The sequence below is a fragment of the Paenibacillus sp. FSL R7-0313 genome, from assembly GCF_037969885.1.
Classification (GTDB): Bacteria; Bacillota; Bacilli; order Paenibacillales; family Paenibacillaceae; genus Paenibacillus.
In genome coordinates this window covers 3,573,663-3,631,333 of sequence record NZ_CP150219.1, presented here as the reverse complement: position 1 = coordinate 3,631,333, position 57,671 = coordinate 3,573,663, and the positions used below count along the sequence as shown (strand labels likewise).

Annotated in this window: 56 protein-coding genes (2 of these 56 cut by a window edge); 14 read left to right on the top strand and 42 right to left on the bottom strand. The window is 42.1% G+C overall.

Annotated features, from left to right (window positions below; translation table 11 throughout):
• The 3 genes from pflA to adhE form a co-directional block, all read right to left on the bottom strand.
• Positions 1 to 43, bottom strand: the start of a protein-coding gene (pflA, locus tag NSQ38_RS15925) for a pyruvate formate-lyase-activating protein (protein ID WP_091028774.1). The gene continues 710 nt to the left of window position 1, outside the view; the window shows 43 of its 753 coding nt (coding positions 1–43); the start codon lies at positions 41 to 43; its stop codon lies off the left edge, out of view.
• An 89-nt stretch (positions 44 to 132) separates the two neighbouring features.
• Complete coding sequence (gene pflB / locus NSQ38_RS15920) at positions 133 to 2,391, bottom strand: formate C-acetyltransferase (protein ID WP_339782903.1); 2,259 nt, start codon at positions 2,389 to 2,391, stop codon at positions 133 to 135.
• Positions 2,392 to 3,371: 980 nt separating this feature from the next.
• The gene (gene adhE, locus NSQ38_RS15915; RefSeq protein WP_339782901.1) at positions 3,372 to 5,984 is read right to left on the bottom strand and encodes a bifunctional acetaldehyde-CoA/alcohol dehydrogenase; all 2,613 of its coding nucleotides are present in this window, start codon (positions 5,982 to 5,984) and stop codon (positions 3,372 to 3,374) included.
• Between the two features lie 430 nt (positions 5,985 to 6,414).
• Here adhE and NSQ38_RS15910 point away from each other — a divergent pair, with 430 nt between their 5' ends.
• Entirely contained in the window at positions 6,415 to 7,131 is a 717-nt protein-coding gene (locus NSQ38_RS15910) for a Crp/Fnr family transcriptional regulator (RefSeq protein ID WP_076333276.1), read from the top strand.
• A gap of 87 nt (positions 7,132 to 7,218) precedes the next feature.
• Here the strand turns inward: NSQ38_RS15910 and NSQ38_RS15905 are convergent, their stop codons facing one another.
• The 6 genes from NSQ38_RS15905 to NSQ38_RS15880 form a co-directional block, all read right to left on the bottom strand.
• Positions 7,219 to 7,932 carry a hypothetical protein gene (locus NSQ38_RS15905; RefSeq protein WP_076318956.1) on the bottom strand — a complete coding sequence of 238 codons (714 nt, stop codon included), beginning with the start codon at positions 7,930 to 7,932 and terminating at the stop codon, positions 7,219 to 7,221.
• 197 nt (positions 7,933 to 8,129) lie between these two features.
• A complete protein-coding gene (locus NSQ38_RS15900; protein ID WP_339782899.1) occupies positions 8,130 to 8,861 on the bottom strand; it encodes a hypothetical protein in 732 nt (243 codons plus the stop codon).
• 191 nt (positions 8,862 to 9,052) lie between these two features.
• Positions 9,053 to 9,349: a helix-turn-helix domain-containing protein gene (locus tag NSQ38_RS15895; RefSeq protein ID WP_076333333.1), complete on the bottom strand. Its 297-nt coding sequence runs from the start codon at positions 9,347 to 9,349 to the stop codon at positions 9,053 to 9,055.
• Positions 9,350 to 9,867: 518 nt separating this feature from the next.
• Positions 9,868 to 10,596, bottom strand: a complete 729-nt coding sequence (locus NSQ38_RS15890; protein WP_017687549.1) for a trehalose utilization protein ThuA — start codon at positions 10,594 to 10,596, stop codon at positions 9,868 to 9,870.
• 24 nt (positions 10,597 to 10,620) lie between these two features.
• Positions 10,621 to 11,589, bottom strand: a complete 969-nt coding sequence (locus NSQ38_RS15885; RefSeq protein WP_339782897.1) for a sugar phosphate isomerase/epimerase — start codon at positions 11,587 to 11,589, stop codon at positions 10,621 to 10,623.
• 201 nt (positions 11,590 to 11,790) lie between these two features.
• Positions 11,791 to 12,903, bottom strand: coding sequence for a Gfo/Idh/MocA family oxidoreductase (locus tag NSQ38_RS15880; RefSeq protein ID WP_036614448.1), 1,113 nt, complete (start codon positions 12,901 to 12,903; stop codon positions 11,791 to 11,793).
• A 190-nt stretch (positions 12,904 to 13,093) separates the two neighbouring features.
• Here NSQ38_RS15880 and NSQ38_RS15875 point away from each other — a divergent pair, with 190 nt between their 5' ends.
• On the top strand, positions 13,094 to 13,912 hold the full coding sequence (locus NSQ38_RS15875) for an AraC family transcriptional regulator (RefSeq protein WP_133385436.1): 819 nt from the start codon (positions 13,094 to 13,096) through the stop codon (positions 13,910 to 13,912).
• 25 nt (positions 13,913 to 13,937) lie between these two features.
• Here the strand turns inward: NSQ38_RS15875 and NSQ38_RS15870 are convergent, their stop codons facing one another.
• Both NSQ38_RS15870 and NSQ38_RS15865 read right to left on the bottom strand, forming a co-directional pair.
• Complete coding sequence (locus NSQ38_RS15870) at positions 13,938 to 14,252, bottom strand: hypothetical protein (RefSeq protein WP_091028755.1); 315 nt, start codon at positions 14,250 to 14,252, stop codon at positions 13,938 to 13,940.
• 32 nt (positions 14,253 to 14,284) lie between these two features.
• The gene (locus NSQ38_RS15865) at positions 14,285 to 15,223 is read right to left on the bottom strand and encodes a Gfo/Idh/MocA family oxidoreductase (RefSeq protein ID WP_133385437.1); all 939 of its coding nucleotides are present in this window, start codon (positions 15,221 to 15,223) and stop codon (positions 14,285 to 14,287) included.
• Between the two features lie 199 nt (positions 15,224 to 15,422).
• On the opposite strand from NSQ38_RS15865, the gene NSQ38_RS15860 reads away from it, so the two are divergent.
• Positions 15,423 to 16,034, top strand: coding sequence for a VTT domain-containing protein (locus NSQ38_RS15860; RefSeq protein WP_339782895.1), 612 nt, complete (start codon positions 15,423 to 15,425; stop codon positions 16,032 to 16,034).
• 180 nt (positions 16,035 to 16,214) lie between these two features.
• Complete coding sequence (gene msrA, locus NSQ38_RS15855; protein ID WP_339782893.1) at positions 16,215 to 17,177, top strand: peptide-methionine (S)-S-oxide reductase MsrA; 963 nt, start codon at positions 16,215 to 16,217, stop codon at positions 17,175 to 17,177.
• A 103-nt stretch (positions 17,178 to 17,280) separates the two neighbouring features.
• On the opposite strand, the gene NSQ38_RS15850 is transcribed toward msrA, so the two are convergent.
• The 3 genes from NSQ38_RS15850 to NSQ38_RS15840 form a co-directional block, all read right to left on the bottom strand.
• On the bottom strand, positions 17,281 to 18,516 hold the full coding sequence (locus NSQ38_RS15850; protein WP_339782891.1) for an MFS transporter: 1,236 nt from the start codon (positions 18,514 to 18,516) through the stop codon (positions 17,281 to 17,283).
• Between the two features lie 82 nt (positions 18,517 to 18,598).
• Positions 18,599 to 19,207: a TetR family transcriptional regulator C-terminal domain-containing protein gene (locus NSQ38_RS15845; RefSeq protein WP_339782889.1), complete on the bottom strand. Its 609-nt coding sequence runs from the start codon at positions 19,205 to 19,207 to the stop codon at positions 18,599 to 18,601.
• Positions 19,208 to 19,343: 136 nt separating this feature from the next.
• Positions 19,344 to 20,144, bottom strand: coding sequence for a lipid II flippase Amj family protein (locus NSQ38_RS15840; protein WP_339782887.1), 801 nt, complete (start codon positions 20,142 to 20,144; stop codon positions 19,344 to 19,346).
• A gap of 200 nt (positions 20,145 to 20,344) precedes the next feature.
• Here NSQ38_RS15840 and NSQ38_RS15835 point away from each other — a divergent pair, with 200 nt between their 5' ends.
• On the top strand, positions 20,345 to 20,815 hold the full coding sequence (locus NSQ38_RS15835; RefSeq protein WP_339782884.1) for a DUF2188 domain-containing protein: 471 nt from the start codon (positions 20,345 to 20,347) through the stop codon (positions 20,813 to 20,815).
• 126 nt (positions 20,816 to 20,941) lie between these two features.
• Here the strand turns inward: NSQ38_RS15835 and NSQ38_RS15830 are convergent, their stop codons facing one another.
• Complete coding sequence (locus tag NSQ38_RS15830) at positions 20,942 to 21,676, bottom strand: YitT family protein (RefSeq protein ID WP_036614465.1); 735 nt, start codon at positions 21,674 to 21,676, stop codon at positions 20,942 to 20,944.
• Positions 21,677 to 22,623: 947 nt separating this feature from the next.
• Here NSQ38_RS15830 and NSQ38_RS15825 point away from each other — a divergent pair.
• Both NSQ38_RS15825 and NSQ38_RS15820 read left to right on the top strand, forming a co-directional pair.
• Positions 22,624 to 23,661, top strand: coding sequence for a nucleotide-binding protein (locus NSQ38_RS15825; RefSeq protein ID WP_051447360.1), 1,038 nt, complete (start codon positions 22,624 to 22,626; stop codon positions 23,659 to 23,661).
• Positions 23,658 to 23,891: a hypothetical protein gene (locus tag NSQ38_RS15820; protein WP_017687536.1), complete on the top strand. Its 234-nt coding sequence runs from the start codon at positions 23,658 to 23,660 to the stop codon at positions 23,889 to 23,891. The genes NSQ38_RS15825 and NSQ38_RS15820 overlap by 4 nt, the downstream gene beginning before the upstream one ends.
• Before the next feature lie 542 nt (positions 23,892 to 24,433).
• Here NSQ38_RS15820 and NSQ38_RS15815 read toward each other — a convergent pair.
• Positions 24,434 to 27,997 (bottom strand): S-layer homology domain-containing protein, encoded by a 3,564-nt coding sequence (locus NSQ38_RS15815; protein ID WP_339782882.1) that lies wholly within the window; start codon positions 27,995 to 27,997, stop codon positions 24,434 to 24,436.
• A gap of 444 nt (positions 27,998 to 28,441) precedes the next feature.
• Here NSQ38_RS15815 and NSQ38_RS15810 point away from each other — a divergent pair, with 444 nt between their 5' ends.
• On the top strand, positions 28,442 to 28,825 hold the full coding sequence (locus NSQ38_RS15810) for a hypothetical protein (protein ID WP_339782880.1): 384 nt from the start codon (positions 28,442 to 28,444) through the stop codon (positions 28,823 to 28,825).
• A gap of 310 nt (positions 28,826 to 29,135) precedes the next feature.
• Positions 29,136 to 30,092, top strand: coding sequence for a cysteine synthase A (gene cysK / locus NSQ38_RS15805; protein WP_339782878.1), 957 nt, complete (start codon positions 29,136 to 29,138; stop codon positions 30,090 to 30,092).
• 513 nt (positions 30,093 to 30,605) lie between these two features.
• Here cysK and NSQ38_RS15800 read toward each other — a convergent pair.
• Positions 30,606 to 32,588, bottom strand: a complete 1,983-nt coding sequence (locus NSQ38_RS15800) for an ATP-dependent DNA helicase (protein ID WP_339790556.1) — start codon at positions 32,586 to 32,588, stop codon at positions 30,606 to 30,608.
• Between the two features lie 526 nt (positions 32,589 to 33,114).
• Between NSQ38_RS15800 and NSQ38_RS15795 the strand changes: the two genes are divergently transcribed.
• A complete protein-coding gene (locus NSQ38_RS15795; RefSeq protein ID WP_339782876.1) occupies positions 33,115 to 34,494 on the top strand; it encodes a right-handed parallel beta-helix repeat-containing protein in 1,380 nt (459 codons plus the stop codon).
• A gap of 176 nt (positions 34,495 to 34,670) precedes the next feature.
• Here NSQ38_RS15795 and NSQ38_RS15790 read toward each other — a convergent pair whose 3' ends face one another.
• Positions 34,671 to 34,940, bottom strand: a complete 270-nt coding sequence (locus NSQ38_RS15790) for a DUF6809 family protein (protein WP_339782874.1) — start codon at positions 34,938 to 34,940, stop codon at positions 34,671 to 34,673.
• A gap of 113 nt (positions 34,941 to 35,053) precedes the next feature.
• On the opposite strand from NSQ38_RS15790, the gene NSQ38_RS15785 reads away from it, so the two are divergent.
• Both NSQ38_RS15785 and NSQ38_RS15780 read left to right on the top strand, forming a co-directional pair.
• Positions 35,054 to 35,272 carry a helix-turn-helix transcriptional regulator gene (locus NSQ38_RS15785; RefSeq protein ID WP_339307109.1) on the top strand — a complete coding sequence of 73 codons (219 nt, stop codon included), beginning with the start codon at positions 35,054 to 35,056 and terminating at the stop codon, positions 35,270 to 35,272.
• An 803-nt stretch (positions 35,273 to 36,075) separates the two neighbouring features.
• On the top strand, positions 36,076 to 36,504 hold the full coding sequence (locus tag NSQ38_RS15780) for a hypothetical protein (protein ID WP_339307107.1): 429 nt from the start codon (positions 36,076 to 36,078) through the stop codon (positions 36,502 to 36,504).
• Positions 36,505 to 36,905: 401 nt separating this feature from the next.
• Here NSQ38_RS15780 and NSQ38_RS15775 read toward each other — a convergent pair whose 3' ends face one another.
• The 13 genes from NSQ38_RS15775 to NSQ38_RS15715 all read right to left on the bottom strand — a co-directional run bounded on the left by NSQ38_RS15775 (position 36,906) and on the right by NSQ38_RS15715 (position 47,272).
• Positions 36,906 to 37,778 (bottom strand): HNH endonuclease, encoded by an 873-nt coding sequence (locus tag NSQ38_RS15775; RefSeq protein WP_339782871.1) that lies wholly within the window; start codon positions 37,776 to 37,778, stop codon positions 36,906 to 36,908.
• 286 nt (positions 37,779 to 38,064) lie between these two features.
• A complete protein-coding gene (locus tag NSQ38_RS15770; RefSeq protein WP_339782869.1) occupies positions 38,065 to 38,226 on the bottom strand; it encodes a hypothetical protein in 162 nt (53 codons plus the stop codon).
• Positions 38,227 to 38,704: 478 nt separating this feature from the next.
• Entirely contained in the window at positions 38,705 to 38,938 is a 234-nt protein-coding gene (locus tag NSQ38_RS15765; RefSeq protein ID WP_339782867.1) for a hypothetical protein, read from the bottom strand.
• 429 nt (positions 38,939 to 39,367) lie between these two features.
• Positions 39,368 to 39,790 (bottom strand): hypothetical protein, encoded by a 423-nt coding sequence (locus NSQ38_RS15760; RefSeq protein ID WP_339782866.1) that lies wholly within the window; start codon positions 39,788 to 39,790, stop codon positions 39,368 to 39,370.
• On the bottom strand, positions 39,787 to 40,476 hold the full coding sequence (locus NSQ38_RS15755; RefSeq protein ID WP_339782865.1) for a hypothetical protein: 690 nt from the start codon (positions 40,474 to 40,476) through the stop codon (positions 39,787 to 39,789). Before NSQ38_RS15755 ends, NSQ38_RS15760 begins: the two co-directional genes overlap by 4 nt.
• A gap of 209 nt (positions 40,477 to 40,685) precedes the next feature.
• Entirely contained in the window at positions 40,686 to 40,871 is a 186-nt protein-coding gene (locus tag NSQ38_RS15750) for a hypothetical protein (RefSeq protein ID WP_339782864.1), read from the bottom strand.
• Between the two features lie 574 nt (positions 40,872 to 41,445).
• Complete coding sequence (locus NSQ38_RS15745; RefSeq protein ID WP_339782862.1) at positions 41,446 to 41,616, bottom strand: hypothetical protein; 171 nt, start codon at positions 41,614 to 41,616, stop codon at positions 41,446 to 41,448.
• Between the two features lie 44 nt (positions 41,617 to 41,660).
• A complete protein-coding gene (locus NSQ38_RS15740) occupies positions 41,661 to 42,212 on the bottom strand; it encodes a hypothetical protein (RefSeq protein WP_339782860.1) in 552 nt (183 codons plus the stop codon).
• Positions 42,213 to 42,509: 297 nt separating this feature from the next.
• On the bottom strand, positions 42,510 to 43,142 hold the full coding sequence (locus NSQ38_RS15735) for a hypothetical protein (RefSeq protein ID WP_339782858.1): 633 nt from the start codon (positions 43,140 to 43,142) through the stop codon (positions 42,510 to 42,512).
• Positions 43,143 to 43,484: 342 nt separating this feature from the next.
• The gene (locus tag NSQ38_RS15730; RefSeq protein ID WP_339782856.1) at positions 43,485 to 44,096 is read right to left on the bottom strand and encodes a restriction endonuclease; all 612 of its coding nucleotides are present in this window, start codon (positions 44,094 to 44,096) and stop codon (positions 43,485 to 43,487) included.
• A gap of 158 nt (positions 44,097 to 44,254) precedes the next feature.
• Complete coding sequence (locus NSQ38_RS15725; RefSeq protein WP_339782854.1) at positions 44,255 to 44,959, bottom strand: hypothetical protein; 705 nt, start codon at positions 44,957 to 44,959, stop codon at positions 44,255 to 44,257.
• Between the two features lie 293 nt (positions 44,960 to 45,252).
• Positions 45,253 to 46,581, bottom strand: coding sequence for a PIN-like domain-containing protein (locus NSQ38_RS15720; protein ID WP_339782852.1), 1,329 nt, complete (start codon positions 46,579 to 46,581; stop codon positions 45,253 to 45,255).
• Between the two features lie 232 nt (positions 46,582 to 46,813).
• Positions 46,814 to 47,272 (bottom strand): hypothetical protein, encoded by a 459-nt coding sequence (locus tag NSQ38_RS15715; RefSeq protein WP_339782850.1) that lies wholly within the window; start codon positions 47,270 to 47,272, stop codon positions 46,814 to 46,816.
• A 992-nt stretch (positions 47,273 to 48,264) separates the two neighbouring features.
• Between NSQ38_RS15715 and NSQ38_RS15710 the strand changes: the two genes are divergently transcribed.
• Entirely contained in the window at positions 48,265 to 48,666 is a 402-nt protein-coding gene (locus NSQ38_RS15710; protein WP_339790554.1) for a GNAT family N-acetyltransferase, read from the top strand.
• Positions 48,667 to 48,878: 212 nt separating this feature from the next.
• Here NSQ38_RS15710 and NSQ38_RS15705 read toward each other — a convergent pair whose 3' ends face one another.
• The 8 genes from NSQ38_RS15705 to NSQ38_RS15670 all read right to left on the bottom strand — a co-directional run bounded on the left by NSQ38_RS15705 (position 48,879) and on the right by NSQ38_RS15670 (position 53,731).
• Positions 48,879 to 49,157: a hypothetical protein gene (locus NSQ38_RS15705; protein WP_339782847.1), complete on the bottom strand. Its 279-nt coding sequence runs from the start codon at positions 49,155 to 49,157 to the stop codon at positions 48,879 to 48,881.
• A 47-nt stretch (positions 49,158 to 49,204) separates the two neighbouring features.
• Entirely contained in the window at positions 49,205 to 49,369 is a 165-nt protein-coding gene (locus tag NSQ38_RS15700; RefSeq protein WP_339782845.1) for a hypothetical protein, read from the bottom strand.
• A 272-nt stretch (positions 49,370 to 49,641) separates the two neighbouring features.
• Entirely contained in the window at positions 49,642 to 49,845 is a 204-nt protein-coding gene (locus NSQ38_RS15695) for a hypothetical protein (protein WP_339782843.1), read from the bottom strand.
• A 298-nt stretch (positions 49,846 to 50,143) separates the two neighbouring features.
• Positions 50,144 to 50,431, bottom strand: coding sequence for a hypothetical protein (locus NSQ38_RS15690; RefSeq protein ID WP_339782841.1), 288 nt, complete (start codon positions 50,429 to 50,431; stop codon positions 50,144 to 50,146).
• Between the two features lie 178 nt (positions 50,432 to 50,609).
• Positions 50,610 to 51,047: a hypothetical protein gene (locus NSQ38_RS15685; RefSeq protein WP_339782839.1), complete on the bottom strand. Its 438-nt coding sequence runs from the start codon at positions 51,045 to 51,047 to the stop codon at positions 50,610 to 50,612.
• 110 nt (positions 51,048 to 51,157) lie between these two features.
• Positions 51,158 to 51,643, bottom strand: a complete 486-nt coding sequence (locus NSQ38_RS15680; protein ID WP_339782837.1) for a hypothetical protein — start codon at positions 51,641 to 51,643, stop codon at positions 51,158 to 51,160.
• 255 nt (positions 51,644 to 51,898) lie between these two features.
• The gene (locus tag NSQ38_RS15675; protein ID WP_339782835.1) at positions 51,899 to 52,498 is read right to left on the bottom strand and encodes a pentapeptide repeat-containing protein; all 600 of its coding nucleotides are present in this window, start codon (positions 52,496 to 52,498) and stop codon (positions 51,899 to 51,901) included.
• A 12-nt stretch (positions 52,499 to 52,510) separates the two neighbouring features.
• Positions 52,511 to 53,731 (bottom strand): WXG100 family type VII secretion target, encoded by a 1,221-nt coding sequence (locus NSQ38_RS15670; protein ID WP_339782833.1) that lies wholly within the window; start codon positions 53,729 to 53,731, stop codon positions 52,511 to 52,513.
• Positions 53,732 to 54,391: 660 nt separating this feature from the next.
• On the opposite strand from NSQ38_RS15670, the gene NSQ38_RS15665 reads away from it, so the two are divergent.
• On the top strand, positions 54,392 to 54,949 hold the full coding sequence (locus tag NSQ38_RS15665; RefSeq protein WP_339782831.1) for a DUF4879 domain-containing protein: 558 nt from the start codon (positions 54,392 to 54,394) through the stop codon (positions 54,947 to 54,949).
• 157 nt (positions 54,950 to 55,106) lie between these two features.
• On the opposite strand, the gene NSQ38_RS15660 is transcribed toward NSQ38_RS15665, so the two are convergent.
• The 3 genes from NSQ38_RS15660 to NSQ38_RS15650 form a co-directional block, all read right to left on the bottom strand.
• The gene (locus NSQ38_RS15660; RefSeq protein ID WP_339782829.1) at positions 55,107 to 55,970 is read right to left on the bottom strand and encodes an SPFH domain-containing protein; all 864 of its coding nucleotides are present in this window, start codon (positions 55,968 to 55,970) and stop codon (positions 55,107 to 55,109) included.
• A gap of 825 nt (positions 55,971 to 56,795) precedes the next feature.
• On the bottom strand, positions 56,796 to 57,068 hold the full coding sequence (locus NSQ38_RS15655; RefSeq protein ID WP_339782827.1) for a DUF4279 domain-containing protein: 273 nt from the start codon (positions 57,066 to 57,068) through the stop codon (positions 56,796 to 56,798).
• 280 nt (positions 57,069 to 57,348) lie between these two features.
• A protein-coding gene (locus NSQ38_RS15650; protein WP_339782824.1) for a hypothetical protein crosses the window boundary here: on the bottom strand, positions 57,349 to 57,671 show its 3' portion. It continues 439 nt past the right edge of the window; the window shows 323 of its 762 coding nt (coding positions 440–762); its start codon lies beyond the right edge, outside the window — the gene reads right to left on this strand; its stop codon occupies positions 57,349 to 57,351.

The window sequence follows — 57,671 nt, the reverse complement described above, 5'->3', positions numbered from 1 at the left end:
CCGTCCCGAAAGTTTCGAGTGAATGAATATGTCCTTTAACCATGCTGCCTCTTCCTTTCTGTATCCGCATCCGCTGTGCGTTTAATATGATTTGGAATGCCTTGCTCTAACGGTCTTCTACTTGCAAATTACTTACATAGAGCCATGGAACGTACGGTTGATGACATCCAACTGTTGTTCACGAGTCAGTTTAATGAAGTTAACCGCATATCCGGATACCCGTACAGTCAGTTGCGGATAGTTTTCCGGGTGATCCATCGCATCAATCAATTGCTGACGATCAAATACGTTAACGTTCAGGTGATGAGCGTTTTGACCGAAGTACCCATCCATCATCGCAGTCAGATTGGATTTACGTGTAGTCTCCTCTTTACCCAATGCTTTTGGCACGATGGAGAAGGTATTGGAAATACCGTCAAGACTGTGTTCATAAGGCAATTTGGCTACAGATCCAAGGGATGCCAGTGCACCTTTTTTGTCACGACCATGCATTGGGTTCGCACCTGGAGCAAATGGTTCACCTGCTTTACGACCATCCGGTGTAGTCCCTGTTTTCTTACCGTATACTACGTTGGATGTGATCGTCAGAACGGATTGTGTTGGCACTGCGTTACGGTAAGCTTTGTGCTTACGAATCATGCCCATGAAGTTCTCAACCAGTTCAACAGCAATGCTGTCTACGCTGTCTTCATTGTTACCGTAACAAGGGAAGTCTCCTTCGATTTCGAAATCAACGGCGATGCCTTGTTCATTACGAATTGGTTTTACTTTGGCATATTTGATTGCACTCAGTGAATCTGCTGTAACCGACAGACCAGCGATACCACAAGCCATCGTACGTACAATGTCACGGTCATGCAATGCCATTTCGATACGCTCATAGCTGTATTTATCGTGCATGTAGTGAATGACGTTGAGGGTGTTCATATACAGCTTCGCGAGCCACTCCATCATTGGTTTGAAACGTTTCATAACCTCATTGTAATCCAGCACTTCGCTTGTAATGGCAGGATACTCAGGTCCGACTTGTGCTCCGGATTTCTCATCACGACCACCGTTGATCGCATACAGGAGAGCTTTGGCCAGGTTGGCACGAGCACCGAAGAATTGCATTTGTTTCCCGATCTTCATAGCCGATACACAGCAAGCAATACCGTAATCGTCACCGTAGATTGGACGCATCAGATCATCATTTTCATACTGAATTGAACTTGTTTCAATGGATACTTTACTGCAATAATCTTTGAAAGCTTCTGGAAGTTTCGTGGACCATAGTACAGTCAGGTTCGGTTCTGGTGCAGGTCCCAGGTTGTGCAGTGTATGCAGGAAACGGAAGCTGTTTTTGGTTACGCGTGTTTCACCATTCACAGACATACCACCAATGGACTCCGTCACCCATGTTGGATCTCCACTGAACAATTCGTTGTAATCCGGTGTACGCAGGAATTTGACAATCCGTAGTTTCATTACGAAATGGTCAACCAATTCCTGAGCCTGTTCTTCGGACAGAATACCTTCTTGCAGATCACGTTCAATGTAGATATCCAGGAAAGAAGATACACGTCCCAGGGACATCGCAGCACCGTTCTGTTCTTTGATTGCAGCAAGATAACCGAAGTACAACCATTGGAATGCTTCTTTTGCTGTTGTCGCTGGCAAGGAAATATCGAACCCGTGCATATCGCCCAATTGCTTCAATTCTTGCAATGCACGAATCTGCTCAGACAATTCTTCCCGCAGACGAATGACATCTTCATCAATGACATCAACTTCAAGTGCGTTCAATTCGCCTTTTTTGTTACGAATCAGGAAGTCTACCCCGTACAAAGCTACACGACGATAGTCACCGATGATCCGGCCACGGCCATACGCATCTGGAAGACCTGTAATAATCCCTGCTTTACGCGCTGCACGCATATCGGAAGTATAAGCATCGAATACACCTTGGTTATGAGTTTTGCGAATGTTCGTAAATATATCAATGACACCTTGAGGCAATTCGAAGCCGTATGCTTCACATGCATCAATCATCATCCGGATTCCGCCTGTTGGTTGAATGGAACGTTTGAACGGAGCATCAGTCTGAACGCCGACAATCTGCTCTTTGGATTGATCCAGATAACCGGGTTGGTGAGAAACAATAGTCGCTGGTGTGTTCACATCAACGTCAAGGACACCGCCGTTATCCCGTTCTTTTTTGGTCAGATCAGATACGATCTCCCACAATTCCTTGGTATTCTGGGTTGCACCTGCGAGAAATGCTTCGTCACCGTAATACGGAGACAAGTTGTTTGCCAGAAAATCATTCACATCTACGGATTTGGTCCATGTTCCTTTGGTAAAGTTTCTCCAGCCTGTTTGTTGTTTGACATCTTTTTCAATCACCGACATCTTAATCCCTCCACTAATTTGGATTTCTGGACACATAACATATTGCTTCATTCGTAGCATTGTGTGCCCAGAGCCGCGATTAATGTGAATTGTTTCACATAAAACCGGAACATGTTCTCTCTACTTGGGAACCGGAACCGCGGGATGAATGTTTTTCTTACATTTTCAGTATACGACTTGGGGCTTTCATCATCTGTGATTTTTGTCACAAAGTCAGTGAACTAACTCACTCCACCTGCGCTTTGTCCCATTGAACCCGGTAAATTCACACTTAGCCACTGCGCGGGCAGAACAACTTCCGATCGCTGTTCATTATTTAAATTTACTGAAAAAGCGTATGAACCATAGATGATGTACACTGGCCACTACAAGGAGAGAATGACCTTCCGATCGCTGTTATCCCCGGATTTTTTGATTCACTTTTTCAAAGGTGAAAATCCGTTGATAAAGGCGACCGCTCCGCTTCTTCAGGTTTTTTCTCTCCTCTCCGTTATCGTGTACATTAGGTAGTTCTACTAATAAAACAATAAAATTCAATATTTATTTCGAAGACGCAAGCTTCGCTTTTTCAGGTTATTTCTGCCATCTCCGTCTTTGTGTGAACATCTGGCTCAAACGGCCACATCACGGATTCCGTGTAACCTCTTTAAGAACCTTTGCTCCTCCATGTTCGGAGCAAAACAAGACTTAGAATAAATCCTGAAAAACAGGTGCTTCGCTCTTCTGTTTTTCTGCCCTTTTCTTTATTGTGTGAACATCTGGCTCAAACGGCCACATCACGAATTCCGTGCCACCTCTTTAGAACCCTTTTGCTCCTCTATGCTCGGAGCAAATCAAATCTTAAAATAAATCCTGAAAAACAGAGGCTTCACTCTTCTGTTTTTCTGCCCTCTCGTTATTGTGTGAAAGACGGCAATCGGGGCTCCCCTCTCGGGGAACCCTGATCTTCTTGCCGTAAGGCATGCTTCGTTCTAAGTTTATTATTCAAACTTTCCGTAGAAAGCGTTGCGGTATACATCAGCCAGTTCAGTTACCAGCGGCAACTTCGGATTGGCGGTTGTACATTGGTCTTCAAAGGCACGGTCTGCCAGATAATCTACATGTGCTTCAAAGTCTTTGGCATCAAATCCGATTTCCTGGAACGATTCTTCAATGCCCAATGTTTTGTTCAGTTTGCGAATCGCATTGATGAGACTGGTTACGCCTTCTTCTGTCGTGCGAGCAGGCAATCCCAAGATACGGGCGATTTCGGCATATCGCTCATCCGCTACAAAGTGCGAATATTTCGGGAACGATGCAAATTTGGTCGGTTTTTTCGCGTTGTATCGAATGACGTGTGGCATCAGGATTGCATTGGTGCGTCCGTGTGCGGTGTGGTACTGACCGCCCCATTTGTGCGCCAAGCTGTGGTTAATGCCCAGGAATGCGTTGGCAAATGCCATACCGGCAATTGTGGAAGCATTATGCATTTTCTCACGTGCCAGTTTGTCGCCTTGCAGTGCCGATTGCTCCAGGTATTGGAACACCAGTTGAATGGCTTTGATCGCAAGTCCATCTGTGTAATCATTTGCCATAACAGACACATATGCTTCAATCGCATGCGTCAGTACGTCCATACCTGTATCCGCAACCGCCGTTTTAGGCAGGGAGTATACGAATTCCGGATCGACAATCGCTACGTCTGGTGTCAGCTCATAGTCGGCCAATGGATATTTGGTGTTACCTTGATTTTTATCTGTAATAACAGCGAACGATGTCACTTCAGAACCTGTACCCGATGTTGTTGGGATCGCTACAAATTTCGCTTTTACACCGAGACGTGGATATTTGTAGATCCGTTTGCGGATATCCATGAATTTCTGTTTCAGGTCATTGAAGTCCGTGTCCGGATATTCATAGAACAACCACATGGCTTTGGCAGCATCCATCGGTGATCCACCGCCAAGTGCGATAATGCAGTCCGGTTGGAAACGGCGCATCATTTCTGTTCCGCGATCTACCGTCGTTGTGGACGGATCGGGCTCTACATCGGAGAATACTTCGATCGCTACCGGCATTTGACGTTGACGCAGATAGTGCTCTACTTTTTCCACATATCCAAGCTTCACCATCATCGCATCCGTAATAATCGCCACACGTGTGATGTCAGGCATTTTGGCAAGGTACTGTGTTGCCCCTTTTTCGAAATAGACTTTGTTCGGCACTTTGAACCATTGCATATTCACGGTACGGCGAGCCACCCTTTTCACATTGATTAAGTTCACAGCGGTTACGTTGGAAGAAGTCGAGTTACGTCCGTATGATCCGCATCCCAGTGTCAATGATGGCATATTCGTGTTGTAGATATCCCCGATGGCACCGTGTGTGGATGGTGAGTTCACAATAATCCGTCCAGTTTGCAGACGATCTGCGAATTTGCCGATCACTTCTTCATTTGTGGAGTGGATAACCGAGGAGTGACCCATGCCGCCAAAAGCAACCACTTCTGCCGCACGCTCAATGCCCTCTGCTGCCGTTTTGACTTTGTAACAAGCCAGTACCGGGCTTAATTTCTCAGCCGACAATGGGAATTTGGTACCCACCCCTTCAATCTCGGCCACGAGAATTTTGGTGCCTGCTGGAACTTCAATACCGCACAATTTCGCAATGCTTACCGCAGATTGACCAACAATCGCCGGGTTCACCGCACATTTCTCGGCATTAATCGCACCTGCTGTCAATTTTGCTGCTTCATCTTTGTTAACAAAGTAACAGCCATTCGCAATCATTTTTTTCTTCACTTGATCGAAGATCGGTTCTTCAATGATGACCGCTTGTTCGGAAGCACAGATCATGCCGTTATCGAAAGATTTGGACAGGATCAAATCCGTCACTGCCTGATTGATATCTGCGCTTTTCTCGATAAAGCAAGGAACGTTACCCGGTCCTACGCCCAGTGCAGGTTTACCACAGCTATACGCTGCACGTACCATACCTGATCCGCCTGTTGCCAGAATGAGAGCCACATCATTGTGATTCATCAGTTCGTTTGTACGATCCATGGAAGGATCATCAATCCACTGAATACAATCTGCTGGTGCACCATGTTTCACAGCCGCTTCCAGCAAGATTTTGGCAGCTTCCCGGCTACAATTCTGTGCAGATGGGTGGAAACCAAAGATGATCGGGTTACGCGTCTTGATGGAGATCAGTGCTTTAAACATCGTTGTTGATGTTGGATTGGTTACTGGTGTAATACCCATGATGATACCAACCGGCTCCGCAATTTTCTGGAAGCTCTCATATTCGTTATCTTCAATCACACCTACGGTTTTGTCATACTTAATGCTGTGGTACACATATTCTGTTGCAAATATATTTTTGGTGATTTTATCCTCATACACTCCGCGGCCTGTTTCTTCTACGGCCATCTTGGCGAGCATCATGTGTTTATCCAGACCCGCAAGCGCCATTGCTTGCACAATCCGGTCAATCTGCTTTTGGTCCATCTTCATGAATGCGGCGTGTGCTTTATTCGCTTTGTCAATTAACGTTTGAATATACTGACCTGCTGTCGGTTCTTTTGCTGGGGCGACTTCGTTCTTTACAGCCATCTCCCTCATCCTCCTAAAGGTTCGTATTAGTTTGTCTCTCTCGTTTACATTCACATCGTAACATGACAATAAACTTAATTATGTGATTTTTTTCACAAAGTATAACAAATTTAATTTAAGTTTTGTAGTGTCCTTCATACGACCATTTTCACTTCATATTTAAAATATAGGGCTGTAAAATTCATCGTCTCCATTAAAAGTGAATTTAATCACAATGTTTGAAATTTCGTCATTTTTGCCTCCTTTCCTTCCCCCTCAAACGGTAAGATTAGGTATATACTGAACTTAAAAATTGAACCACCGCAATTTGTACCGTCCTTCCTCCCGGCCGAGATGACCCTGATCAGGACGGCAACGGTTTGCGGCGAACCTCGGAGGCTACTGCTTATTACAGAAGGTCGTCCGATGGACATAAAGGGGAGATAGACTTATGAGAGAACTAACCACTGTACTGGAAAAGCGCGGTAATACCAACTGTTTCTCGGAAGCAAATTTCAACCATCTGCTGGTTACCATGAAAGATAGAACTTATCCGGAAGGTACACATCTGTACTGGGAAGGCGACATCTCTGACAAACTTTATTATATGAAACGGGGTCGTGCCCAGATCACCAAATCCACGGATGAAGGCAAGGAACTGATCATGTACATGTATCAATCCGGTGATATGATTGGGCAGGCTGATCCCTTCTTTGGCTCTAAACACAGCTTCTCAGCGGAAGTATTAGAGGACAGTGAGATCGGTGTACTGGAGCATAAAGACCTGGAGATGTTAATCTGCCAGCATTGTGACTTCGCGATCGACTTTATGAAATGGATGGGCATCCACCACCGGTTGACACAGACCAAATTCCGGGATCTCATGTTATACGGTAAACCGGGTGCACTCTGCTCCACCCTCATTCGGTTATCGAATTCGTATGGTGAGCCTCATGGAGAGCATGTCATTATTCACAAAAAAATTACCCACACGGATCTGTCCAATATGATTGGAGCCACTCGTGAAAGTGTAAACCGCATGTTAAGCGACCTGCGTAAGAAAGATGCGATTGAATACGACAATGGCATGATTGTTATCAAAGATCTGAAGATGCTGCAAGGGATCTGTCACTGTGAGCTTTGCCCGAACGAGATCTGTCGTATTTAATATTTGACTATGCTAATCGGATAATGCTTATATATTTAATGAAAAAAAGCCCAGTTCTCTAAAAAGAGATTGGGCTTCTTGGTATGCTTAGGATGCATTGGTCAATTCAAGTTTCACCGCATCACGTGGATTCAATTTCATGTCCAGACCATTTTCCATTAATTCTTTGTCATTCACCATAATCACCCACCGCTCATTCATACGAGGCGTGACATTCTCGACCGAAACGACAAATTTGTTGTTCTCCGACATTCTTACAATGCCGCTGGACTTCAACACATCGCGAACTGTGCACTCTTGAACGTAGACGCCGGCATATTGACGATTAAGGGTTGGCATAATGTTTCCACCGCTAACCTTGAGTAACGTTGTCTGATATGCAACGCCATCCCCCCCACTGTCAGCGGCTTTCACGTAAATGATTACTTCATCTTTGGCATGAAGCTCCATGTCCCAATCTTGCTGCTCAATATCCTTGCCATTTAATTTGACAGCCCAGCTCAGCGAAGAATCCAGAGAAACTTCTCCGACGGATTGAATCCGTTTGCCATCTGCCGTAAAATCTACCAGTCCGCTATTAAGTAATGCTTTTTTGAGTGTCAAACCCTCACTAAAATCTCGCTTAATGGACTTTGTTGCATCAGGCAAAAATGTACTGCCATCTACAGCCACTGTAATTGTATTCGCTGTTTCTGTCTCCTTGACAATTGGCTGCTCAGAAGGCTGTGTCTCACTACAACCAGCCAAGATCGCCAGTAGGAGCAAACATACACCTATGTAACCGGGGATTTTCTTCATCATGTAGGTAACACCACCCTGCGTAAAATCATTCACCCTGTTGTCCATAACCTCTATTATGGCACAACTTTCGGCAAAAAAAAGTGTCAAAGCCGTTACTTTTATAGGGTGTCCCCTCCAAATAGGGCTTGTACAAGAAAGAGAGCCTGCACACAGGCTCTCCAATCTAATTCATTTTTATGTTCGAATTGGTTACGTTATCACTGGACACTAGCCTGCATGTATGTCCGTCCTCCATCGCCATCTTTCAGATATGGATTAAGCCCGAAGAACTGCTCCTCAGATACGTATACACCCGTCATCAATCGCCCTTCAAGCAATCCACCGTCCACCTGCACGCAACATGAAGGTGCGTCTACATACTCCTGATACAACGGAATCTGCCCATATTGTTGATGGACCTTGAATACCTTGCCTTGCTCATGCAAAGGCCGTTCCGAGAAATAGGTAGGCACAATATAACGGGCAATGACATCCAGTTCCTGCACGCTATAAAAGGGTTCATCACCAAGCCATGGTGCAAACATTCGAATCTTCTCATATTGAGACCAGACAACCGCCTGAATCAGCATTTCTGCCTGAACCAACCGACCTTCTCCCACATCCAGAACCAACCGTTTACCATGGATGGTTTCCTCCATCTGAGAAGTCGTTGAATCAGGTTGTCCCAGCTCACATCCGATACACTTCCAGCCCCTGGACGTTTGAATCCATTTTTGCAGCACCGCCGGAGCTAATCTCGGACCATCGCTGTTCACAGAATGCGTATTCACTTCGGCAAGATCATCCTTAACCGAACGGGAATATGCTGTGCGCTTAAACAACTCCGCAGCTTTTTTGTAAATCAGATGTACCTGAATGGATGCGCTCTCAAGTTCTGCAATATCTTTTTTGCCGTAGCGTACTTCACGGGATAAGCTTTCTTCTCTCATGACAAGTGGGCCTCCTTCGCTCCGGCCGTCTGTGGCCATTTTCTATAGATTATACTACAACTCATGACAACTTGTGCATAGCCCAAGAGAAAAACGCCGATCCACGTTATACTTAAGACAAAAACCCCTGATTTCCACGGAAATCAGGAGTCTATGTCATTCATGCAACGAAAGTGGGTGATACTTATACGTTAGTCAACCCACTTCTCAGCCCAGTCTTGAATTTGATTCATGACAGGCTGGAGCGCTCTACCTTTATCCGTCAGTTCATATTCAATACGAACCGGCGTCTCGGGATAGACGTGACGAACCAGAATACCTTCACTCTCCAGATCTTTCATCCGTTCGGATAACATCTTGTCACTCATGGACGGGATCAAATTGGAGATATCCTTGAATCGCTTCGAACCACTCATCAATGTTTGAATAATTAAACCATTCCAGCGTTTGCCCAAAAAAGAAAACGCCGTCTCAAAACGCGGACACATCCGCAAGTCTTGACCTTCCACATTAATCACCTCTTTAGAGATCACTCAAATCAACTTACATTTTGTTAGTATATTTCATAATAACATATTTAAGCTTCAAAGAAAACGTCTGCAACTAAAAAGTTTAAATTTTAGAAGCATAACATCCAAAATGGATCATACATCCCAGTATACATTACACGCTGCGTCGTAACCATGGGAAATATCGTATAACTTCCCCATAGTACTATCTTACCCAAAAAGAACCCAACTGCCACAGTCATCATTGACTCGGAGAAGGGTTCCTTCGTATACATTATTCGTATAAGTTCACCTAAAGAATATTTACACTACCACTACGACGTCAGAACAACTTTCCGATCGCTGTTATCCCCAGATTTTTTTGATTCCTTTCTAAAGGGAAAATCCGGGGATAAAGGCGCACGCTCCGCTTCTTCAAGTTATTTCTGCCCTCTCCGTTATTGTGTAAAGGTTAATTGAAATTATATATATATATCTTTCACGAAGCAATTAGTAAATTAAACCAGCACGCCACCAAATGGTCTTACAGGTTCGCTCTTGCCAAATTCCGGCTTAAAGCTGCGGGCAGGATATGCCCATTTCACAGCGTTGCTGATCACTCTTAATATTTCCGGTTTGTAATAGGTCGGATACGTCTCATGACCTGGTCGGAAATAAAAGATTTTACCTTCACCACGCCGGAACGTGCATCCACTCCGGAATACTTCTCCACCCTGGAAGTTGCTTACAAACACCAGTTCATCCGGTACTGGAATATCGAAGAATTCACCGTACATCTCTTCTTTTTCCAATACAATCTTGCCCTCGATGCCATCCGCAATCGGATGAGATGGGTTAACACACCATACAATTTCCTGCTCGTCAGCTACACGCCATTTCAGATCGCAGCTGGTTCCCATCAGCGCTTTGAATGGTTTGGAGAAATGACCTGAATGGAGCACAATCATTCCCATGCCGTTCAGCACTCGCTGCGCGACCTTCTGTGAGATCTCATCGCTTACGCGATCATGTGCCATATGTCCCCACCATATGAGCACATCTGTGGAATTCAGCACTTCATCACTTAATCCGTGTTCAGGCTGATCCAGTGTAGCTGTACGAATAGCAAAGCCTTCGCCGCCAAGTCCGTCAGCCAGTGCTCGATGCAGACCATCCGGGTAGACTTCCCTTACTTCATCGTGAATTTTCTCATGGACAAATTCATTCCAAATGGTGACGTTAATCATATTCAATTTCCCCCTAGTGTAGCTCTAAACCCACCACATATCGCCCAGCGGTTCTTCAATCAATACTTGCTGGAGATTTTGCACGGCTTTAGAGAATCCTTCTTCAACCGACATCAGACCGTCTTCGTGCTCAATACTTACTACATAATCATATCCGACCAGACGCAAGGCACTCATAATATCTGCCCAAGTCTTGTTATCATGTCCATAACCAACCGAGCGGAACTGCCAAGCCCGATCCAGCATATTGGTGTAGTCCTGCATATCCGTTACACCGTGTTTGTTCACGTTTACCGGATCAATCGTTGTATCTTTGGCATGGAAGTGATGGATGGCTCCTTCACGTCCCAAGATGTGAATTGCCTGAACCGGATCAATACCTTGCCACCACATGTGACTTGGGTCCAGATTGGCTCCGATCACTTCACCTGCTGCTTCACGCAGTCTCAGCAACGTTGCTGGAGTATGAACGGAGAATCCACCGTGCAGCTCCAATCCAACTTTTACGTTACGATCTGCTGCAAATTTCCCCCACTCTGTCCAGTAAGGGATAACTTTGTTCTCCCACTGCCACTTCAGGATCTCCTGAAAGTCATTTGGCCATGGTGCAACAGGCCAGTTCGGATATTTGGCATCCTCATGGTCTCCCGGACAACCTGAGAATGTATTCACTACAGGTACTTCCAGCTTCTCAGCCAGTTCTACCGTTTTAACAAAATCATCGTGGAATCTTTTGGCAATATCCTTTTGCGGATGTAGCGGGTTACCGTGACAGCTCAGTGCACTGATCGTCAAACCACGTGATTCCACTGCATTTTTGAAGTTTTTCAATGCTGTAGGATTACTTAACAACTCATCTGGCTTACAATGTGCATTGCCTGGATGTCCGCCTGTTCCGATCTCTACTGCTTTTAATCCCTTGGATGCTACATAATCAAGAGCATCCTCCAATTTACGTCCTCCGAATAGTACCAAAAATACGCCGAGTTTCAAGTGCGATTCCTCCCTGGATTAGATATCGTATGATTGCTGAATTCATGAATATTGAACTGTATACAATTACCGTTCAGATCACATGCCTGTTTGATTAGTGTGGAAAATCGAGAGTGTTTCTATCCTGAAATTGAACGTAAGAATACTGGTTATTCTGCTTCACTCGCAAGAGCATCAAGCTTCGAACACTTATTGCTCAGACTAGTGGGATTCCACGGTTTCAATCTCAGTTTGAACTGTGCGAGTTACTGCAAAAGAATCATAGCTGCTTTCCAGATGTATGTGCTTGCCTTCAAGTGAAGAACGCTGGAATGAATGCATGGCTTCCAGTACGTGATAAGCAAGCTTGCCACTGGCTTTGTGTTCCCTTCCGGCACGAATGGATTCAACCATTTCCGTTACGCCGATGCCTCGTTCGTTTTGTCCACTTTCGAAGACTGGTTTGACCGTCTCCCAAGTGTCTTGACCGTATCTGCGAACCTTCACTTCCCCGTTAAAATAATTGGGGTCCGGTACACTAAGCGTACCTTCTGTACCATAGATTTCAATACGTGGCAGATCCGAAGCTCCGCGAATATCAAAACTGGTGATCATGGTTGCAATGGCACCTTCTGCAAAATCAATGGTTCCTGCCAAGTGGGTAGGCGTCTCTACTTGCAGTGCTGTTCCTTCCTTAGGCCCAGAGCCAATCTTGCGATCTGCAATCTGTATGCCTGCCGAGGCGCTGATTCTGCGTATCGGTCCAAGCAGCGTAATCAGAGCGGTCAGGTAGTAAGGTCCCATATCAAACATCGGTCCGCCACCTGCGACATAAAAGAACTCCGGATTAGGATGCCAAGCTTCTGGTCCTCCACCCATAAAGAATGAAGTCGCTGCAACCGGCTTGCCAATGAGCCCATCCTCAATGGCTTTACGAGCTGTCTGTATGCCTGAACCAAGGAAGGTATCCGGTGCAGAACCAACATACAATCCCTTTTCCTCAGCCAACTCAACAACCTTGCGACCATCCTCAAGAGAAATTGCCAGCGGCTTCTCGGCATACACATGTTTGCCTGCTTCGAGTGCAGCCAGATCGGTCATGGCATGACTGCCAGGAACCGTAAGGTTCAACACAAGTTCAATTTCGTTATTTTGCAGCAACTCATCTACATTGTAAACGTTTGCGATATTAAATTCATCTGCCCGTTCCTGAGCGCGTTCACGGATCAAATCCGCAACAGCCACGACTTCAATGACCGGGTTGTTTTTGAGATTTTCCAAGTAGATAGCGCTGATGTTACCACACCCGATGATGCCTGCTTTCATTTTCTCCACTGTGACGTTCATCTCCTTACGCATGGTGAAAATCTGCGTTTGAATGGTTGAGATACATATGTTTTGTTGGATGTTTCCTGTTCCTTAAATCTAATACTATGGTATTCCGTTTCAGCTTCAATTAAAATGAATAATATGATTGAAACATGAACTATCTGGTCATAATTTTCAAATTGCAAGGAGTATGCCCATGCCGACAGATTCTTCCTGCCAAGTTCTTACAGCAGGCTTTTCATTTCATCGTAAACCCTACGCTATGGTGCAGCCTGAAGGGGTGAAGAACTACCTGTTAAGACTGCAAACAGACGGACGTTGCCGCGCACGCATAGACGGAGACATGTCCCTGGTGGATGCGGGCGATCTGCTTCTTTTTGATCCTGACGAGCCTTATGAGCTGAGAATAGACAATGAAACCAATCCGATGGGAGAACGACTGGTGGAGAGTGGCGACTATCACATCTTCTTCAATGGTTCCTGGGTGGATGAGTGGTGGAAACGTCACAAACGGCCGACCCGAATTAAAGTCGAACTGACGGAAAGCCTCTTGGTCCTGTTTCGACAGCTCGTACTGGAGCAGCGCCGCATCTCCAATCCTTATCCGGAAATTTCAAGTTATTATATGCGAATTTTATGTCTCGAAGTGGATCGTCTGCTCGCGGAGCATCCAACGATAACCAATACCAATTACGTGGCTTATGAGATCAAGAATTATATTGAAGAAAACGCTTCCTCTTTATTCAAGCTCGATGATGTGGCAACACATATTGGTATCAGTGTCTCACGGGGTGTTCATCTCTTCAAAGAAGCGTTTGGCAAAAGCATCATGCAATACACGCTTGACGTAAGGCTGAACATGGCGAGGGAACGGATTATTTTCAGTCCAATGACCCTGGAGCAAGTGTCTGAGTCTTCCGGCTTTAACAACTATACCTATTTCCATCGGGTATTCCGTTCCCGGTTTGGCATGTCCCCGAAGGAATTCCGCGTCATTCACCGGGAACAGATGTAATCATACCAGTATACGTAAGTTGAACTTATTTGCGCGCGGCTATGGCCTCGGATACAACCATCGCCAGATCTTCATTGCCAAACATGGACAACACGCCAAGTACCGTATCATCCGGGATCTCACCGGCTTCCTCCTTGGATACAATCAGCTTCTGCACCTGCTGCAAACGCTCGTTGCTCTGCTGATTCGGGTAGGCTTGCCGGTACATCTCTTCCGGGTCCAAACCATTATTGACACACCACTGGGCAAATACGAGGATCATCATCTCTTCTTCCTGTTTATAAGTTTCAATGACAGCTTCCTCGATCTGTTTATTACGTTCCTTTTCATATTCATCCATGACTTGTATTCCTCCGTATGTGTATTCTGCAATTATTTGCGAATCAATTGTTCCGCCAGTTCATGACTGTCCATGACATGACTTGCACTGATCAGGCAATCATCAGGTGAGTCCAGACAAGCCAGGAAATTATCAACTGCTCCGCTAAAACCTCTGCGTGCTAACACAGTGTCCCAGCTCCCGAACGTTTCTTTAGTTTCCAGACTCCCCTGTTCCATGTAGCTGATCGTGTCCATGTTCACCACTTCAACAGATCGTCCACCACCATGCAATTCGATCTTCTCCAGATCTGCCCCAGCTTCACGCACCATATCGAATCGACCGTAGGCTGTTCTGCCCAGCTTGGCCGTTCCGGTTGCATGAAGCAGTCTGTCCAGATCATTCTTCCGAATCCATTGATGAAGCAACTCCACATTATGATCCGAGTACCACAACATCAGATCCAGCATATGGATGAGATCATCATAGATGGTTTCTGCCGTAGGACGATCCTGAATGCCTGTACGATGTTTGGTCACTGTCAAGGATTCAAAACCTTTTCCACCCTGCATCCATTCTTTGGCTTTTTGGTACATCGGTGCGAATCTGCGGTTGAAGCCCACTGCTAGTAGCAGCCCTTGTGCCTCGGCAAAAGCAGTCATCTCTTCCGACTCCCGAATCGTATAGGATAACGGCTTGTCTACGTACACGGCTAATCCCTGTTCCAGACATTGCATGACAATGTCAAAGTGCGCTTCCGTTGCTGTATGTACAAACACGGCATCCAGATCCCAGGACAACAGTTCTTTCAGATCCGTTGTTCCCCGTTCTAATCGATACGCCTCCTGAACGGCTTTGACCGGCTCTGGAGATCGGTTCATAATGCCTACAATCTCCACGTTCGGATGAGCTGTTAACAGCGGCAAATATACTTTACGTGCAATATCGCCGAGGCCGATAATTGCAACTCGTTTACGTTGGGTTGTTTCCATGATGATCATTCCACCTTCAGTTCGGTTCTATATTTCCACGTCCTATAGTGTAACCCTTCGGACAGCAACTTGCCAGTGATTGCAGCAGACTTCGCACGAATTGTTCAGACAATGGGCGAACGTGGTAAACTTATGAGGAACAGCAGTACAGATTGGGATACGACTAGACCTGCCTGATCTGAAAGGAGCGTTTGGGATTTTGCGAAAATGGTTATGGCTTCTGTTATATGTTTTACTTGCAGGAGTCACGTTTATTTACAGATATGAACTGCTGGCCTGGACCAATCTCCATCAGTCCATCCCGTTGTTACTCGCCATGGCAACATTGTTTGCTCTTGTGCCAGTAATTCCTTATAAGTTTGTTATTATCGCCTTTGGTTACAGTTACGGTACTACCACGGCAGCCTGGATATGCTGGCTTGGCACCACACTTGCAGCCATGCTCGTTTATGGCGGAGCAAGAACCATTTTCAGACATCAGGCGAGATCGTACCTCGAACGCATTCGGGGTCTGAACCGTTTTACCACATGGATGGAAGCACATCCGTTCATGGGCGTCATGTCGATGCGACTGTTACCGATCGTGCCTCAGATGGCCGTTAATATTTACGCAGGTATAACTTACACGCCATTCTGGGTCTTCATGGTTGCCACCGCCATTGGGAAAATGCCAGCGATTTTTGTATTTGCCTACGCAGGTGCACAAGCTGAAACCTCAATCTGGCTGAGCCTGGCCATCCTTGCCGGATATCTGGTGTTCATGGCCATTGTTTTGCTCTTATTTCGCTTTCGGTCACGCAACAAAGCCTGAATTCAGAATTCGCAAACCGTTCAGATTCAGCTTGTTTTCATTCCGGCTTGGTTGGCTTGCCAATTCAGGATATAATAGAAGAGCAAGCCTAATGCTTGTGTAACAAGTTTAATAAAACGGTAGATTGCTGGAGCTCGAACACGAGCGCTAAATCTTCATCAGAAATGGAGTGACTATAGCATGGAACAACATTCAAGTGAGTTAGCAACTTTTGCAGGCGGATGCTTCTGGTGTATGGTATCCCCCTTTGAAGAACTGCCCGGTATTCATAAGATCGTATCGGGTTATACAGGAGGACATACCGAGAATCCAACATATGAAGAGGTCTGCTCGGAGACAACAGGACATGTAGAGGCTGTACAAATTACGTTCGACCCTGCCATCTTCCCTTATAAGAAACTGGTTGAACTGTTCTGGCAGCAGATTGATCCTACGGATACAGGCGGACAATTCCATGACCGTGGATCTTCCTATCAGACGGCCATCTTCTATCACAGCGAAGAACAGCGCCAGATTGCAGAAGCTTCCAAAGCGGAGCTGGGACAAAGTGGACGTTTTGACAAACCAATCTTCACACCCATTTTGCCAGCCAAACCGTTCTATGAAGCGGAAGAACATCACCAAAATTATCACCGGAAGAACCCTGCGCACTATAAACGCTACAGCAAAGGTTCTGGACGCGTAGACTTTATCGAACGCAACTGGTCCGGTAACGTGGATAAAGACGGGCTGAAAGAGCGTTTGACGCCGCTTCAATATGAAGTTACGCAGAACAGCGCGACCGAGCCTGCATTCCATAACGAATTCTGGGATCACCACGGTGATGGTATCTATGTGGACATCGTATCTGGCGAGCCATTGTTCAGTTCTACCGACAAATACGACTCCGGCTGCGGCTGGCCGAGCTTCACACGTCCATTGCGTGACCACAACGTGAAGGAAAAAACTGATCTCAGCCACTTCATGATTCGTACCGAAGTGAGAAGTCGTGAGGGTGATTCCCATCTGGGTCACCTGTTCAACGATGGTCCTGCCGAAGCAGGTGGAATGCGTTATTGCATCAACTCTGCGGCACTTCGTTTTGTACCCAAAGAAGACTTGCTAAAAGAAGGATACGGTGAGTACGCCGTCCTTTTCCAATAAGTTTTAATACAAATACAACAAAAAGCAGTGGGATGATCCCGCTGCTTTTTGTTGTACATTCTTTTTTTAATAGACGAACTAATGTTACAGGAGAATGCATTGATTAGATTTGGCTCGAAGAGATTTCCGAACTCAATTGACTGGCAGGAGCCGTCTGATCATTACGAAATTGAATTCGCATCGCTGGAACAATACCCATGATCATCACGGTAACCGAGATTGCGTAGACGATAAAAATGGATGTGCTGTTCATCAGTACACCTGCCATGGAAGATCCAAGAAGCATACTTCCTATGAATAAAGGTGTGATGGTGCCATTCACTCTCCCGATCAAGTGCTCATCGATCCGAGTGACCAAGTATGTGGAGATGATGACGTTGACGAATGCCAAACTGATTGAGCTCAAGAAGCTGATCAAAAGGGTCAGCCAGAACCAACTGGATAACACTTCCCCCATCGTGGCTACAGCCAGACACAGCACACCTACAAGCAGAGTTAAGGTCTGGTTCAGCTTGGCACTTACAGCAGCCGCAATACCTCCTCCAATCAATAAACCTATTCCAGATGCACCAGACAAAAACTGTAACGACGTTGCTTCAAGTCCCAAACGTTCGGTGATCAGAAATATTCCAAGTGGGCTGATGAGACCCGCAGAAAGCCCTATACAGATGAATACCAGACTAAGCATTTTTAACGAGCGAGATCGAGCAACATATTGCCAGCCCTCTTTGATATCCGCTAATAATGAGGTATTTGTTTCCCGCTGAGTGGCATCTTTAGGCAGAAATGTGAGTAGAAGCGCAGAGGTGAGGAATAGAATGAGTAAAGCGTACATGGACGCCTGAATCCCCATTGCAGTGTATATAAACGTTCCGACGATTGGTCCGAGAATTAAAAACAACGATTGACCACTCTGTGTAATAGCAATTGCAGACTGCAAATGTTCTCCCTTTACATTTCGCCTCACAATCTTTAGAGAGGATGGTTGAGAAAACTGGCTAACGATAGAGGATACAAACGTGGCTACGTATAGAATTTGCCAATACCCAGAAGATAAGACGCCAATAATCATGACAATAGACAACGCACTCAGAATATCCCCCAGTATCATCGTACGTTTGGGATTCCAGCGATCAGCAAGTGCACCGCCAATGATGGAGAAAACAAAAATCGGAGCATATTCAAGTACGGTAATCAGCGAGACGGCTATTGGACTTCCCTGAGTTCGATCCATCACATAATAGAGGATTGCCATATTTCGGATCCATATCGCCAGATTTTGCAGCAGATCAGACCCTGTCACGATTAAAAAAGCTTTGTTTCTGAACAATGTGTTCATTCTCCATCTCCTCTTTTAAACCGACTGTCCGGTTTATTAATATTTAAAAAGAAAAACTGACAGTTACATCAGCTTTTCATGATTAATGTTGTTGAATACCTGCCAGCAGACTGGCCATGCCTTTGTGGTAAATACGACGAATATCCGTCAGGTCCTTCTCATAATAGAGCGTAGTCAATCCGCTAAACAGACCGTAGATAATGTGCATTACATCCTGTGGGTCATCCTGTTTTAACTCCCCATCTTCCATCCCTTTAGTAATAATGGACTCATATGTCGCATAAGGAATACGGATCAGGGAAAGCATCTCATCAAGCATTTCCTGACTGACGACCTGACCCGAGACAAACTCGTTAATGGCGTGATTCAGCGGGTTAGCCAAATCATCTACATAATGGTCAGCAAGTCCGTACAGTTTGTCTATGGCAGTCTTATACCCGGATTCTTTGTCCAGCCAAGCATCCATCCAATCTTCATTGTTAAGCTTGATTAGATACATGAATAACTCTTCTTTGCTTTTGAAATGATAATAGATGCTGCCTTTACTCCGATTGTTAATCGTACATATGTCTTCCATGGAAGTTGCACTATATCCCTTTTGAGCAAACAGTTCCTTGGTATTACGCGCAATGTCTTTCTTTATCTGGGCAACGTCTTTTCTTCGTTTGACTTCGATTGGAAAAACCCCCATAAAATAAACCGACTATTCGGTCTAATAGTATCACAGCACAAATACCCCGTCAATTCAATTTGCACAGGCACCCTCTCGTTTTCTACTTCAAAAGATGTTCAAGAGAGTGCCTGGCTAAAATTCAGGAAAGGAGTTGTCACTTCATACTTACGATCCAACCGATCCAATACGCAAATGGAATTAATAACAACTGTGCCAACAGAGTACCAAACAAACGGGATACGAGCATGCAGCCATAGATCTGATTCATGCGATCCAAACGGATCTCGCCACGTAATGATCGGTCACTGAGCAGAGAAATCCGCGGATCAATCAGGATGGTTAACAAAATAGTCGCTATTCCGTTAATTAGCCCGGTTGATTGGGATGCAGCTACAGCCTGCCCTGGGTAAAGATACGCTGCGTATAAGCTGGACAGGACACCTGTGGTATAGATTGCGGTTACCGCTACATTCAGCAGCATTAACCGTCTTGGCATCCCATGTTGTACCAATCGTTTGGCCATCTTCCAGGATGGCGGGGTGATGTAATACGTTGCATTTCTAATCTTGCTTCGCTTCAGCATACCGCGAACCATTGCTGGGATAGAACCGGCTGCTTCAAAATGTACAACCATTCTCGAAGACAGCTTCACCATGGTTGGAAAACACAATATGGCTAATGCCGTTCCAATCGTTGCCGCACCCATTAACCAGTGTAGCTGTGCCGCAAAGTGTGGATTGGCTCCACGTGTTGCAGTATCCACCAGATTACCTACCATTGGGCCCTGGGCCATATTCGAGGTTCTAGAAACCAGCAGCAAGATACCCGCCAAAGAAATGGCCAGCGCAATTCTGCGGGTGCGAAGCCCTCCAAGACGCAGCGCGTATGACAAGCTGTCTGCGGCATGAATCAGCATGGTGAACAGCATAGGAATTGCCAGGCTAAGACTAAACATATGTATGTACTCCTTTATATTCCTGTTATTGAACTTATTTCTTTCATGGACAGCATTATACTCCTCTGGCTTGCAAAAGTATAGGAACGAGATCCTTCTAGATCATCCTTAATCACGTCCACTGACCTCCTGTTCATCGTTTATCCCTCCCCTCACAGGGTAATATACAACTAATCCATCATCGTACAGGAGGGGTTTATATGCCTTGGAACAAACAGGATTATCCGGTATCCATGAAGAACCTGGAACCACGTGTTAGACATAAAGCCATTGAGATTGCCAATGCTCTGCTCGATGACGGGTATGAGGAAGGGCGCTCCATTGCTATAGCGACAGCTAAGGCGGAAGAATGGGTTGAAAATCATCCCGCACCGGAAAGTTCGAAATCGGACTCCACATCTTCTTCCGAAAATTCCAACCGTAACAAGTCGTCTTCCACAGATCGTCGTCATTCCGAGCCCGTTTCTTCGTCCAAAAGTCATGATAACATCCATGTCGTACCTACCGACTCTGGCTGGGCGATCAAGGAAGAAGGAAAGTCTACCTATCTATCCACATTTGATACTAAGGCAGAAGCTGTAGATAAGGCCAAAGAACTTAGCAGTAAACAAAATATTCGAGCGATTATCCATAATCAGGATGGTCAGATTGCTTCTTCGATCAAGTCCTGAATGAATCGGAAAACAACAAAATCCCTTTTGCTGCTGAAGAGCAGTCAAAAGGGATTTTGTATGAACTTTAACTATCAAGACCTGAATATGATGCATACAGGTTATGGTTGGTTCTGAAACGTATGGTTAATTGGATACCCCTCTAGCCACCGTAGTCCGTTGTGAAATAGCAGCAGCGTTAACTGCCTTGGCTGCAGCCGATGGCATCGGCAATTTCACAGCCGAAGTTGTAACCACGGTTCCGCGAGCCGGAACACTGACGACGTACGTGATGACTTTACTGGCAATCCATACGGCCAGAATCGTATATAAAGTTTCTTTTACCGGAAGAAAGAAAAGCGACAATCCCAATACAAAAGCATCACTGACAAAGAAAACTGTTCCCAGCTTCCATCCCTTCCAGCGGCTAACCAGCACGGCGAGAATATCGTCTCCGCCTGTCGCTCCACCGAATCGAAGCACGATCCCAGCGCCTACCCCTGTCAATATACCGGATAGAACTGCCGGAATCCACAGATTTCCGTTAAACGACAATACCAGTGTGGAGTATCGTTCAAAGCCGTCATAGAATAGGGAAAATGCACCGACGCCAAGCAATGCCTGAATCATGAATTTCCAGCCTTTGAGGAACCAAGCCAGGATCATGACCGGAATGTCCAGTAACAACATACCGATAGCAGGTGATAAGCCTGTTGCGTATTTTCCGAGCAGGGCCAGACCAACAAATCCGCCCTCCGATAAATGATTCTGAAAGTTAATGTGATAATAAGCAAAAGCTAAAATAAATGTACCGAGTAGCATAATGGCGAATTTGATCGCCTCTGTTTTAACGTGTTGTAAGGTTAACGATGTTCTCTTCATTCAGGTTCCCTCGCAGTTTGTAGGTTGGTTTTTAGACCGACCGTACCCTGCAAAAGGTAAGCCTGGAAGAAATCATCGTGTACGTCCTTCGAATATTCATTCCAATCCCCTCTTTCGCAGAGTCAGCCGTTTTTTTGAACCGGTTGGTGTACTCTACAAGGGGCGCTATGTGTATGAGAGATCGTAACGTTTCCAGATCGTCCTTGGGGAGATTGTCCTTCGGGAACTCATGGTATCCTGATCCTTTCTGTTCTGTTGTGGTTAGCTGTGCTCAGTTAAACTGAAAAATAACTACAATGCATAAGCTTGAACATTTAATTGTACACTTACACTTGGATTACAGTACCCTCTTTTGATCGCGGTTATCCCCGGATTTTTGGAATTCCATTTTCCCTCTGGGGAAAATCCGGTGATCTTATGCTTCCGAAGCTGCTTTCATTCAAAAAGCTTTCAGGCGAACGCTTCGCTTCTTATAGATGGGTTCTGCACTCTTCGTTCCTGTGTAAATTGTAAATCCAACTTACAGCAGTTGCAAGTTCATTCAGTTTAAACACCAAAGCTAACTTGCTTGTTCTTCTATTATATAACACCAACGTGACCGGGTCTAAACAGCAGACCCCTCAAAAACGGGCATAAAGCAGCCTTTGGACTGCTCCAGCAGTCATACGGCAACACCAGGATAAGCAATGCTTGCTAATGGTGCAACCTGCTCCTTTATTCTATGACCAAAGCTTCCAAAAATAACTGTCAGTCACCCAACTGTGACAAATTGGGGCCTTTTTTTATTTTCTTGCGCTTTTTAAAGGAATCATTTTCCTTTCACACATACACTATAGCAAACGTAATCGGCTTATTCTTTGTCCAGTTCAGACGTTTCCAGACTTACTCTGCTGTTTATGGTATAATATAACAATTGAATCCCACTACCGTTTAAGCGAGGCGGATTGATGAAAACGTTAAAGCCAAGAGTCTTTATTGGCTGCTCGCTGGAAGCGAAGCCGATTGCAGCCGCAGTACACGAAAACTTACGTTTTTCAGCCGAAGTTACCCCTTGGTATTCCGGGGTTTTTAATCCAAGCAGCTATACCATGGACGATCTGGAAGTAGAGGTCCGTACGACTGACTTTGCCATTTTTATTTTTCATCCGGATGATATATCCAAAATTCGCGGGAAGTACTACGCGTCGGTCCGGGATAATACAATGCTGGAAATGGGTCTGTTTATGGGTCGTCTGGGACGAAAACGTATTTTTTTCATTCTTCCTGAGGATATTACAGACATCAAGGACACAACCAAGGTTGAAGGATTGCGTATGCCCACAGATCTTCTGGGATTAAATCCACTCGTATATGAAATCCGTTCTGACGGAAAGTGGGCACCAGCCGTGTCCGTGGCATGTTCCAAAATCGCAGACAGTATTGAGGAACAAGGACGCTGGAGTGATCCAGAATTGGAGAACATCATTGAGAAGCATAAACGCACTGAGGGAGAAGCAAGGTTACAACTGCTTAAGTTGCTGCGTTTCTTTAGGGAATTGCTGCGTACCCGCAAAGCAGATGCCAAGATGCTGGAGCGAATGAGCGATGCCCTGCGTACTGCCTTTGTCTCTCATCCTCCATTCGCTGTACGTGGCACAGCCATATACCGTACAGATGACAGTGGTTATATTGAGCAATTATGTGGTAATGTTGGAGAACCGGGGAGAAAGTATGACTTGTCCGCTAACGACGACAAACAACCGGATGATCCCAAGCGCATCCTGGTGATTGATTCTTACCGGGAGAATAAAATCAAGATTAACCTGTATGATGATTACCTTGAGAAAGAGTATCTGCTATGCTATCCTGTAGCCAAGAGGTATGTAATCACCGTTCACATTATTGGACATATTGAAGCGGATGAGGCGGTATTTCAGCAGATTGACCTACAGAATCGTCAACTGTTCAACGCCATCAACGATTTGTTAGGAGGCGAACCGGAATGAAACCGGAAACGAAAAAAATAAGCAAGCGCTGGGGCAGCGAAAAAAAGGTACGCCTCAGTTCTGCGCCCGAATCATCACGACCGGTTCCGGAACCCAAGGAAGAAGATCGTTTCCACAAGCCGGCCGTACCGCTAACAACCATTGGGCCCTCCCTGAAGGGCAAGGAAAGACCGTATAAGGTCATCCTTGAAAAAGAGGCGTTCTACGAAAAGCCTCAATATCTTGCTTAACTTCTAAACACATCATCAAACCTGCCGCTGAATCGGCAGTAATCCATAGGCCCCGCCGCCCAAGGCAGGGGCTTTTTTGTTGCTCATTTTCGTCAAAAACTGCTTCTACTCGTCGACCTGGTGCCATCGTGTTAAGGCAAGGCATCCTTGAATCATGATTGCAATTCATTGCTTGTAATTACTCTGTAGCAGACTGCATTGCATAAGCTTATTTGGTTTATGGCCTTAGGTTTCCTGCAAAACCCATAAATTATACCTTATTTTGGAGCAGGCTTGTCCTGTTTTATTGCTTTCAGCAAACTAAAGAAGACGAGGAATGATCGTTATAGTTCACGTCTTTCCTGCACTTGCTATTTCCAATTATAATATAAGAACATATGTTCTGTAAATAAAAAAGAGAAATATATTTTGACCTATAAAAATTTCAATAAGAGTTGAATAGCATTTAATTTTTTTCTGTAAAAAAACAGGCGACGCTAACTTAGCGCTGCCTGTTTCAGTAGTCATTATTTCGTAATTTCGTACTTATAAGCTGGGGCTGTCTAGATGAGACCGGACTGTTGAAGCAATCTGCGTATAATCACAGCTGTTTCGGCGCGGGTAATCGATTGATTCGGAGCAATTATATCTTTTCCACGTCCGGACACCAGTCCGGCGGAGATGCTCGATGCTACTGCTTCCTTCGCCCAACTTGCTACTTGCTCAGCATCCGCGTAATCAGACCATTGCTGAACGTTCCCGGCAGATGCAGCTGTTTCCATTCCAGTCACTGTCATAGCTCGTGCTATGAGCGCCATTGCTTCCTGACGAGTAATCTGTGCCTGTGGACGGAATGTTCCATCTTCATATCCATCGATTAGGCCATAGCTGGACGCTGTGTTCACAGCACCCGCGTACCACTGGCTTCCACTCACATCGTTAAAGGAGTTAAGCTGTTCTCCAGGTTTTAATCCTAATCCACGTACCAGGATAGCAGTGAACTCTGCACGTGTAACTCCACGGTTCGGTTCAAATGTGGTGTCCGTGATTCCCTCGATAACCATACGTGAACCCATATCATTCACTTCTGTCTTGGCCCAGTGTTGGGCTACATCAGTGAAGGTATGCGGGTGCCAGATAACGGCATACACACTGTTCGTCAAGCTGTTAATCTGCGCATGGTATACCCCATTCACCTGTGTAATTTTTGTGGGTACATGGCGCACAGTTCCTTCTGTATCCACTACAACACCTGTGGTGATCTGATTTAGATCAACGTTCGCTGCTAATGCAATCGTACGCGATACATAACTATTGAACTTATCCACACTCACGGATTTGCCATCGAAAGTGGCTGTTACTTTGAAATCAACTGGTGATCCCAGAAGAGTATATCCATTTTCCTGAGCTGCTGACTGTGCTGTCTGTATCACTGCTTCTGTTGGCTGTGAAATTTCGATTTGCAGTTTGATGTTCTCCAAGGAATTGTCAGAATTCACACCCAGTTGCTGCGCGAGCTTCTCAATATTAACCTGCTGTGCAGGTAACGTGTAAGAGGCAATATCCGTTTGAAGCACCAATACGGCTTGTTTGTCAGCCATGAGTTTGACTGTCTGGCCCGTCAGTTCACCAATAACCAGATCTCCTTGGCCATTACCTGTCAAAGGGATCGTGACAATGGCGTTGTTCCCCTCGGTTTGAAGTTTCTGTGCAATGAGAACTGCGTCCACTGTAAGGGTTACAACTTTTCGCCCGTTCACTTCAGTAGTGGCTAAGCTTCCAGCGTTCTCGGCCTTACCGTTCACTAGCACCTGAGCACCTGTAGATGGCGGAGTTACGACGGGATTAGTCACTGGTGTACTTACACTGTTTCCACCAGAACTGGAACCACCTGAGTTTCCATTGCCACCCGATCCGCCTGAACCATCACTATTGCGCTTGATGTTCAGCGTATATGTTTTCTTGCTTATTCCGTCCAATGCAGTTACTTCGATCGTAATTGTGTTCATACCACTGACTAATTGCACGACTGTACTGTTACCGCTGATACCATTAATTTTCACTACGGCTCCAGTTTGATCCGGTTTAACGCTAATTTCAGTCGTGCTAACTGAACTGCTGACTGTCGCTTCATATATCTCTTCTTCCGGGCTGAATGTCGGAGATAATATGATCGAAGGTAGAGCTATTTCACTCAATTTGGCATTGGTGATGTCAATTCGATTGATGTTAAGTTTATAGTCGTTACTGGTGCCGTCCTCCGCCTGCACATTAATGTTAACAAGGTTTGAGCCGTATACCAGATCCGTAACTGTGTATGTGTATATGCCATCCGTCATGGTTTCACCTGTAGCGCCTGTTACGTGTACGACTTGTTCTTCATTTGCTTTGCCTAGAGAGAAGTCTAAACTTGTCACGTCAGATTCAACATCTACGCGATAATCAAGCTCATCTACAGAGAAGTCCGGTGTCAGCTGCCCTGAACTTACCGTAAGGGTGGAGAGTGTTGCTGTAGATGACATCCATTTCGCATAAAGCGTAATATTTTGCGTCAAGTTCGTATTGAAGTCAAAAGGTTGAAGCAGTTGGCTATCCTGATACCATCCCGAGAACGTGTATCCTGCTTTTTCCGGAGCATCAGGATTCACTGCCGAGCTATTGTAGTTCACCTTTTGATTGTCAATCTCGGTTCCGCCATTCGATTCAAAACTAATATTTACATACAGTGGTTGCCACTGTGCATACAACGTCACATCACTATCGCTAATGGAGAATGTATCTGCTGCGCTATAGCTGGTTCCGCTACCATCTGCCGATGTATTCCATCCAATGAACTGATGATCTTCCTTTTCAAGCACTCCAGTGTTATCTAGCACAGTTACTGTTTCGTCTTTTTGATACTTATTGTTGTCCACGGGGACATTTCCAGTGATTGCGCCATTGGCATTGTAAGTCACTGAATGTTCTGTAGAGAGTGTCATGACCGTCAGCTTATTACTTTTTGAGTTGTCTATATAAGCTACATAGGGCATGCCATTTGGACCAAAGGCAAGTGAAGTTTCGTTTATTTGACCTGCGGAAAATGGCTTGCCCCCAACCATAGTCCATTGATTGCCATCCAGCTTCATCATAACACCCTGCGGGTCCATGCTATAGTTCACACTATTTCTGAAAGCCGTGTAAGGTACGCCTTGGGGATCAAATGCTAAAGACAGTTTATAAGTCGATCCTGTTGAGAAGCCCACGTTCCCTACCACTTCCCACTGGCTGCCATTCAGTTTCATTACAGTTGCTTTATAACTGTTGGAACCGTCTTGAAACGCAACATAAGGTACATTGTTCGGACCAAATGCAAGTGCAGGATATGATGCCGAGTCTGCTGTAAATGCTGCATTCCCCACATTTTTCCATAAACCACCTGCAAACTGCATGACAGTCAATTTATTATTGGTTGAATCTTTAAAAGCAAAATATGGAATTCCGTTAGCATCAAAAATAAGTTTGGACATCTCTAGTGCAACACCTGTCGTAAATCCGGCAGTCCCAACGGTCTCCCACTGATTTCCATTTATTTTTTTAACTGTCACTTTAGTATCTGCAGCATGATCTCGGTAGGCCACGTAAGGGGTATCATCCGGACTAAAAGCAAGTGTAACGTAAACTGCCGCTCCTGCTGAAAAACCAGCACTACCCACAATCTCCCATTGTTCTCCGTTAAATTTCATAACTGTTGCTTTACTTTCATTATCCCCATCCTGATAAGCTGCGTATGGAGTATTATGAGAATCAAATGCGAGCGATGAGGTGTTATGTATCACGCCAGTAGAGAAACCAGCAGGCCCCACGGTTTGCCATGCTCCAGAAACGTATTTTAGAACCGTTGCTTTCCCGCCATTGTCTCCATCCTTAAACATGGTGTACGGTGTACCTTCCCGATCAAAGACCAACGTAATATTCTCCGCCTGCCCTGATGTAAATCCAACTCCTCCCACATCCACCCATGTTCCACTTGCCGCATAAGCACGTTCTACACCTAACGCCTGAAACCCTGGAATTCCTCCAAAAATTAATGCAGCTACAATCAGCATCGTTATCACTTTTTTAAACCTCAGTAAACTTTTATTCATCACTATCGTCCTTCCACTCATCATATAAAATCCTTGTCCCTCGCGACTTCATCTCCGTCTCAACCTTACAAATCTACTTTCTAGCTACATAACGAGCTTGATAATATACCCATCAGACGTACATCCGTTGAAATATGTATTTTTTAAATATTAGTACTCCTTTCGTTGTGGATTGAAATTTTAAAGATAGTATAACGAGCTACTATAAACAAACTCTAAACAAAGGGAGTAAGTTCTCCTTTTATGTTCTGCATTTCGAATAGGTGAAGTTGCCTAAGAGCCTTATTACACAAAGGTTTTCATGTGATTTAAACGGCCTTAAAGAGAAAATGTAAATATTTTCAGATTGAAACCTGCATGACTCAGGATTATGCTGGCTATAATATAAACAGGAACGTTTGTTCCTAATTAGAACGATATATTTATGGCTAAGGAAGTGAACATATGACATCCTCAACTTCCGCCCCATCCCCTGCGGATGAAGACCATCGTCTGATTAAAGGTCTTGTTGTGCGCACGCTATTGCTGGATGTACTTGAACGAGATATTCGTACACTGGATACGCTGATGCTGAAGATGCCTGAAGTCTACATTCTGTCGCTGACCCGCATTCAGAACAATGTGCTCAAGGAGATGTTGGTCCTTCGTAAACAGATGAGAAACCGTGGTGTCAAAGTACTGGAAGAGAAACGTGAAGCAGATGGTATCGAAACTCTGTACATGTGCAGGGGGTATTGGCAACGGTTCTATATGCTGTGGACATTTGCACGCAATGAAGTCAAAAAAGAACTCATTCGGCATCTGCAGATGGACTTGGCGCAGACCTGATGCAACTTTGACAATATTGCACCCGGGTATACAACCCCTTCTATTGTTCATCTAAATCAGATGGATATGATCAACCTTCTCACCATCTAAAGTTACGTTTGAATCATTACAAAACGTCACTACCACTAATTGTTGATGTGCATTACTGCTTTAAGTGAGACTTAGAATATCCATCCCCAGCAAAACAAGTTGACCACGGAAGGTTACGTTCATTAAGATGGAATAGAGATATCCAACCATTCCAATAAGGCATGAATTGATTTCAACCGGATATACGCTCAACGTCTTATCAATCAAGGAGCTGTACTTCATGGATTTGAATACCCATTCGATTAAACAAACACCCGCACATACAGGCATTGCCGCAGATGTAACCGAACTGATCGGCCAGACACCTGCCGTTAAACTGAACCGACTCACAGGCAACGACTCCGCTGACGTATACGTGAAACTGGAATACTTCAACCCCAGTGGCAGCGTCAAAGACCGTGCCGCATACAATCTGATCGTTCAGGCTGAACTTGCGGGACACTTGCTACCCGGCGCAACCATTATCGAACCAACCAGTGGCAATACGGGCATAGGTCTTGCGATGAATGCCGCCGCCAAAGGATATAAAGCGATTCTGATCATGCCGGACAATATGTCCAAGGAACGCATCAATATCCTGAAAGCCTACGGCGCAGATGTGGTTCTCACCCCTGCCGCGGAGCGGATGCCAGGTGCGATTCGCAAAGCAAAAGAACTTCAGGCAGACATTCCGGGAAGTTTCATTCCGCAGCAATTCGAAAATCAGGCGAACCCGGACATTCACCGGATCACGACGGCTCCCGAGATTATGCAACAGATGGAAGGAAAGCTGGATGCCTTCATCGCGACGGCGGGAACTGGTGGAACCATTACCGGGACGGGAGAGGAACTGCGCAAGCAGTTACCCGATATCCGCATCTATGCGGTGGAGCCCAAAGGTTCTCCGGTGTTGTCCGGTGGCGAGCCCGGACCACACAAGCTCGTCGGTACAAGTCCGGGGTTCATTCCGGACATCCTGAATACCGACGTGTGGGATGCCATCATCCAGGTGTCCGATGAGGACGCACTGGAGACGATGCGGCAGCTTGCTGCCCGGGAAGGGCTGTTACTCGGCCCTTCCTCTGGGGCTTCGGTGTGGGCCTCCCTTCGCATCGCGAAGGAACTAGGGCCGGGGCACCGAGTGCTCTGCATTGCGCCGGATACCGGGGAACGGTATTTGAGCATGGATATTTTTTAACACAGCAAAAATCTATGCACATCAAAAAGGGGCTTCCATGTCCCATAAGTCATGAGCATAACAGAGGCCCTTCTTTATTATCGCTCATTTCATTTAGTGTTCATTTAGCGTTCATTGGTTCTAATGAACCTGGCACACGCTATTCTCACCTATTTGCGCAGGTCTGACGTGTAACGAATCACAGCGACGTTATTTCTCCAAATTCGGTCGATTTACAGGCTTAAAAGATATTTTCGGTGGGATAACGTTACTGAGATTCGTTAGAATTTACATCTCTTCATTATCACCCTAATAAGGTGCGGTGGATTCGTTAGAATGTTGAAGCGATTGGGGTAGCGAGAAGCGAGGGAAAATCCCTCAAAAAAAAGGGAAGAGAAGTACTTTGAAGGAACCAACAAAATAAAATATAAGCTCTTGCTCCCATACGAATGGTGAATCCGCAGAGAACAAGAACTTATTTTATCAAGAAACCTTATCATTAAAAATAAAGCAAGAACATTTAACGTAAACTGTTTAGTGTATCAGGGTTGTCCATTCCACACCTTCAGGAAGCAGAGCCGCAATGCGGTCTTTGGCTTCCTTTTTGGTATACAGCGATTCATCGAGAATGACCGCAGAACCGGAATCCGTGCTTGTCCGAATCAGACGTCCGAGACCTTGCTTCACACGCAAGAGCATATACGGAAGATCGATCTCTTCGTATGGTGCTGCCGACGCACTGCGTTTTGCATTGAAGACAGGGTCCTGTGGTGGATACGGAAGCGACCAGATCATGACATTGGATAATGACGGTCCTGGAACGTCCAGTCCTTCCCACAGATTAACGGAGCACAGCACACTCTCCTCATCCTGCTGGAACGCCGCGATCAGATCACTGATCTCCCGGTCGCCCTCATACATAAAGCGCAAACCTTCTGCTTCAGGTACATGAACGATGTCCTGTTTGAACGCGCGTAGTTCTTCCATCGTACGGAACAGAATCAGCGCACGTCCTCCACTCTCCTGGAGTAACGACACCGCATCACGCATGCGATTTTCGTTCTCCGGGTGACCCGGCACAGCTTCATTGGTAATTTTCATCTTCATTTTGTCCGCATAATCATACGGGGAAGCTACCGAGAACGATACAAAATCATCAATGCCCAGGCTGTCCGCTACATAACGGAATGAACTATCCACAGATAACGTTGCAGAGGAGAACACGATTGGAATACCTGTGTTGAACACCCGCTCGTTCAGCATTTCCTTCACGGTACGCGGCATGATCGATAAGGTTGTCTCATCCTCGCTCTCTTCCGCCCAACAGATGTAACCATCTTCCTTGCGGAACAAGGCAAGTGCAGACTGAATCATGTCCAAATGTTCTTCCACGACACGCATCTGATAACCATCCAGCGAGAACAATCCGCTCTCAAATACCAGTTCCTCACCGATCGCATCCAGCACACTCGTCAGACGTTCAATCTCACGCAGCAGTGGCGGCTCTACCCGAACTTCTTTCCGTTCCGATCCCGGAATCGCCACCGTATACGTATCCAGCAATGCAAACAGTCGCTCACTGCTCTCAATCGCTTCATCCACACGCTCCGCGAGGGATTCACGAATCTCACCTTCAAGCAGGCGAGTCACGAGTTCCTCGAAGATGCGGTGTTTCAATTTGTAGCTCAGTGCGTTCAGGGCTGCTTCTTCCAGCAAATGTCCTTCATCAAATACAACTGAGCTGTGATCAGGCAACAGGGGCAGTTGTCCCTCGCGTTTGCGCGCATCGTAGGTCCAGACATGCTCCATGTAATAATCATGGGAACAGATGATGATGTCTTTGGAACGACGGTAATGGTCACGCGATAGCGTCAGGCCGCAGCGTTGACGTTTTGGACAAACAAAACAATCCTGGAACGGGTCCCAGTTGATTTTATTCCACTGACGATCATTCAGATGTGGATACTGTTTGCGGTCACCATATGGATGGAAGGCCTGAAGTGTACCCGGCGTGTTCACAAAATCCGGCAGACTCTCATGCACTTCTTCAATAACAGGCGCATCCTCATCCGCAAATCGCATCGCACTTAATTTGTTCAGACAGACGTATTGGTCCGGTGACTTACCCAGACGTGCGTCCACTTCCAAGTCCAGATGTGCAGCCAGCTTCGCAATATCTCCGCCGGGCTTCACAAGCTGTTCAATCAAGGACTCATCGGCACAGGCGATCACTGCCGGTTTGCCCGTATAACGTGCATAACAGACCGCGTAGAGCAGATAGACTAACGTCTTGCCTGTTCCGACACCGGCCTCCGCCATAATGGTCTTTTTATCTCCATAGGCCCGTTCGAGCTGGTACGCCATAAAAATCTGTTCATCCCGTACCTCGAAGCCGGACTCTGGCAAAATATCGTAAAAAACATCGGCAACCCATTCCCCAAGACGGGATACAAAAGGTTCAGCCGGATCATATGCAAAAGGATAACGTTGTGTAGACAATCCTAGGTCAGCCTCCATTCTTAGACAAAGCGGTCCAATTTCAATTTTCCGTTCCAAAAAGGCCGCTGGGCAAAAGTTAATTATCTCACGTCATGACGTGAATGACAACTTTTTTTTGACACGATAAATGAAGGACGTATTTTTTGCAGTCACCATTGCTCTTTTCCCCATCGTCATCGGTTGATACCGAGGTTGATTTTGGTGGATCAAGGGTGTGTTTGAGTGTCATTTATGGACAAAAGAGAGCCTTATTACATTCATTTGGGAGGATGGGCTGTTAAATGAGGGCGATGAACCGATGGCAGGATTATATGACACCTGTGCAATACATGGCGTTCGAACCGGAGAAGCCTGCTACGTCAGCTTGTGCACCAATCTGAGCAAATGATTATTGATGATAACGTTTACAACATTTACCATGAAGCTGTGCTGTACAGATGGGTTCTGTCCAATCGCAATGACTTACCCCAATGATTCACCTGTCCGGTACAAAGCAACAGCAGCTCACGCATTCTATTTCCCATTAACCAAGGAGGTCTACGTAATGAAATTATTTCCATCCACATCTACTCATGTATCTGCACGATCTGCCCGTTCTCTGAAGGAACGTTCCCTCAAATCCAAAATGGCCCAACTCTGTCTGAGTGCCGCGTTCCCTCTATTATTGATTGGTGGTGGGTCGGTTGGTGCGGCGGAACTGATCGAGAGTAGCTTGCAAAATAACCCATCAGAAGCAGCCGCCACCTCAAGTATGACACTTGCTGCGGGTGATCTCTATGTCTCCCCTAACGGCTCAGCCAGCAATCCGGGTACGATCAACAGTCCAACGTCTCTGGCTAACGCATTAACCCAGATCGCACCGGGCAAAACGATCTATCTACGCGGCGGTACCTATAACTTCTCCCAGACCATTACCATTGAACGTGGCAATAGCGGCACATCGAGCCAACGCAAAAACCTGGTGGCGTATGGATCGGAAAAACCAGTCTTTGATTTCTCAGCCCAAACCTTCGCTTCCACCAATCGTGGACTGCAAATGTTCGGAGACTACTGGTTCGTCAAAGGGCTTGAGGTGAAGGGTGCAGGCGATAACGGCATCTTCATCGGAGGCAGCTACAACCGCCTGGAGCAGATCGAGGCTCATCACAACCGGGATACGGGTATTCAAATGGGACGTTATGCTTCCACAGCCGCCAAGAGTGAATGGCCTGCATATAATGAAGTGATTCGTTCCTACTCCCACAACAACTATGATCCGGATGACGGCGAGGATGCAGACGGTTTTGCGGCCAAACTGACCGTAGGCCCGGGCAATGTCTTCGACGGTTGTATTGCGGCTTATAACGTGGACGATGGCTGGGATCTCTATAGCAAAACGGACACAGGCGCCATCGGCGCGGTTACGATCCGCAACAGCATCGCCTACGCCAATGGCGCAACCGCAGACGGCACTTCTACCTCCAACAGTGATGGCAACGGCTTCAAGCTGGGCGGCGAGAAGATTGCCGTGAATCATATCGTTGAGAACAATATTGCGTTTAATAATAAAAAGCATGGCTTCACCTACAACAGCAATCCCGGCTCGATTCAGATGAAAAACAACACCTCCTGGAACAACGGGCAAAGCAACTTTGCCTTTGATGTAGGCACCCACATCTTCACCAACAACCTGTCCTTCCAAGGCGGCGCCAGTGACAAAACAAGCGGAACCGACGTCAGCAGCACCAACGTCTGGTGGAAGAACAAAAAAAGCGAGAACGCCAAAGGCCTGCTCGCCAGCGCAGCCGACTTTGTCTCCCTCGTGCCTTCGGTAACGCGTAGCGCGGACGGAACACCTGTCTTGGGTAATTTCCTGAAGCTTGCGGGTGGCAGTGATTTGATTGGCTCAGGTACGCCATCGGGTACAAATATTGGGGCCAGATAGGTTGTAGTGTAGGTGGAGTTTGAGTAGGACATGTGTGTTGAGTGCACATATGGATTAAAAGACGCTACGGAATAAACATAAAATCCCCTTCTCTATGCCAGCCAGATTGCCGGTGTTGGAGAAGGGGATTTTTGAGTTGCTATACATACCCTGCTGACTTATAAATTGATAGATACTCACGGTTTGCATAAGACCTCAATAATGAGTTTACCGCCTGTACGAAAACCTTGCTCAAACGCTGCTTCAACATACATTGATGTGGATTGTCCGATCAGGTCTACCAGTTGTTCCAAAGCATCGTATTCGTTATCGGTAAGCTGTGTTCTGTAGTCTTGCATCAGGTCCGATATCTGGCGATTGATCTCCTGATATTCAGCTTGCTCAGGATGAATCGACTCGTCCAACCGCAAGTTCCCGTGAAACAAATCTTCAATCAGGTTTGACATGTTATCCCCACCTAGTCTTTTTACCAACTATTCTCACTATACTTTAGCGGATTTTCCGCTAAAAATCAATAGCGGATAACACGCTAAAGTATGATGTTGGAGAGGTGATGATAATGTACGCTCGTATACGCAATTTGCGTGAAGACAAAGACTTATCCCAAACACAAATGGCCACCTATCTTGGCTGTAGTCAACGTGTTTATAGTAACTATGAACGTGGCGAGTTGGACATTCCAACCGCTATATTGATTAAGCTGGCTGACTATCATCAGACAAGTACAGATTATCTTTTGAATCGGACGGATGTAAGAAAGCCTTATCCATCAAATTGATTTGGCTTGAACTTCATATACCCGTGGCTAAGTCCTTTCATGCTGAAAGCAAAGCCAAACTAGTACCCTGGTAATGTATTCATCCTTTCAAACTTGCTATGGGCGTTCGTTTGTAAGGATCATCAATCATAAGATAGAACTCTCTATAGATGAATGTCGGCGTATTAATCTTTTTCTATTGACCAACCATTCCTTAACAGCACGGGGACGTGGATTTTTTGATGTATTTCCAAGGAACAAGTTGATTCATATCCTCTTCTCTCCTGAACCAAATTGTCGCAGGGTCAACAGCTACGATATCAATCACATCGTTACAACGTTCGTTAAGAATTACTTCACCAGCACAAGCTCCACGCACCATGATCATAATCCGCTGAATCGTATCAAGCTTGTCCAGCGACCTTCCATTCTGATAACCAGGCGAGGGAAGTGGAGAATCCAGTAAGTTCTTGATTGCATCTAACGATTTCTGCCATTCTAAGTTGGCGTGTCTCCCATACGCAGAAAGTTGTAGAGCGCATGCGAAATATCGGGATGAACAGACACTACTGCGGCCGAAAGAACTGAATTCGCAAATGAAAAAATGGCTTTAAGATACCATTTCAATGTTTCACCAGACATAAAAATAGAAGGTAGGAAAAGTTTCCTTACCTTCTACATTTCTTCATACTTCTATGGATTTATAATATCATCGAGTTACTATAGTGTTACTACGGATTTAATCAGTAATCCTCATACATTCATCCCCCAATTATTTAATTTGGGACTTCGTATTCCGATATTAAATTCAAAGGAGGAGATATATGTTTTATACTAAAGTGCAATCTCTCGAAGAGTACTTAAATGCAATAAAAATAAAAAATCCTGAGCACGTAGAGAAAGTAAGAATAAGCCTGGGATACATAGTGCATAATTCCGCGAAGCAAGGAATAAACGTTGAAAACGAGCTGAAGAATATCCGAACCCACTATCAAGCTCAATTATCACTAGGGGGTGCCCAAAGCAATAATATTGCAATTTTCGCTGTTTTAATTAGCTTGATTGTCGGATTTTTTAGTATAGTTCCTTCTTCAGTACCAGAAAAGTTACTATTTATTCCTATGTACTTGTTTATTCTTTTTATTATGATTGGCGCAACTCAAACTAACAAACGGTTTAATAAAAAAGTAGTCACATACACTATTATCTTGCAAATTATCGATGAGTTATTAGAATCCAAAGACTTTCATTAAATTCACAACTCATCCTGCTGAAGCTTGATATCCAACTCGATGAGACGTTCCAAATCCTTTACAGTCTGCATCTTTTTTATTTTCAGACTGTAGGTCTTTCAACCACTGGGCAATCCATGCCTTGACGATTTTACGATACTGTTCCTTTGACTCAAGGATGCCCTCCATGACTTCAAGTTCGCGCTACAACAAAGTTTCATCTGCTTCTCATGTGTATCCCTCAGCTTTCCGTTATGATGGAATGCAAAAAAAGCGGCGGAGTCGATAAATGCCGCGCGCGACGGGACGCTATCTCAGCCGGGGGATACCTTGGGTAATAAGGAGTACGTTAGCGCGTCCTCCTTTTTTTATTTTTCCAACAAAATTAACCGCTTTATCTAAGACCGAAGGTTACCTGTGTTTTATTGAGTTTTAAATATGCGCTCTCTGTGATATTCCAAGTAAACCTTGTGCCGCTCTAGGAGATTTACTTTCATCTCTTCATGTACGTTCATCAATATCTTATTATGGGCTTCAAGTAATGGAGAGACCAAAATAAAGCCGTCATCACGAAAACTTATTAGACCCTTATCAAAAAGGATGTCATGGGTTGGACATAGTAGAAAACCGTTATATTGATCGAGTCTTTCTTTGTTACTAGACACACTCCAAGGCTTTGTGTGGCTAGCTCTTAAAAGATTCGGATTATCAATCCCACACAACTTACATTTTTCCTCAAGTGCTCGTAATCTCTGTTTGAAAATACCCTGACCGATTCTGTTTTTAACAATTTGCTCCCTAACTGTCTCTTGCGGCTCATCTGAAACTGCAATTATTTCAGCTTCAATTAATTCATCTTCGCTTTTTTCAACGGCGACAACATCATTCAATTTAAGTTCTAGCAAGGAGAATAAGTAGTCAGCAAGTTGATATGTTACCTGAAATAGGTATCCTGTATTTCTTCGGCCTAATGAATTAAAAGGGGCGTACTTTTCACCTTGTAAAGCTAAAATATCATCCATGTAATCCTTGTATCTAAAAGGTTTATCCACTTGAAAGTATCTTGCAGCAACTTTCCATCCGTCATTCTCCCATAGATCAACTTCTGCAAGATCGGCAGGCTTAGATGACTCTATAAAACCATTCTTGGCAACAATAATTGATAACAATTTACCATTAAAACTATTAAAAATTACGTCCCCTTTTGATACTAAGTTCATGGAATTCCAGTGATAGAAGGTCTGGCCTTCTAAATTTGCTTTAGGAGCCCATAAGAATTCCTTGTTTTGAAACACTAAGAAATATCTCATGAAGTTCCTGACCTATATCGTTTATATTTAAGTTTCTAGTTCGACATAATGCAACAAATCTCCTATCAAAATAGTGATTCGAAAACTACTAATTAATTGAACTTAACTGAAAATAAAAGTACAGGCTTTATACCAGGTACTCATTGTATAGATGTTTGATTACATCGCATAACTTCGGATAAATCTCCACGGTCCTGCAAGAAGATCGATCCAGCTGATTACAAGTCATCAGCTTGGAGGCGCTGCACCCAAGTCGGCTGATGGCCACCTACTACATGCTTGTTCGATCGTTCCAGACAATCGGCTCAACATAACCGATTTCCTCTATGCTGCGACGAAGCTTCTCATATTCCGGATCGCCTGGCTGAAGGTCGATTCTCGGGATATATACTGCTGCATTAATCTGATCGATCGGCACGATTCTCATGTTCATATCTATCACCTCAAATTTTAATAGCAACAAAAAAAAGCACCCGAAGGCGCTCTCATTCTTTCATTCTTTTCGCTTCTTCCTGCATTGCCCGGAATTTTGCAATATTGTCGATTTTACCTTTCAAACCAGCGAGTGCTGTCTTCTAAGTGTCATGTCATCAACATATTCATCGCCCGAATTCGAAAATGCTTTATGCTGCCCATTAGAAATCCTTTGCACATGAATATAATAACCCTCGTAAACTTCCATATAACACCTCCACCACAAATATATTATAAATCCCAATATACGACAATAATTGTATTGAGTTGGTTTCAACGTTCGGGTGAGCTTCATATCCGTGCGTAAGCTCACTCAGCGCCTGTTCTCAGCTCTCAAAATGGCTAACCCCTACAAACGTAAGTTCTCATGCTGTGATGCTTAAAATGGCTAACATTCTGTCATAAGGAGGAAAAAGAAAAAGCACCACAGCGGGTGCTTAAAATTCAAACTTTGCTTTATTTGGTTCTTTGACGTATACCAATACACGGATTTCGCCTGCAAAGCCTCCTGATAAATACAAAAATTCTCTTGAGGTTACGATATATCGTTTTCCTTCAAGAGCAACACTGTCACCAGTATTGGGAACCGGCACAAATTCAGAGTCATAAATCATATCTTGCTCGTTAATTCGATCTCCAGAATCATTCAAAAACTGTAACTCTAATTTCATTTCTTTCTACACCTCCTCTAACACTATCAAAACATGCTAGGGATATTTTACCTCTTTAGGACAAACAGGTCTACTACAGAACTGTTTCACCCCATTCCATCTGCCCCATACATAACCTCTACATTGCTCGGGCTGTAATTTGGATATGTATTGGACAGGTGGCTCTTTAATAGCTACAAAGCGCGTACTTCTAATCAATGAGCCTGCCACCACCTTTAAATATCCTCAAAACCGCCCTTCATATTTACAATCACTTGAGAATCTCGGCGTAAAAAAGCCATCGGGTTATGGATGGCTTTAAAATGGATATAAACATTCCCTCCCTGAGATACAAACTCAAATCGCCGTCTGTAAGCACAGTGTTCTTTTCAAATCAAAAGTAGTCACATATCGAGGTCATTCGTACCCGCACATCCCCCTCCAGTGCCTTCATGCTTCCATACTATCGCCAATATTTCTATCCATTTCTTTTGTGTTTGCACCCTGGAGAGCTTTTTCATAAAGTAATCGATACATTCTTCGCACTTCTGTTTTACTTAAATCTCCGTTTACTTGAGCCTCTTTTATATAACTCAAAATACCTTCAATTTCAGGGTCAAGCTTTTTCTTTTTAAACATCTCTGGGAAAGTAGTGATCAAAACCCCAAATAAAACCCAGCCAATGTAATTCATCTTTGTGATATCCAAAATGTTTTCCATCCTAGATAGTATAGGTTTGAAGACATCTGACAGGAAGTATAGTACATTCCCCAACAAAAATCCAAGACTAGTTTCTTTAGGATTATATAAGAATAGAAAATCTATTGCTTTCTTGGTAAAGGATGATATTTGATCCTTCAGCTGTTCGTTCAAGCTCTTTCCCCCATTGCAATATTATCCAAATCTTTGTATAAGTCTTCTTTAGTTTCTTTAGGAAAGATTTCTTTCTTTCCCTTGAAATTATTATCATTATCTTTAGAAGTTATGAAATAGAGCAACTCTCTTGCTTCATACTCATTCGATCCATAAAAACCTTTTCTTATACGATACTCTAATATCTTCTGATTAAGAAAGACTAGAAACAACAAAAGCACAAACAAAATAGTCCAAAAATTATTAATATCTCCTCTATTTACTATGACAAAAACTCCAAAAGCAAGAGCAATAAATAAGTAGGCTAAAGAAGTATTTTTAGCTTTGTAATCGACTAAGAAATTAACTATTGTAAGTTCTGGTAACCTTTTTTTTAAATCTACCTCACTAATTGCTTTATTAAATTTTTGCACAGCAGTAACAGCTTTCAAAATGTTATCAACATTTGATTGCTCCAGTGAGCCTACCACTGATTTAATTGTAGAACGGCCTACAGTTCTTCTTATGTACCATTTCATTTTGTTATTTCTGTCTCTGTCAGGTAAATCCATACCGCTAGTTAAATAATCAAGCAGTTTCTTTCTTTCATCAGTAAGACGTTTGTAATCTCGAAAACTTAACGCTGTTAGAACTGTAGATAATGTAGCGGTTATTACTGATATGATTAATACGATCGAAGACATCATTCTAATTTCCCCTCCTCATAATAAGATATCTTACCATAAATTAGTATGCTAACACAGTAGGAATTTTATATGCACGGTCACGGATTTACTGAACAAAGTTCACCATTCATTACGTCCAGACAAATAAAAAATGCACCCGAATGAGTGCATTGTGGTTTAAACTACTGAGCGACTGTCACATACCGTTTTCAAATGTTCAAGCGCTGGCTCTAAATTTGTTTCATTTGTAGATGACCAAGGGTACGGAAAGTTTGTTGATAGCGTCCCCCTGCGATTCTTCCGTAATAATAGCCGTCATCCCCTAGAGCAACCATTACTTCCCAATTAAAAACCATCGCACGTCCAAGTACATCTTCTTTTGTAATTTGGTAGAAATATTGTCTGATCTCATTCATGAATTCTCACCTCCATAGATAATTAACTCAACAAATGAGCTTTCATTCCTTTTACAAAAAGACCTTTTGGGACCCGAACCCACAGTTTCCTGAAAGGCCATAATAAAATGCGGTGATTTTACCCGCTTTCCCCACGTCCACACCGCCACATCTGCAAGAAGTCAGAAGACTCTCGCCGGGTCACTCAGCATGGTTGAGTCCTGAGGCGATAACGGGCACCAGGCGCACCGGAGAGGGCTTAACCTCTCTATGTACCTAGTGTATTGCTGTTTCACCGTCATTCAATTGCCAACATACTGTAAATTCATCTCGCTTTTCAGATGGATAGAACATTCCACAATCCTTTAGTTTGTTGGCTATGCCAGTTTTACTATCTCAACTATATGATTGGGATATCGAATCTTCAGTTTATCTCTTTATTGACACACTACTTATTGACGGAAGCATTATAGATTGATGTGCTCCCATCATATATTCACCGAAGGTGAGAACATATGCGTCCGCTCTATCTGGTGACTTGAGACCACGTTTTTCATGTCCTTTTTGCTTTCAAGGAGTATCTTCCCCTTACTAGTCATTGACCATTTTCTTGTATCGCTGATGACCGCCGACCATATGCCCAGTACGTTCGTTCCTTTATGCTACGGCGAAGCTTCTCATATTCAACATCACCAGGTTGAAGGTCAACATGGGATTTGTAAGCTGCTGCATTAATATGATCGATTGGTATAACTCGCAATTCCATGTTTTCTCCTCCAATAAAAAAACACCCAACAGGGTGTCTGAACATTAAATAGCTCCATTACTTCTTAAATTAATCATGATTTGTGGATTATCTTCTTCAACACTGTAAAAGTACACTTCGTCTACGTTATTTTCTATGTCCCATTTATCTATGCTAGGATCATTTGTTGTAATCAATATAACTTTTCTTGAATTTGTACTCTCCAGCTCAGTTAATAGTGCAGCATATCGTTTAGAATCATTCAACACTGTTTGAACTGGGAAGAATACAGTAAATGTACTCTCATTTCCTCGGGGATTGGATTTTGTAGCATTTACGTAACTGTTTATATTTACAGTCATCTTCCCTAGTTTATATACAGTTGTTGACTTTATTGCATTTGGTAGAAGCTTCTTATTAAATGCTCGGTTAACAAATTCTGATATGTCTGGCATAGAAGACGTTCTTATAATCCCTCTATCGAACTTTTTATTTAAACAAGACAATACCACTTTTAATTTGGCGATATCATCATAGCCTTTTACTAAGAGAAGTTTTTTTGTGTCATCACTCAAAAAATCCAAAATAGTATCAATTGCTTTCTTTGCGTCACTCATAGGTTCACGCCTCCTTCTCCTTGATAGCTTAAACTTCGTCAAATAGGAGGGGATTACCTTTAATGTAAAAAATGCTGTGAGATTTTTCGTCTCTTGCAGTTTACAATCTTCTTATTTGTGTTGAGTTGGTTTCAACGTTTGGATGACCATTCTATTCATGCGTACGCTCACTCAGGTGCTGTTCTCCGCTCTTCAAAGGAATGATCCCTGCAAACGGACGTTCTCATGTTAAGAAGCTCAGAATGGCTCATGTCTTGTCCTGTGAGAGTTAAAAGGAGATTGCCTGTTATATTACTCTCAAAGTATTTTCCACTTATTATCTACATAACTTATTACTCCCTTAAGTATCATCGACTCCAAGTAGAACAAGCGTAAATCAGAAGGTTCAAGATCAAGGTATAATGCTAATTCTTCAGTAGTTAAACCGTCATCTCCCGCAATCTCAAGTTGAGTAATAATTCGGTTTTGAATCAATGTTTCTCTGATTGTTTGGTTCTTGATTTTTTTACTTTTTGAATAGTTATAATCACTAATAATTTCGTTATAGTTTTTTACAGATTCAACTTTGTTTATCGCCTGATTAAGCTTCTCCTTGGTTTGTTCAGTTGTGCTATCAATTTCTTTTGTCTCTTCAAGGATATCTGTAAGCCCAGCTAGCTCAGAATTAATTTGTTTGTTTGCATTACGCAGATTCATGAAATGATTCTCATCTTTAAAATCACTTGGTGCGTAAAGAACATCATGTTTAAATACTAAGACCAAAAAAAATGCTGCGACCAAGCCAATAGGAAACAACATGACGAACCATACAAAAACTCTTTGAATTTCTAACGGAAGGCCAAGCAAAACCGTTGTACCAGCCAATTCAGCGATACCCGCAAAGATTGCTATTATTGTAAGTGGGTTTTGAACCTTGCTCTTATTATTCATATTTCCAACTCCCCCGAACAATAATAACTTGATTTCCAAAATGATACAATATGTGACAAAGTGTTAGTTCTTAGTACAAACGGGTTTACTACAGAACTGTTTTACTCCATCCCATCTTTTCCGTGCACAACCTTTGCATTTCTCCGGTTGCTTGTTGGGGCGAAAGAGTATTTCTTTCGTCTTCTGCTGATCACTTGAATTCCTCGAATAAAAAAAGTCGATCCAGTGAAGGAACGACTTTAACGTGATATGTATGTTGTTGATGTTAAGCTTGCTTCAGGAATTCCCTTCATCTGCGAACATCCGAATGACATTTTTACTCTTTATTGCTCATTAAATTGATTATGCACTCGTCTTTACATTTGCCGTTTTCTTTGAGGCAGATAATTTCTCTTTCATAACAAGCAACATCTCAACCAATTCATCCCGAGCTATCAGCCTTACCCCGTTTGATTTTGCAAGCTGATATGCCTGTTCTGTATAATTGCTATTTGTTACAACCCATGCTCCATTTGCTCTGTAATGTGCCTTGGCTCCTTGAACTTCTTGTACAGCTTTCAACCCAACATTTTTCTTATAACGTTTGGCTTGAACAACTATCCTTTTACCATCTTTGGAGATAACCAGATCGGCACCGTAATCACCTGCAGCTTTTGTTACTTCTGCCTTAAACCCTTGTGATCGAAACAGATGTCCAAGATAGTGCTCAAATTGCACTCCATCCATTTTATCGATCTCGGCTATTCCTGACCTCTTAAGTCGTTCAGAACGCTTCTGCTGGATGATAACCATCAAAACAATAATACCAACAACCCCAAGAAATCCAACGACTAGAGACGCTTGCCAAGATTTTGTTAAAGAATATGTACCTACAATACCTCCCAGCATTGCCATACCAGCTAATCCTTGAAATAGCTCTTCTTCCTGTTTAGCCTTACTTTTCCTTCTTGCCATAACTCTTCCTCCAAGCGTGTGAAATCTACTATAACACATTTCGACAACTGGGACTAATTTCCTGCAATAAATATAAAAAACGAGAAGACGATCCGTCATATGATGAGGTGAAGTTATGCATCTTGTTCTCGCCTTATCCACATAATTACTTTTGAGAATTATAAAGATTTTATTGATTCTATAGATTGTATAACACTTCTTGCTATAGGTATCAGATAACTATCTAAATCAAAATTACCCAAATCATATAAATTAACATCTCTGTCAACATGAGCCCCACCATTCTTATTAGCTTGAGAACGAATAAGATTCATAATTGATGTTGATGTAAAAATTGGTATTCGAACTGTTTCATTATTATCATAATTACTTATATCGATCTCACATGATTCGCCACACCTCTTACATTGAAAATATAAAATTGTCTGTGCAGTTGATGAAACACTCATATTGTAATGCTCTTTCTTAACAGAATGATGCTGATTACATTTAGAACAAAAGATATTTTTAGGAAATGGAATACGGATAGTTACTTTACAAATTTTTTGTTCTAACCACTTGTCCATTGGAATTTTTGAACTATCAGAGAACATGTTGTGAATATTAATTATCTTTATACCTTCTAAACTTTTAAAGTCGTCGCTTAATACAGGAAGTTTTAAATCATCATTTATAGCTGATTTTATTAAAGGATTTTCATCGCACAACATAAGTCTCAATTGTACAGCGATAACCTTTAGAAATGCCTTTCTACCTTCCATCTGAATTAGTTGAATGCTTCCATTGATAATGTCAATACTTTCTTTTAATTGCTCCTCAAGTCCTTTTTTACTCCTTTTAAAAACAACTGATTTTATTCTCATATTTCACCCCTTCTTCAAACTTCATCATTAAATAATAATAGCATTAAACCAATAGCTCGGAAGATTAATTAATGACATCTTGTCCTCATGAAAAGCTTGGGATTAGGCATATATGGAACATCCTTACTTACCTTTTTACTACTACACCTCCTATTCGCGGTATCTACAATCTTGATCAGGCGAGTAACTGTTCCTGTAACCCCCTATAAGCTTATTCGCCTCATATTTAGGCATCTTCACCCCCTCTCTTCATACTTGGAATCTCGGCGCAAAAAAGAGTTACGATAACATCGTTACTCTTTTGAAGAATTATGAAGAACCCTAACAATTCTATCAATATAGAATCTTATAAGAAGTCTTTCTAGATATTCACCAATAATTCTTTCATGAGAAATCTCTATATCCTCCATTAAATATTCAAGCTCTATTGAGTAAGTATAATTTTTGACCTCTGCCACATAAACCTCAAGATCAATAAAATTATAATGGAAACCTAAGTCATCTTTAATATAGTCAACCAACCTGGATCGTTCATTAAAGCTTATTTCTTTATTTAAATTAAAAAGAATTGAAACAGTCTCAGTTTTAACTGATGTACTAGTTGTTATTTTTTTGTTTGGATAAGTGAAATATCGTTCGTCGTCCCCATTTAAAAAACTATAAAACCGATTAGACTTTTCATCTGAGTCATATCTTGTCAGGCTTTCACTATCATGTCTCTTTAATGCCTCTATACCTTGAATAGCCCCACTCATTTTGTCAGAATCTAAGTGAATCTGGAGTTTTAAATGGTTTTCAGCGTTCTTAAGGAATTGTTCAGAATTGTACAAATAAAATAATTTATTACCGCTTTCCTTTTTAAACTCTTGAATTAGTTCAGGATGAGGCCCTTTCTTTTCTCCTTTTACTTCCAAGATCCAATCCTCTTTACCGTCATCAGTAACAAGTATTATTGATTTAATTAAAGCTTCCTTTGATTTGTCAAGGATCTGCTTCCAATATATATAGTCACCATACTCGTCTTTATAAATGATACCATCAAAGAGTGTTGTTCTTCCTTTTTTTTCTTTTATATCCTCAAATCCAGGAGGAATTTTGCTTTGATAACGTTCTTCAGCCGTTTGAAATAATTCTTCAAGTTCTTTTTTAGTATACGCTTCACCAACATTATCCTGAATTAATTGAGACAATTTATCCTTGATCTCGCTTAACTCAGGTTGAGACTTCATCTGGCTTGCCAAATCATCCTTAATAGTTTGCAAACATTTTTCTAAAGACTGTTTCATTAAAGTAGAATCAATGTTTGAATGTCTTAATTTATCAAGTTCGTTAATAAGTTTGTTAATCGATTCTGTGCACTGCTTCTCAAACCTACTATAAGCATTTTTTTGATTAAACATCTCATCATAGATATGTTTGTGATACTCTAAAGCAACTTGATGAGGAATCCAAATTCTGTCTTGGATACTTTCCATTATATTAATTAAAGCTTCCCTGGATTCCTTTGGGTATCTATAAAGATTAAGAAGCGTATTTGCGTCAAAAACAAATGTGCATTCTGACCAAAGATTTTCAAAATCCTCTGTTGATGGAGCGTAGAATCCCGAAAATTTATTTCGCATAGAATCTCCTCTTTTTACTGTTTCTGAATAGGTAATATTCGACAGTAAGAATTTGAATCCTTTTTTAGATTCTATAAATCGACAATAAATAAAAAGGATTATCAAAATTCTCTGATGCTCTACCTTTGATATTAAATATTTTGGACAACTATAAGACAACACAGCAAAGTCGTACTCTCAAAAATTAAGGAAGGAACAGTCAACCACAAAAAAGAGCATCCCAAAGGGATACTCATTTAATATTTTTCCCATATTTACGAATCAACCAATCCAAATCTCCATTCGGAATGTAACCATCTTCATCTACTTCGTAGCCATCTTCAATTGCGAAAGGCAGCACCATGAGCGCTTCTTCATAAAGGTCCACATGCAACCTTCTTATTATCTTTACCAATGAATATTTGCCTACACCATGCTCTAGTAATTTCCCCAAAAGCTTGTTAAGCCCGTCAGGACCGGTATACCAGTGGAGATGTCCGTCTGCTAAATTATCTTTGGATCTATTTTCTAAACATTGTTTAGTCCACCTACCGTGAACAATTCGGAAGTTATTTTGTGTGGAACTCTTATAAACTTTATCCCACTCGAGCATACCGTCTTTATCCGACCTGATTATTCCATTGCAAACATCACATACCCACTGTTTTTTTATTTCCAATCGCGTATTTAAAGGCATTACAATTCCACTCACTAAGAATACCTCCTTATTTTTATGAAAGTAATTCGTTCAAAATGAATAAAATCCTTTGTTATTTGAATATTTTATCTCTGGAATTTAAATAGCAAACTTTAAGCACTATATTAAATAACGGTGATTTTACTCGCTTCCCCCACGTCCATACCGCCACATCTGTGAGAAGTTAGAAGATTTTCACCGTATGATAACGGGCATTAGGTACACCGGAGAAGTTACTCTCTCTATGCCTATTTTATTGCTACTTCGCCTTAATCGATCGGCAACATATAGTCATGTTAACTTCAGTTTATCTTTTTATTGACACACTACTTATTGAAGAAAGCATTATAAACTGAGGTGATCCCATCAAGTATTCTCCGAAAGTGAGAACGTATGCATCAGCTCTATCAGGTGACTTGAGACCACTCTTTTTCATGTCCTTCTTTCTTTCAAGTAATATTTTCCTCTTACTGGTCATTGACCATTTCCTTGCGGTCAATTGAAAAGTCAACGTATCATCATTAGGTAATTAAAATACCGCAGATCCATTGTTCATATAATTGCTTATGTGTTCAAAAAGCCCCATAATATTCGCCCACATCTTCGAGCCTAGGTTTCCATAATGTTCATCCAAAGATTACTCAAATTTATTAGGGATTTGAATATCCATTAATCGCCCATATTGTTGTATAAAGAAATAGGATGTTATACTTACTTTACAAATACTTAATTGCAATAAATTAAACATTTATTAAATATATATAAAATATGGTAATATAATAAAATATCGTAGTAATAATTATAGTTTATAGAAGTAGATTCGTAGTATCTTGCATTAAAGTTGATTGGAGGAAAAGATTCATGAATATAATAATTGAGAAGTTAAAATACACAGATATTGAAAGCTTGTATGAATTCGAAATTGAAAACAGAACTTTTTTCGAGGTAATGGTACCGTCTCGAGGAGATGATTATTACATACCTGAGGTTTTTAAAGTAAGGAATGAATCTCTAAAGGACTCTCCTTTTTTTATTTAATAAAAGACGAAAATAACTCTATTCTTGGAAGAATAAATTTAGTTGATATTGATGATTCCAATAAAATAGGATTTCTCGGCTATAGAGTGGGACAAGTCCACACTGGAAAAGGTGTTGCTAAAAAAGCATCAAAATTATTACTCAATACAATAGTTGACTTAGATATAAAAGAAGTTAAGGCAAAAACAACCACTAACAATATAGCATCTCAAAAAGGTTTAGAGCAAAACGGATTCGAGCATACAGAAACTAGTGATAAAGAATTTGAAATGAATGGACAAATAAACCATAATTTTTATCACCAATCGGACACGCTGTTAAAGCTAAAGATTACTAAGCCAATTTCCTCAATCAAGATACTGAGGGGTTAGGCTTTTTTGTCTTTTAAGATTCCTTATATTTTGAATTTCGCGCTCTTGATGTTATTCCTTTGGAAAACAGATGAATTGGTTCTTACGCGCATTTAGTGAAACAAACTAGGTTTAATTACTTTCTTGATATAGTATTAACCGTTGAATCGCACACGTTTTTCCGAATCCACTATACTGCAGTAACTTTTGAGTAATGAAAAATTTCACTTTTCTCAGAAAAATATTACAGATCTATTGTTGATACGCTCGATCTTTTGACCAAAAACGAAAACCTCAATATATTTTTCGTTTACCCACTCTAATGCTAATTCCGCTTCTTCTTTCAAGATAGCGCCTCGCTGGCTCTTATACTGAAAGTTCTCTTTTGCCCACAACAATAGTATCTTTACATATTCTAATGTTTCAATTTCACAGGTACTGTCCTCTTCATCTTCTTCTGCGAAGATATCTTCAAATGTTGTAAAAGACTTGTCAGATTTTATTAAGTTCACATTCCCTCCACCTTTGTATAACGTTATTTCCCCTTTCAATAATTTGATTAAGTTTCCGATCTCTTCCTGGTCGTGGCGAAGTCTCCAAATATATCCGATCCCAAAGAATTACTAATCAGATACCCATTCTTTAACGATGAATCGATGCCCAAGTCCACGATAACTTCGTTGAAACCTTCTTTATATTCAATGGTATACCTATACTTAATCATGTTGATATCTCCAATCAGTTGTGTCCAAGTCATTTCTTAAAAAACGCAGAAAAACCAAGCTAACAAAAAAACAGATCAATCATAATGGTATCTAACCATAATCGATCTGTTTGATGTAACAGAGTATCATTAAATAGGAATGAACCCAAAACCTTTTCCTGCGTACAACTCAATTGATGAAGTCTTTATACAGATCTTATGTTATTGATTGAATGATGGATTCACTCTGCACTGGGTAGTCGCATCAAACTGTAACATAACTAATAACCTATCTATCCTATAAAAACAACAGCATCTTTGCGCTGAAATGCTAGTGGCAATTTATTTTGAAGGATCGTTATTCTTTCAAACATTTTATCCCTTTTTTCCTCAGATAAGTTTTTTACCGCCCAATCTTTGATTTGAATTAGTTCCTCAATAATTGACGGTACATCTTCCTCCTCTACATCAACACCTGATAAAAGAGGTCCGTCCATTGTAACCCTAATGCTTCAATCGCAGGTTGCCAACATTCTTTAAAAAACGATTCCGTAGAATGGGAACAAAGAAACTCTGTTCAAAATCATTTTGTCGTTCATATATTACAGCACTGATTGAAATGCACTTATTCAACTCCAAAAAGTAGCACTAAATTTGTAGTCTAACAAAAGACAGATTAATCATGTTGATATCTTGACTACGATCAATCTGCTGTATTTGTTGAATGATGAATCAATACTTATAAGTAGCCTCTACTTAAATTTCTATAAAGATATTAAATAATCTTCACATACTTTATACAATGGCTTTAAAGGGAGCATGACCTGTTTCAGCATTTCTTAATAAAGTAGGTTTTCTAAAACGCAAACTGGTTTCCAGCTTGAAGATAGCGGTATCTCCTTCGATTTCTATAAAAGATACATTAATCCATATCGGAGCTTTCGGAAAAAGACCTCCTAAAACCCCAACAACATCTTCTAACCATAGTTTTTTACCGCCAACATTCTCTTTAGATAACACAAGACGTTTCATCATTTCATCGCCACCATCTAACATTTTCCCCTGTTCCTCAACGGGCTCCATGACAAACTTAACGATATCGCTCGAAATGTTTTTAGTCTTCCTTATCTTATCAACGGCTTTAGATAAATTAGTCGAAAAACTAACTCATTCATTTGAGTAGTCAACATATCTCCTCCTATTCAAACCATTGATGAAGTCTTTTATAGGGTCACCATCTTAAATGATACCTGGACATAGATTACTTATTTTCAAAATTTTTAACTTGCTCAATCTTTTGTGTAAATTCACAAGCCTTTCGAAGATCTTCTTTCATGTAAAGTTCGATTAAAGTATTCGCCTCTTCCTCCCAATCGGGACCATATTGTAAAAGGTAATCTGTAAACCTTTCATAGTAGAAACGGTTGGATGGATTTAACCAAATCAATCTTTGATACATCTTCATTACACAAGGAATGGACAGAAAGAAATGAGTAAGTTCGTAATTGATTGCTTCCAATAAATGATCTGAGTTGTCCGTATGATCTATTTCAGATATCAATTTATTGTATAAAGAGTCTACCGTCTCTCTCGTTGTTTTTAATTCTATCTGATCTAATGTCGACCAATTCTGGTCAATCCACTGATGCAGTGTTTCCACTGTTTTTTGTAAAGTCAAAGCCATCATCCTTTTTCTCATCAGCCCCCATCTTGCCCTCTAGAACCCTTCTGATAAAACACACTTCCTTGTTCACCAATGGACGCTTATATTTCAAACGAGTGATAGGATAACATATTACCATCCGGGAGTCAGTCTCTAGGATTCCGATGACACCAATCCGGATCATATGGTACGGTTTTAAGTTTTTGTATGTCCTCCCTGCTATACACCCAATCATTGTCTGCTATCCAGAAATAATCATCAGGATTCAGTTTCAGATATTCATAAATAAAATGAAGTATTAACTCTTGGTTACCATAGATATCTTCAATATGCCCGATCTGGCATAGGGGTTTGATAGGATCTAAACCTAAATCTTCGTGATAATAAAATTCATTACTCGGACTACTTATGCTGTGAATATGTAAAATCAACGAGGATTCATTGTCTCCTATATATGACTTGCGGTTAATGTTAAGCGTTGTAAACAGGAAGCTCCCATCATTTGTATACGTTTTGTTGTTATAGAAATAAAGAGCAGATTCCGAATGAAAAGCCGCAACAATCGTATCAGCAAGGAGTTGTTCTGGAGAATATTCATCTTTCTGCGTTAAAATAACAGCTGAAGTGCCCATGAGATTGTAATCTCCTCCCTCAAACTGGAACCAATCAAAGTTTTAATAAACATTAAGATTCAAATGTGGTTCTATTAGGGAAAAATCCATTTTCTCTAATGAAACAAACGGATAACCTTGGTGCTGCTCTATCGAACGAAATTTTGCTGCAATTTATTCCAATTTTTCATTAAAAGAGTCTTCCTCAATTTTTTTGCAAATCCTCTAGCTTCTCTGAGAATACAATTGTATGGCGTGTGAAAATGAAATAAATATTTAAGATTCACATTTTTCTAAAAACCATCTCCTAGCTTCTTCTTTTTCTAACAGCAATGGTTTTTCCGGTGTGCCAATATTTATACTCTGAAAAAAAGCTTCTTCTATCCCTTTAATACCCTTTAGTGTTACTCCGTTTAACAACGTATCTTTAAATGTCGATACACTTATATCTACATTTTCTAGTCTTGCATTTCTAAAATCGGTTAAATGGAAAGATACATTAATCAGATTACAATCAACTAAACATGCGTTATTAAATGCTGCTTCCCAACAATCACCTTTACTAAATCTACTATTTTTAATGATACAGTTGGAAAAATCCGTATACCTGAGATCTGATTTATAAAAATCACATTTATCTAAACATGTATTGATAAAAGTTGATGAGGCTAATAATGATGAATGAAAATCAATATTTTCCAGTTTGAGATCATCAAAAGTGCAATCTATTAAATAGGATTGTTCAAGTAATACATCAGATAAGTCAAAAACTCTTAAATCAACTTCATCTAACTTTAACTGCTCACCTTCATCACCAATTGTCTCAACCCACTTTTTATGCAAAGCAAACATATTAATAATATCTTTTTCTTCCATTTTTCCACTCCTTTAGGGGAACCATAATATTCTATCTGCTATTCCTTCTTTATCAATTGCTTTCTTCAGTTGTTCAATATGCTCTGGCACCATTTTTTTCGTATCAATAATTACGTCATGCCCCTTAGCAAATTCTTCATGTATTTTTTGCATACCATTTTGAATAGTAAAAGCACCCTTTTTAGGATTGGTTATAGGTATTCCGTTCCTACCACTTGGATATGATTCAAAACTCTTCACGTCCCACTTTATGCCCGTAGTGGTATCAATGAACTCTGCGCCCTTATCTGCTTGTGAATCACGTATTATTCTCCCTAAATCACCTCTTGCTTCTAATTGTAATCCAACATCTCTTTCATTTATATTTTTGGGTTCTATTTTCCCACCACCAGAAGGATCTCGAGCCAAATCATCCAACTCTTTGTGATTCCTGCCTCCAGTGTATGTATCTTTACCCATCCCTTTAATATTACTTGCTTTCCTTGCCTCAGCCGCTTCCAAATTCTTTTTAATCTTCGCCATAGCTGGATGAGAAGAAGGTACGCGAAACGGCCCTTTGCCACCCGGCATACTCCCGCGAACCATCTGAAATGCCATAAATAGCTGGCTGAACTTTAGAGAAGTCAACATGATCTGAGCATACTTATCGGATACAGGCTCACCTGTGAAGGGATGAATTCCATTTTCAAAGGCTTTGATCTGCATCGCATAAATATCTTCCCCGGGCGCTTCAGCATCCGTAGCTTGCATCCGATTGATATCCAAATGCCCCTGATCTCTCTCATAAGCTTGGAGCGCAGACTGATCCGTAACTCCATTCTCGTTGACAGGCATCGACATCCACTTCCCAAAAACATTGACTTGTGCCATCCCATAGCCCTTATCATCCGAACCGGCATAATATCTCGAGGTCTCCATCATCACTACAGCGCCAACAGTACCAACGGCATTACCCAGACTCACCTTCTGAGCATCAGCATTCTCAAACCGCATGGCGATATCCTTGAGTTCCTTGGAGATGCCCACCATACTTTCCAGCGCCTTCTGCAATACAGGGCGCGACTGCTCAAATTCATAGTAGAATCGTTCCTGCGTCGCACCCAGCCACATCTGCTGAAGGAACATGATCTGTCTTGAGAGATCCTCCCGTATATGCTCCATTTGATGTATCGCCTGATCTACTTGATTCGATACGTGGTGTAACTGTTCAGGGGTAACTTTAATGGTACTCATCCATTTTCACCGCTCATCCGAAATATGATAAGACTATGTTAGCAGAAGTTTAATGCCAATGACATCCGGCTAATCTCCTGATTTCACTGCATGAATTCACGCTAAGAATGATTAATTTCCGTCCTTCAGTCCCATACGATTTCTATGCAGGTGTATACATGTTCCTGAGGGTTCCTTTTATTTCACGACTACAGGATACTGTAGCATCTTTACTGCGACGAGCAACAGACTTTAACTACTCATGGTGTTAATAAACAAACTTGACTTGAATTGATAATTACATGTACTATATGTTTATATATATGGAATATATTTCAATTTAAATTCTTATTTTGAAATCTTATATTTTCACCATGAGTACCAGGGCCTATCACAGTTAAAATATCAATACTTTAAAATGAGTTTACCATTTTGTCTGCAACACATAATCATTGGCAGGCATTCATTTTACATATACATTCCTACTTCATAGAGTTTTCTAGCCTGTAGAGTTCTATCTCTTTATTTCTGTTTTCAGTAAAGAAAAAGAGGGAAGAACCATTTTTATAAGAGAGGAGGGCAAGGGGCTTTATATCTGCAAGTAGGTCTATTTGTCGTAATGGCATGTTTTGTAAAAGAATACCCATAACAAGAAAGGTGGAATTGATTGCTATGAGAAAAATGTTTAGTTTAGCTCTTATTCTTGTTCTAGTGCTTTCGTTTAATGTAGCTGCCTATGCAGATGGTGACGTGACTCAAGCCAAACCGTTGACAAAGGAAGAAATTATTAATTCCAAAGAATTCCGTGAAGCTGTGAAAGCAGCTAAGGCTGAATTTGAAGCACAGAAGGCTAAAGATACGGGTGGTCCAGTTCTGTTTGCGCCTGCTCCGAAAGTATCTCACATTAATGTATATGGTGTCGTATCTCCGAATGGCGGTCAAGAAATTTACGGCTTCAATAACAACCCACTCTCTACGACCAATGATCATGGTGGGGCTTGGATTCAGTGTATTACTTTCCAGATCGGTTATGACAGTAGTCACTACGGCAAACTCGCTGGCAATACTATGACAAACAACTGGTCTGAAGCTATTGATCTGGACGGTGATCGTGTCGTAGATGCTTTTGCCCATTCTTGGGTTTATGAATCCCCTAATACAACAGGCGGACAATTTGTAGGTACGGTCTATTCCATTAACATTCCAACACAATGGACCGCTTGGATTAATGTTCGTTAACAGGAAGGATGTAATCTGAATTGGCTATCTTGGTTCTATCATGTTAACTTAGCCACGCTTGTACTACTTTGAATCCGAATTTTAGACTAAAGTAATCAAAAATAAACAAGTCAGCCCACTAATGGACTGGCTTGTTCATTATCATTCGAAAATCTTACTATTTCTCTTGCTCTGTTTTTGTAGTCGAAGCCGGCAATTGAATCATTGGCGTGTTGGACCCACTTACATACGGAAGGGCTCCATCCCATTTCTTGATGGTTTCATATTCAACGAGTTGACTCGATAAGGATTGTTGAAGCTCTTTGTTGGCTTTAGCCTGACCTTCTGCTTCGATCAACAGTTTGTCTGCATTACCTTGTGCTTCCACGCGTTTGCGTTCTGCTTCTTTCTTGGCGATCTCGAGTTCCGTCGTTTTACGTTCCAGTTCTTGAGATGCTTCGACACGCTTATCGATTGCTTCCTGAGTCTTGGCGTCAGGTTGAGGTACTCCTACAGTAACGTTGGATACAATAAATCCTAACTCTTTAACGTCATCAGAGAAACGTTGTTGAACATCGACGCCTGCTTCAGATGACTTTTCACCATACACATCAATGACTGTAAATTTGGAAATTCCTTTACGGGCTGCGTCACGGAAACGTGTTTTGAGATATGTATCCTCTATTTCTTGAATGCTAATTGGCCCAAATGTATTGAATATAGAAGATACTTTACTTGGTTCTACCTGGTAGTTGTAAGCAAAATCAATGGTGATGTTTTTACCATCAGAAGTTGCAATCTGAATGTCTCTGTATTCCACCGTTTGAATTCGGATCGGATATTTCGTTACTTTATCAAACGCTCCAACCAGTTTCCACCCTTGACTCAGTGTACTATCTTTTACCCCTCCATTGGGTGAATAGACAACCCCAACATATCCGTTAGGAATTCGTGTGACAAAGAAGGTCACCAGTAGCGCTCCCACAATAATAACCAATGCCACCGTGATTGCTCCTACCCTAAACGTCTTTGAATTTTTCATCAACATTCTCCTCTTGTTTGAATTTATTGTATTTCTTCAGAATTCTACTACCTATTTTATTGAATAGCGGGATCATTAATGCCCATAGAATAAATGCTAGGATAATGGTTAGAATGATCCCCCCAATAAATGGAATATTCGTCCTCCCCTCTTTGGATGTAACCGAGTACACACCTCATCTGCACGAATAAATCCGCATAGCTAATTTAGTTTTATCTACCCTTAATCGTATCCCATGCTAAACCCTCATGGCCAAATTCTACTTCACAAAATGCTGTGGCTTCATCTACATCTGTTTAAATGTTAATCTTCGTTCACCCAAATTTATAACCAACCAATTATATCCTCTTATATATATACTTTGTAAATTAGCCTTCGGTGTCAAAGATCTCTAGCGTCTCATCTCATAGCCCTAGAATTTCTAGATCGGGAAGGAATATGCGATTCGACTTTTGAGGGAGCTTGTCAGCACCTGAAAATAGAACCATTATTAGGAAAAGTAGCTAAAAAAACGGTGAGCGAGGTACGTCGAGTACCCAGTTATTCCTATCAAGAAAGTGATCAACAACAATCTATCTGGGAATTATGAATCAGAAGTAAGTTGTACCCATTGCTCTTTTCTGCAAGGGATACAACTTACATAATATGACACCTTTTTTATACGTATGTATTTGAAAAGAAGACTTTTACCTATTGTTATAAAATTTACAAATCAAAATCAAATTCTGCGTTCAAGTCATAGGCTATACCAATTGCCTTTTGCTCGATAGTAATCGCAGGGGTCTCATTATTAATAATCCTGATCGAGAAGCTAAACGGAAAATTCTAATCATGCTTTATTCTCAAGGTTTTCAACTTTTCAAAATGTGGCCACAAAAGAATGAGGATCTGGTTCAATTGCTGATTGATATCGAAAGATTCCTGATAGTCCGTCTCCAAGAACCAACAGGTTTCTTTTCGATACAAATCTCTCTCATCAATTTTCTCTTCTTTTATATAGGTTACTGATCGTTTGATTCCAATCTGTTCTGTAATTAACTTCGGTTCGAAACGATCTACTGTAATGATAAATTCAGCCTTGATATTCGTTTTGACCATTAAAATTTCCTAACTTATTCATATACTGAAATTAATTTAAAATCATAAAATTAATGTCTTTTAAAGTAATATATAGTGTATACTAACACAATTATATCTGGTAATCTCATTTCACAATAAGAAAAACCTCAGATCGGTTGAGTACCGACCTAAGGTTTCTCAAGTCTACTATTTAAGGTTATCTATTGGGAAAAAGGGAAGTTCATAATATCGACTTTAGAAGAAAGCTTACTTTTCCCTAACATCCTCCTCCCAAGTAGACAAACTCATTTCTTACTTTCTATTTTTCTGCCATGATCCCTAATAAAACTTTATTTCCCTTATTAATGTTATCTATTAAATTCGAAAAACTAATTTCCATTTCTAAATGATCACCTAGCGCATGCGGAACTGAAATACTTACTCCAATGGCATCTTGAGTGATATAACTAAATGTACCTGAATCATTTACTTGTCCTACTTCATCTGAGTATTTAAAATAACTTATTAAATCTATACTATTATATCCACTCAAGATTTCTGTTATTACTCCATTATCTAACAAATTCAAATCCTCATTATACCTTTTGTAATCTCCTTGTTTAAATTCTTCCACGAATGCTT

Coding starts and splice junctions, on each gene's coding strand:
- pflB (WP_339782903.1), bottom strand. CDS start 2,391: ATGTCGGTGATTGAAAAAGATGTCAAACAACAAACAGGCTGGAGAAAC.
- adhE (WP_339782901.1), bottom strand. CDS start 5,984: ATGGCTGTAAAGAACGAAGTCGCCCCAGCAAAAGAACCGACAGCAGGT.
- NSQ38_RS15910 (WP_076333276.1), top strand. CDS start 6,415: ATGAGAGAACTAACCACTGTACTGGAAAAGCGCGGTAATACCAACTGT.
- NSQ38_RS15905 (WP_076318956.1), bottom strand. CDS start 7,932: ATGATGAAGAAAATCCCCGGTTACATAGGTGTATGTTTGCTCCTACTG.
- NSQ38_RS15900 (WP_339782899.1), bottom strand. CDS start 8,861: ATGAGAGAAGAAAGCTTATCCCGTGAAGTACGCTACGGCAAAAAAGAT.
- NSQ38_RS15895 (WP_076333333.1), bottom strand. CDS start 9,349: ATGTGTCCGCGTTTTGAGACGGCGTTTTCTTTTTTGGGCAAACGCTGG.
- NSQ38_RS15890 (WP_017687549.1), bottom strand. CDS start 10,596: ATGATTAACGTCACCATTTGGAATGAATTTGTCCATGAGAAAATTCAC.
- NSQ38_RS15875 (WP_133385436.1), top strand. CDS start 13,094: ATGCCGACAGATTCTTCCTGCCAAGTTCTTACAGCAGGCTTTTCATTT.
- NSQ38_RS15870 (WP_091028755.1), bottom strand. CDS start 14,252: ATGGATGAATATGAAAAGGAACGTAATAAACAGATCGAGGAAGCTGTC.
- NSQ38_RS15865 (WP_133385437.1), bottom strand. CDS start 15,223: ATGGAAACAACCCAACGTAAACGAGTTGCAATTATCGGCCTCGGCGAT.
- msrA (WP_339782893.1), top strand. CDS start 16,215: ATGGAACAACATTCAAGTGAGTTAGCAACTTTTGCAGGCGGATGCTTC.
- NSQ38_RS15850 (WP_339782891.1), bottom strand. CDS start 18,516: ATGAACACATTGTTCAGAAACAAAGCTTTTTTAATCGTGACAGGGTCT.
- NSQ38_RS15845 (WP_339782889.1), bottom strand. CDS start 19,207: ATGGGGGTTTTTCCAATCGAAGTCAAACGAAGAAAAGACGTTGCCCAG.
- NSQ38_RS15840 (WP_339782887.1), bottom strand. CDS start 20,144: ATGTTTAGTCTTAGCCTGGCAATTCCTATGCTGTTCACCATGCTGATT.
- NSQ38_RS15835 (WP_339782884.1), top strand. CDS start 20,345: ATGCCTTGGAACAAACAGGATTATCCGGTATCCATGAAGAACCTGGAA.
- NSQ38_RS15830 (WP_036614465.1), bottom strand. CDS start 21,676: ATGAAGAGAACATCGTTAACCTTACAACACGTTAAAACAGAGGCGATC.
- NSQ38_RS15825 (WP_051447360.1), top strand. CDS start 22,624: ATGAAAACGTTAAAGCCAAGAGTCTTTATTGGCTGCTCGCTGGAAGCG.
- NSQ38_RS15820 (WP_017687536.1), top strand. CDS start 23,658: ATGAAACCGGAAACGAAAAAAATAAGCAAGCGCTGGGGCAGCGAAAAA.
- NSQ38_RS15815 (WP_339782882.1), bottom strand. CDS start 27,997: ATGAATAAAAGTTTACTGAGGTTTAAAAAAGTGATAACGATGCTGATT.
- NSQ38_RS15810 (WP_339782880.1), top strand. CDS start 28,442: ATGACATCCTCAACTTCCGCCCCATCCCCTGCGGATGAAGACCATCGT.
- cysK (WP_339782878.1), top strand. CDS start 29,136: ATGGATTTGAATACCCATTCGATTAAACAAACACCCGCACATACAGGC.
- NSQ38_RS15800 (WP_339790556.1), bottom strand. CDS start 32,588: ATGGAGGCTGACCTAGGATTGTCTACACAACGTTATCCTTTTGCATAT.
- NSQ38_RS15795 (WP_339782876.1), top strand. CDS start 33,115: ATGAAATTATTTCCATCCACATCTACTCATGTATCTGCACGATCTGCC.
- NSQ38_RS15790 (WP_339782874.1), bottom strand. CDS start 34,940: ATGTCAAACCTGATTGAAGATTTGTTTCACGGGAACTTGCGGTTGGAC.
- NSQ38_RS15785 (WP_339307109.1), top strand. CDS start 35,054: ATGTACGCTCGTATACGCAATTTGCGTGAAGACAAAGACTTATCCCAA.
- NSQ38_RS15780 (WP_339307107.1), top strand. CDS start 36,076: ATGTTTTATACTAAAGTGCAATCTCTCGAAGAGTACTTAAATGCAATA.
- NSQ38_RS15770 (WP_339782869.1), bottom strand. CDS start 38,226: ATGAACATGAGAATCGTGCCGATCGATCAGATTAATGCAGCAGTATAT.
- NSQ38_RS15765 (WP_339782867.1), bottom strand. CDS start 38,938: ATGAAATTAGAGTTACAGTTTTTGAATGATTCTGGAGATCGAATTAAC.
- NSQ38_RS15755 (WP_339782865.1), bottom strand. CDS start 40,476: ATGATGTCTTCGATCGTATTAATCATATCAGTAATAACCGCTACATTA.
- NSQ38_RS15750 (WP_339782864.1), bottom strand. CDS start 40,871: ATGAATGAGATCAGACAATATTTCTACCAAATTACAAAAGAAGATGTA.
- NSQ38_RS15745 (WP_339782862.1), bottom strand. CDS start 41,616: ATGGAATTGCGAGTTATACCAATCGATCATATTAATGCAGCAGCTTAC.
- NSQ38_RS15740 (WP_339782860.1), bottom strand. CDS start 42,212: ATGAGTGACGCAAAGAAAGCAATTGATACTATTTTGGATTTTTTGAGT.
- NSQ38_RS15735 (WP_339782858.1), bottom strand. CDS start 43,142: ATGAATAATAAGAGCAAGGTTCAAAACCCACTTACAATAATAGCAATC.
- NSQ38_RS15730 (WP_339782856.1), bottom strand. CDS start 44,096: ATGGCAAGAAGGAAAAGTAAGGCTAAACAGGAAGAAGAGCTATTTCAA.
- NSQ38_RS15725 (WP_339782854.1), bottom strand. CDS start 44,959: ATGAGAATAAAATCAGTTGTTTTTAAAAGGAGTAAAAAAGGACTTGAG.
- NSQ38_RS15720 (WP_339782852.1), bottom strand. CDS start 46,581: ATGCGAAATAAATTTTCGGGATTCTACGCTCCATCAACAGAGGATTTT.
- NSQ38_RS15700 (WP_339782845.1), bottom strand. CDS start 49,369: ATGATTAAGTATAGGTATACCATTGAATATAAAGAAGGTTTCAACGAA.
- NSQ38_RS15695 (WP_339782843.1), bottom strand. CDS start 49,845: ATGGACGGACCTCTTTTATCAGGTGTTGATGTAGAGGAGGAAGATGTA.
- NSQ38_RS15690 (WP_339782841.1), bottom strand. CDS start 50,431: ATGGAGCCCGTTGAGGAACAGGGGAAAATGTTAGATGGTGGCGATGAA.
- NSQ38_RS15685 (WP_339782839.1), bottom strand. CDS start 51,047: ATGAGAAAAAGGATGATGGCTTTGACTTTACAAAAAACAGTGGAAACA.
- NSQ38_RS15680 (WP_339782837.1), bottom strand. CDS start 51,643: ATGGGCACTTCAGCTGTTATTTTAACGCAGAAAGATGAATATTCTCCA.
- NSQ38_RS15675 (WP_339782835.1), bottom strand. CDS start 52,498: ATGGAAGAAAAAGATATTATTAATATGTTTGCTTTGCATAAAAAGTGG.
- NSQ38_RS15670 (WP_339782833.1), bottom strand. CDS start 53,731: ATGAGTACCATTAAAGTTACCCCTGAACAGTTACACCACGTATCGAAT.
- NSQ38_RS15665 (WP_339782831.1), top strand. CDS start 54,392: ATGTTTAGTTTAGCTCTTATTCTTGTTCTAGTGCTTTCGTTTAATGTA.
- NSQ38_RS15660 (WP_339782829.1), bottom strand. CDS start 55,970: ATGAAAAATTCAAAGACGTTTAGGGTAGGAGCAATCACGGTGGCATTG.
- NSQ38_RS15655 (WP_339782827.1), bottom strand. CDS start 57,068: ATGGTCAAAACGAATATCAAGGCTGAATTTATCATTACAGTAGATCGT.